This window comes from Microvirga sp. (genome assembly GCF_014699075.1).
GTDB lineage: Bacteria > Pseudomonadota > Alphaproteobacteria > Rhizobiales > Beijerinckiaceae > Microvirga.
Window position 1 is genome coordinate 1 of the sequence record NZ_JACXAB010000033.1, and the last position, 45288, is coordinate 45288.

Sequence of the window (45288 nt, forward strand, 5' to 3'; positions counted from 1 at the left end):
ATGAAGGTGGAAGACGTGCTCGAGATCCTGTCCATTCCGCTGCTGGCCATCATCCCGGAGAGTGGGGAAGTGCTGCTCAGCTCAAACGTCGGAGCGCCAGTGACCCTGGGCAGCCCCACAAGTGCACCAGCTCAAGCCTACCTTGACGCGGCCCAGCGGCTGAAGGGCGAGGGTTCCGTCATCGTCCCTTCGGGCGACAAGCCCCATCTGCTGCGCAGGCTGTTCACCCGACGAGCGGCATAGACCTGCTCGAGGGTTTTGCAACAGTGAGATCAGAAGCTGTGGTGCAGAATATATTCTGAAGCGAACTCACGAAGAATTTGGATAAGCAGCATCAAGAATACTCAATCTTGACCCCACATCTGCAAGTTCTTAGATCATCATCTTTCATGTTCACAATCAGCATCTACAATGAAGCATAATTCAAAGCCTTTCTTGGTTGAGATCAAGAAGTCCCGCGTTCCAGGTCAGCGCACCCATCTCCCGCCAAGACGTTTGCTTGCAACAACCCTAGCTGAGGTCACAAAAGTCTTCCGGAAGGAAGAGCCTCAAGTGGTGCCTGAGCCATCTGCCGCCCCACGCATTCTGCCGAGCATCGTCGAGCCTGTATGGAGCGGTTCAGAGCCCGTTGGAACTGCGCGCCGTAAGCGCTCTTCGTTGACCGGCAGGCAGAAACAGATGGAGTTTGATCTGTTGGCGACGACCTCTGAGCATGTTGAAGACGTACACGCAAGAGCGCAGTTGAGTGCTCAAGCCGTGTCGCAGATGGACACTGTTTTTGGTGATTCAGAAGAAGCGTTGCGTGCCCATGACATTCAGCCCGCACGAACTGAGCGTGTGAAGGCTGACTCGCGGAAGCGCCGGAGGGCCTCTAAAGAGGCTGAACAGGAGACAGTATCCGAGCCAGATCCGGAGACAGAGATGACTGAACCCTCAATGGCTTCGTCGAAGGCAGCTCAACGCAGGTTAACAAAGCGTCTGGCTGCCGCGGCTCAACTCCCGCGTCATGAGCGCTGGAAGGGCCGCCTTCATCCCACTGCGTGGTGAATTCATTACTCCACCAAGCTTGGATATTCATCTCGCAAAGCCGTAATGACGTCTGCCGGTGGTACGCCACGATGCCATAGGACATAGACCGTGCGATAGCGCGGCGGCGCAAGGCCAGCGGCCTGGCACACCGCAACAGCCTGATCGTGCGCCCTGCGAATGGTGCCAAACGGCGCCGTTTCGCCATGCTTCCAAGCCGAGGAGCGACAGCTCAGGATAGCGCGCCAGATGATGACCAACTTCAGATGTGGAAAGCTGCGGCCCTTGCGCGTGGTCTTCGGCTTGGACGGCAATCTCGGCACATTCTTCGCGCGCTCTCGGGCAAGTACAAAGCGGCGGCGAAGAGCGCGGTGAAGGAGATCGTGACCCTCATCATCCAGACTTGCGCCACGCTGCTCCGCATCGCGCAAAGCCGTCCTCAATCTTGCGATCCGCCAAGCCGGAATGGTTTCGAAGGGTGCAGCGTTCATCTCGTTCCGTGATTGGATCGTGTCGTGACCGTCTATCTGAACTCGGCCTCCGATCACCGGACAACCGGATTGCTCCCTTCGAGCCTCGGAACAAGGGCTGCTCGCATTACCATGTCGTCCCTCTCGCAAGTATCATCGTATAGTCTGATATGCGTGGCGAAGACGCTGACCCGCTGTTTCTCGACAATGATCAGTACCTGACACAGCGCCAGATCCGCGAGGAGAGGTCCGACGGCGGCTGAACGTCAAACAATATTGCATCTTTCAGGGTTGCCTTGTCCTTTCTCCGCCATATACGAATGAAAGCCTTCCTCAATTCCTTTCATTCTCAGGGTTTCATGACCGTCCGCCGCCGATTTCTCCTCGCCTCGTCCCTGGCCCGCCTCATCCAGCGCGAAAGAGGCGGCCTGCGCCTGATCGAAGGCTTTTTCCCGGAACAGCGGGACCGGAATTCCTGGGTTCGCCTGGAGGAGAACAGAGGTCTGCTGATCCTCCGGACAGCCGGTCCGCATGGAGAGTCCGAGGAGGTCGAGGTGCCGGTGGGACACGCCCATGCGCTGCTCGATGTCTGCGCCGGCGAGATCGACTACACCCGCACAAGGCTCCGGATCGGCGACCGTGATGCCCTTATCGACCAGTTCAACCGGCCTCGTGAGCTACATTTCGTGACGGTGGAGTTTGACAGCGAAGCCGAGGGCAGGGGGTTCCACCCGCTTCCGTGGTTTGGTCCTGAGATCACAGCCGAGACCCGCTATAGCAATCACGCAATTGCCCTGAGAGGCGTCGAACAATACCAGGATGTCCCCCTGTCCCATGAGGCGCTTAACAGCTTGCTTGACACCCTAGAGAACCGCGTCCCGGTTCAGCCGCGGGTGCCTGTCAAGCGTCCCGCCGCCAAGCAGCGAACGGTCAACAAGGATCTGGCTGGCCCGGCACAAGGGGGCGGCCGGGCCGCCCAGGTCAACCTCGACGACATCGAGGCGGCGATGATGGCCGAGATGGAGCGCACGTTGCAGAAGGGCAAACCCGAGTAAAGGTCTGCCGGTCGGATGCCTGACGCTCGCTCGCCTATCCGGCGCCATCTCGTGCTCTACCGACGCAACCGGGAGCAGGGTAGGGCGCGGTTCTTCAGCCTGATGATCGAGCGCGACCTGTTCGGAACGATCCGGCTGGTCCGGAACTGGGGTCCGGTCGGATCCAAAGGTCAGGAGAAGGTCGACATCTTCCCCACTGAGGCGGGAGCTGCTCGGGCGCTGGAAGGCTGGGCCAAGACCCAGCGGCAGAAGGGCTTTACCGATCTGTGACGCGGTGGGCAGCTCACGAGCCACAGCAGATTCTTTTGTTAAGCAGGTCACGGATGGCGGTCGTTTCCGCTGTTGGAGTGGCGCAGCCTCAGTCGCTGTCCGCCACGTCCACACACTCGCCGTTTTGAAGATCGTGGAAGCTGACGCGCACTTTCGCGATATGGCTGATCCGGTCAGGCGGAGCGCCTAGGCCAAGGGACGGGTTCATCTCGCCCGTCATGCATTCATTGCTCCCGGCCAATCTGAGTTGGACCGGGCGGCGGCGCAGATGCGCCTCGAACTCATGGATGGCCCGCAGGTCTGTCGCATCGACATCAGCATCAATGCGACAGACCTGTTTGCCATCGATACCGGAGGCGATCTGCGCCTCTTCCAGCAGAGGAGCAAGCTCCGTGGGCCATTCAACCATAGGGTTCTGATGAATCGGCATGCGGCACCCTCACTCAACACTTTGGCCTCCGGCCAGGCCTGATGTGAGTAAGAAGGAGCCAAGCTCACGAGTTCCACAGCTACCTCTATCGGGTAAACACTGACGAACACGCTCTCAGTGGCGTGCATCCGGGCCTTGCATAGGTGTGTCCTGCCCCTGGATTGTCAGGACGCCATCTGCCACCAGGTCCAGCCTGACGCGGGCGGTACGCTCCAGAACGACTGACAAGGTCCCCGACCTGAGGAAAGCAGGCCTCCGTGCTGTTGGGCCAGGCACAATCCTTGGCTCATTGTCGTTCGATGGCGCCGGCGGCACTGGCCGCCTGTCAATCTGTCGCTTGCACATGACTTCCCCCTGATCCCAGTAGGGAGATTATCAGGCCTGCATTGCGTGAGGATGTCATCGCCTGTTGCGACCGCGACATGGGACAGCCGCGACCGTCAGGGTCGCTCCGCCGGATTGAGCTTCAGAAACAGATGAGCTGCCAAAAGGGCATCGTTCAACGCATCGTGCGCGTCACGCAGGTGAGCAATGCTGATACCCGCTTGCGCACAGGCGTGACGGAGCTTGCCTGGCAGGCCCGCGCGCTTCGCCAGAGCCATGGTGCATAAGAAGCGCTCCCGTGAGTACGTCGGCCGTGCCGCACGCTCGAACTCCCGTCTGAGAGTGTTGTACTCATAGGCGTAGTTGTGCGCAACAATTCTGTCATCACCGACGAAGTCGATCAGATCGTGGATGACGTGCTCGAAGTATGGCTCCTGCTGCAAGTCAGCCAATGAGATACGATGGACCGCATAGCAGAACGGGCTCATGGCTGAGCGTGGTTTGACCCTGCGGACAAAGGAATGAGGAGAGATTGTCGCGCCGACGACCTCAACAGCAGCAATTTCGATGATGTGATCATAAGATTGGGCAGTTTCGACGTCGATGACGACGTGCCGGTCTAATTGCTTCATTGTTCAATATTGTCGGTATGTCTGGCTGATCGAGATGGAAGCAACCCCCTGAAGAATGTCTGCGGTCAATGCTATAGCAGCAACGGCTGGGGCGCCAGCTTGTGATCATGGTTGCAAGCCTCGCGCAAGCTTAACCTGCTATCAAGATCCTCGGCGCACTGTGTCGGCTCCACACAAGGAGACGGCACATGAGCGAATGGCATCAGCGCGACCACGATCCGGTGACCGAAGAACAGCTCGTCCGAGCGGTGCACATCCTCGCCGACATCGTCGAAGCAAACGGCCCAGCTTTCCGCCCGCTGTATCAGGACGTGCGGCAGCAGCTGGCAGATCTGCGCCTCCAGCAGCAGGCGGAAGCGGCTGCGACCGCCAGAGCCACTCAGGACAGCTCTAAGGTTGCCTGAGCCTCGGGAGCGTGAGCATCTCGTACGGGAGCTAATTATCGCGCGCCGGGAAATCCGTAGCGCTCAGAAAGACCTTGGGCCTTAGCCACACTACGTGCTCAGATCGACCCTGCAAAGAGGGCTCTCGCTGAACGTGGCCCAGTGCGGTGGGGCGATGGTGCGCCGGGTTGCAACCGTCAGCTTGTAAGAGACACGCCATATGCCGAATGATTTTCCTCGCTCGGCTCGAACTCAGATACCGGCCGCTCGGCGAGAACCTACCGATTGGTGCCCGGATTCAAGTTCCAGAATCTTTGTTCAGTGCAGTTTTCCCATGGCCGCTCGAAAGAACTGCTGCATCCATAGTTGGTCTGATCGTTCCTGGCACCGAGACATCTGCTCGTAGTTGACATCAACGTTTGCAGTGTGGGTTCCGCGGCTTTCGTGTCACTCGTAAGCCGGGCAGGGGCCGTCGCAAGTGGACAGATCCCCAGTCTAACCCTCTGTTTACGGTTTGCTCGCAGAGTCACGACACTGCCGGAATCAGCTCGGCCAATCACCTCCCAGTTGCGTAAGAGATCATGCATTCGACCCGTAAACCGCCCTTCGCCCCACCACCCCTTTCCGGAGAAGAAGATCCCCGTAGGATCACCAACGTCGTGCGGTTGCGGCAGGATCGAAGGGATGCCGAAGGCAGCCCAGCACAGGACGGTGACGAGCCGCCGTGGAGGCAGGCCTTTGTTCTTGCCGAGGGGGTGAAGGCCACACGCACCCCGGATAAGGTCATTCGAGCCCGCAACGGCCATGTAGAACCCCCGCCCACGCAGCCGGAACACCCAGCTCCCGCTGTCAACTCGACGATTGAGCACATCCGCCCCGTACCCGACGAAGGGACCGGTGGGGCATCGGAGCCGGCTGTCAGAAGTCAGATCGATCAATTGCGGTCAGCGTTGGCCTCCGAGGATCCGGTTTCCGAACGACTGGCGTCACTCGCCGACAGAGAAGCTGCCCTGTCTAAAGCGGGCTGCGGAGAGAAGGCCGGTTCGGCGCGCCGGATGATCGAAACGGCGACACGGCTTCCGTTGTCACAACAAGCTACTGCTGCCGATGAGACTCCGCACCCGAAACAATGCCTGGAGACCCAACCGGAACTGGCCGCCACTCCCTTCAGCTTGACGTCAGGAGCCGTCTCGTTCTCGTGGCAGGGACTGTCATACGGAATGACTGGCGTCGGTTCAGCGGGGGATCTGGACGCCGTGTCCATGGCCCCTACCGATTGGCAGATCCTGGAGGCCGCCGACGTCGTCATCGAGACCACCAACGACAGCCAAGCGGATCCGGATGGAGCTTCCGAAGCGGAGTATTGCGCCACTATTGAAGCGGCGCTTCCATCCGAGCAAACCCAGGAAACGGCCGCCGCGGCTGGGACCGCCGTTGTGGATGGAGAGGCGGCTTCAGCGGTTCAAGGTGCCAGCGTGTCGGATCCTACCGAGGAGGAGGTCGATCTCGGATACCTCGCTCTCTACGAGGATCTCCTGCCGGCGGCGAGCAAGAAACCGTCGCGGATGGAGAAGGTTGCCCTTGAGCCTCAACTGGACCCGGTGGTCGGCTCTGTTCCTGCCATGGTGCCTGATGCGGAAGTCGACCCGGTTCAGGAGGGGACTGAGGAGGTGCCCATATCCGACGCTGTGACAGACCTGAGCCAGGCAGAGGTTACCCTGCAACCGCTTCATCAGGCTGGCTTGGTTGTGGATCTCCCCAAAATCGCTCCGGCGACGTGGGGGCATCCGATCTCCCGCCCACGTGCACCTGACGATTGGTTATATCAGAAGCCGGACGTCGCATTCCTGGCCGAGCCGCCGGAACGCGAAGGACCGGAGCTGACCGAGGACATCCTGGAAGAGACGGCAGGGCGATTGGAGAAGGTTATCCGCGACTTCGGCGTGAAGGGCGAAGTCATCCATGTTCATCCCGGCCCGGTGGTAACGCTCTACGAATTCGAGCCTGCCCCCGGCATCAAGTCATCTCGCGTCATCGCACTCTCAGAGGATATCGCGCGCTCGATGAGTGCCGTTTCCGCGCGTGTGGCGGTGATCCCGGGCCGCAATGCCATTGGGATCGAGTTGCCGAACGAGACCCGCGAAACGGTGTACCTGCGTGAGCTGCTTGCCTCAGATGATTTCGAGGTCTCGCAGCACAAGTTGCCCCTCTGTCTCGGCAAGACCATCGGCGGTGAAGCCGTCATCGCGGATCTCGCCCGCATGCCGCATCTTCTGGTGGCCGGCACCACCGGCTCGGGCAAGTCGGTGGCGATCAACACCATGATCCTGTCGCTGCTCTACCGCTTCACACCGGAAGAATGTCGCCTGATCATGGTGGACCCGAAGATGCTGGAGCTGTCCGTCTATGACGGCATCCCGCACCTGCTCACACCCGTGGTCACCGAGCCAAAGAAGGCGATCATCGCCTTGCGCTGGGCGGTACGCGAGATGGAGGACCGCTACAAGAAGATGGCGAAGCTGGGCGTGCGCAACATCGACGGCTTCAACGCCCGTGTGAGTGAGGCGAGAGCAAACGGTGAGGTCATCACGAGAACGGTTCAGACCGGCTTCGACAAGGCCACAGGGGAACTGACGTATACCGAAGAGGTCATGGACCTTACATCGCTGCCCTACATCGTGGTGATCGTTGACGAGATGGCCGACCTGATGATGGTGGCCGGCAAGGAGATCGAGGGCGCGATCCAGCGCCTGGCCCAGATGGCCAGGGCGGCCGGCATTCACGTGATCCTGGCGACGCAGCGCCCAAGCGTGGACGTGATCACCGGCACGATCAAGGCGAACTTCCCGACCCGGATCTCGTTCCAGGTCACGTCGAAGATCGACAGCCGCACGATCTTGGGCGAAATGGGCGCCGAGCAGCTCTTAGGGCAAGGCGACATGCTGTACATGGCGGGCGGCGGGCGTATCGCTCGCGTGCATGGCCCCTTTGTTTCGGACGTGGAGGTCGAACGGATCGTTGCTCACCTCAAGCGACAGGCCAAGCCCGTCTACGTGGAGGCGGTCACAGCCGAGGACGAGGAGGTGGAGGTGGAGGAACTTCCGGTCTTCGACGAGAGTGAGATGGGGCTTGGATCGGGCGAGTTATTCGACCAGGCGGTCTCGATCGTGCTGCGGCACAAGAAGGCCTCGACCTCGTACATCCAGCGCCGCCTGCAGATCGGCTACAACCGGGCGGCCTCGCTCATGGAGCGCATGGAGAAGGAGGGCATTGTCGGTCCGGCAAACCATGCTGGCAAGCGCGAGATCCTCATCGGAACGGGTGGAGCGGACGAGGAGTGAGGCACTGGCAGCAGACCGGACTGGCACACGCGAACGAGCATCGGCTCAGCCTCTAGCAGTCGGTGTAGCCTGCCGGATCTCATCTCGTTTCCACACCGTGCCCTCGGGAAGCCTTTGGTGCTCCCGAGGGCTTCCATTTTAGGGATGCCTTCTTCAAAACGTGAAATGCTTGTGTCGCGTGCACACCGCGCAAAGCCCGATTCCGGGAGATTGAGGCAAGGACCTCGTGTGGTCGTCCCAAGTGAAGCGCCACAGCCAATCGATCGCCAAAGGTTAGTCTATGCCGTAGACTGGCAAAGCCCTGCTTGAAGCTTCTGAGACAGGTGCGACGAAGACCAGGCCATCAGGCGCCGGAGCCGACTTGAGCCGTGGATCACATGGTTGTCTTCAACGGCGTGACAGTGTTATCAGGAGCCCGACTTGTGCCGGATTTTGGATGGGCTTAGCCCGCCTGCCTATCCCGTTCGAAATACGGGATGTTGCTATAAACGACCTCTCAACACATTTGCGAAAAGCTGAGTAAAGCGCCACCCTCGAGGGATCCTGGCCTATGATCAGTCTGCGTCTTTTCGCCTGCGGAATAGTATTCCTGTTTCTTTCTACATGTTCGGGATCGGCTGAACCTGATTTTAACGTCACCGAGATCGACGTGGATTGGCAGCTTGCCTCGCTCCCCCCTGCCACCTGATCTTGAGCCGATCACCACATCCACTATTCTTGAGATTGCTTCTCTTCCCCGTGCTCTCAAAGACCGGTCCACGTACCTGCCTGCCATCGCCGAAATGGCCGCAGCCAACGGGGTGCCGCCGGCCCTTGTTGACGCGGTGGTGCGGATTGAGAGCCGGTACGATCCGGCTGCCGTTGGCAGCATAAGTGAGATTGGGCTCATGCAGGTCAGACCCAAGACAGCCGCGCCGCTGGGGTTTGAGGGATCCTCCGCCGAACTGGCTGAGCCGAAAACCAATCTCCGCTACGGTGTGGGGTACCTCGCTAAAGCTTGGCGACTGGCCGATGGCAGCCTGTGTCGCGCACTGATGAAATACAGGGTCTGTTTTAGAACCAGAGTTTGCTATGAAATCAACAAAAGGAGCGCTGCCTGACGATGGCAGCGCTTTCTAATGTTGTCCGGCCCGGCTTCAGGTTATTGAGCTGTCTTCTTCATCGGTTCACGAAGCTCTTCAGGGAGAGGCTCTGACTCTGGAGGAGGGTTGGCCTCCCTTGCGGCCTTCAGGAGGCCTGACGTCTCCAGCGAGCGGCTGAGAGCGACAATGACATCGTCAGCAGCCGACATGTTACTTTCCTTCAGGGTCCCCCGGGATTGATCCAGCATATCGAGCACCGCCTCGACCTGCTGACTTGCGAGCGGCACCTCAAGGTTCGACTGGAAGCCATTGAGAGCGATATAGCGCCACTCATAAGTAAACTCGGTAGTCACCTCGGGCCCAAACCAAGTCGGGATCTCGAAGGCCTCTGCCTGCTGGTTGTCATCAAATTCAACGGTGATGAGATCAAAGCTGCTGGGATATACAACGCGATCAAGCTGTATCTTGTGGCTCAGGCCGCTTTGTGGTGGCAGATGGAGGCGGTCATAGGAGATCTGCCCAATGCACAGACTGAACAGTGCCTCGGCATGTTCCCGTGGAAGCGGCGCTAGCTTTTCTAACAGGTTTCTTTCTGGATCCTGTCCTGACAGCACAAAGTGAGCCTGGTCCGCCTCCAACCGAACAAGTTGGTCTTTGCCGGGTTGGGATGAGAGATAGCCCTCTACGACTTGGCGGTCGACGCCTCGCTCTCGCGAAATGAGGCGAGCAATGCATGGAGAAATAAGGAAGCGTCGAGCATTCTTCATGGGAGCACCTGCAAATTGATATGACTATGAAACGCAGGACACATGGTCTGCTCGAACCTGTTTACAAATGTTTACCATAACATTTTGAGGGATTGAGATCTGTCGCGCTCCAATTGCTCAGTCAGCTGTGGTGCGGTCCTCCTCATTCAGTGGATGCAGATCGCGGACCATCTGGTGAAGGCGGGAGGTGTCGAGATGGGTGTATATCTGGGTGGTCTCAATGCCCGCATGCCCGAGCAACTCCTGCAGCACACGCAGGTCGGTGCCGCCCGAATGCATGTGGGTGGCAAAGGCATGCCGCAGCACGTGAGGCGACACCCGCTCGGCGCTGGCCAGCCCGGCCGCCTCAGCCGCTTCCTTGATCTCGAGCAGCGCGGCCTGGCGTGTGAGGGCCTTCGCTCCGTTGCGCACCGCGTGGAACAGCCACTGGGTCGGCTTTCCCCCGGAATATGCAGCTGCCAGCTTCTGCCAGTGCGCGACAGCTTCGATAGCCCGCTCGTGCAGCGGGACCAGCCGCTGCTTATCGCCCTTGCCGCGCACCAGCAGCATACGGGTGCCAGGTGGCGCAGCATCGGAAGGCAGGGACAAAGCCTCGCTGATGCGCATGCCGGAGGCATAGAGGGTCTCGAATAGGGCAGCCCGCCGGGCATAGCCGGCCTGACGGTACAGCCCGACAGAGGGATCGGCTGCCAGCGTGTGGGCGGTCTCCAGGAGAGCTTCCGTCTCGGCAACGGACAGCACGAAAGGCAGCTTCCGGGACTGTTTCATGGCGGACAGATGGGAGGTAGGGTCGCGGGAGCCGAGTTCCTCGGCGATCAGGAACTTGTGCAAACCACGCACCACCGTGATGCGTCGGGCAATAGTGGAACCGGCATAGCCGCGCTGATCGAGAGCCGCGATGTAGTCCCGCATCTGCTCCAGGCCGACAACGTCCAGGTCGAGGCTGTTCTCGTCGAGCCAGGCAAGGTAGCAGTTCAGATCGTCGGTGTAGGTGTCGATGGTGCCAGCAGACGCGCCGAGCTCTGTGGCTAAGGCATCGAGCCAGAGCTGAGCCAGCCGTTGATTGGTGCGCATCGGATCCTCCTGGTTGGTAGGAGCATGGCACAGCACCTGTTGCAAACTTCTTGTCAAAATTCTTATTATGCAATTTGTTATAACAGGCTATATTTGATAGGCAGCCCGAAGCCCCGCGGACCCAACCGGATCAGATTCTTAGGAGGCCTCTCCACCTCATCCGATGTTAGCTCTAGTTTGGTAAACCCCAAACTTGTAGTGCGATCTCCTCCAGAATTGGCTGCGATCAGACGCGATGCTAGACTCTCGACCATGACACAGATGGCCGACGAGATCCGCACCCTCATTGCTGATCTGTACGATGATCCTGAGAACTTCCTGAAGACGCCGCACCAGTGGTTCGGCGGGCGTTCTCCGAACGAGTTAATGGCGACCGAGGCAGGCCAGTTCGTACTCCTGAAGTTCCTCCGCGGCGAAGACCATATACCACCCATTGAAATAGACAGGGGCTTCAAGTCCTACACCGCAGCGAACACTGACCACCTTGTTGACCAAGCGATTGCCCGTCTCGAAGGGCAAATCGAGCAGCTCAAGTTCCTCAAAGGATCTGGACCGGAGATCGCCACGGTCATCGGGAGAGCACAAGAGGTCTTCGGGGAGCGGGGCCTGAGCTGGTTGGTCAGGCCTAATCAGGTGCTGCAAGCAACGCCTCTGGATCTGATGAGTCAGGGTAAGACGGACCGGGTTCTCCGGCTTCTCGTCCAGATCGAGCATGGGATCTACCCATGAGCGCGCACGAGCGACTATCTCTGGGTACCTCGGTGATCCGCTGTTCAGATCGCAAGTGATAAATCGGCAAATCATTAGAGACGCCCAAGGCATCGACAATATTCCCGGATCTAAGAGATCAATGGAGCCTCGTACTGATATGACCATGTCATTAGTAGACGAGCTGATAGCAGCCGGTGAGGTGCGGAAAGCCGAGTTGGTCGAGTTGGCTGGTGGGCTCTACATGCCCTCGTACGTCGCCGCGATCCTCAAAGTACCCGAGCAATTAGTCGAGCAGCGGCGTAAGGCGGGGGAGCTTATCGCTGTCGAGACAGGACAAGGCTACCGCTATCCGGCCTGTCAGTTCACGCCGCACGGGATCGTGACGGGCCTCCCCGAGGTCTTGGCAATGATGGCGATCCGGCACGACTGGATGCGGCTTGAATGGCTCCTGGTCCCGGATGAGGCGCTGGAAGGGCTTTCCCCGCTTGAGGCTCTGAAAGCAGGGCGCCTCGAGGACGTCATCGACATCGCTCGGGATCATGAAGAACAGGATCCGACACAGGTGCTGTCAACAGAGGACACCTCGGGTGACATTACGACCCTCCTTGCAGACGATCTTGACGATGAGGCTCCTCGGGAAGTGGAACACGGCCCGCAATCTTTGAATCGGCCGCTCGACGATACCAGGAAGGGCGTCCTCGTCATGAAGGGATCCGGCCTTGGGCCCCTGGTCAGCCTGGAGGAGGGTAAAGCGCTGCTGGACGAAATCACAGTCGATGATGACTCAACAGACTGGGCCGCATCCGAACTCCTCACTGCTGACCGCATGGTGGAGGAGCTCAGTATCTCCGCCGCGACGCTCGATCTGTGGCGAGATAATGGGACGGTCATTGCCTTCCGCAAAGACGCCCATGAGCTCGTCTATCCGGCGCGCCAGTTTGAGCACTCCCGACCGATCGAAGGACTCGACCGGGTTGCGGGGTACTTCCCGTCCCCTGAGGAGGCGTGGGAGTGGTTGGTCACGCCCAATCAGTACACCGATAGTGCAGCGCCGATCGACCGGCTGCGGTCAGGGCACATCGAAGAGGTCGTTCGGGCTGCGGAAGGTGCGAATGACTACCAGTGAGGATACGAATGCAAAGCGGGACGACACGATTGTCTCGGATCCTGAAATCCTGGGTGGCATGCCGGTCATCAAGGGCACACGGGTCTTGGTCTATGACGTGGCTGCATCCGTGAATGCAGGCATCCCGCGGGATCGTATTCTGACAGCCTACCCCACCCTCAAGGAGCACCATCTGGATCTGGCCGTCGCTTACGCAGAAGCCAATCCATTGCAGGGTCGGGCTCGCGGGATTGCACCATGGGCAGGCGCAACTCCCGTGAGGTCTGGGCAGATACCGCGGAGGAAGGGATGATCGCCGAGCCCCAGGATCTTGAATACGGAGGACGTGAATGGTCCGAGCAGCTCAAGAGCGCGATCCGAGAGGCGGTCGCCGATGCTGCCATCCCTCAGACCATCAGCAGACTTCTTGTCAAAAGGCTTGTTATGCGAAATGTTATATAATAAAGATGTCTGAGGGGCACCCTTACCGCTTCAGAGCACTTGCCTTCAGCTTCGGATCCGTAATCCGGGCCAGATTGCGGTCATGCTCCTCGACAATCCGCTGCGCCTTGGCCGTGAGCGTCCTGCTGCTTGCAGCCGCTTTTGCCCGCACCCGTTCAACGAAGCTCGGGTCGAGCGTATTGCGCTGGCCAGTTGAGCCTGCAGATCTGGTGGCGGCTGCGCCACGAAGGATTTTCACGCCCATGAATAACCAAGCCTTGCTAGCCGCTTAAGCGGCTCTTCAAATATGGTGTTAATTCCCTCAGAGAGCAAGTTGATGACGCTCTCCAGGTCCGGGGCCTCCGCGGCCACCCGCTCCTCGCCCTCCACAACAACGACAAAGGCAGGCTCATCTTGCCCGGCCGTGAACACCGGAACGCACAGCGACCATGCGAGTTCCGGCCAGATCAGGCGTCGGCGCTGGCGGTTCGCCGGACCTGGAAGGATTTCCGTACCCTCCGCATCGTAAAGCAATCCGGCCACCTGGACGATTTCTGTAAAGGTGGGCTCTCGTCCCAACCAGGTTCGGCCGGCAAGCGAACCTTCCATCGGCAATAGCATCGCCTCATCGGTATGCTCCTCGTAGCCGATCCCGTGCCGGAGCCTGAGGGAGCGGTACAATCCAGCTTCTTTGATGGCGAGGGCGACCCGTATACGGCCTGTCAAAGTCCCCGAGGCGAAAATGCTTCCCTGCTCCTCCAGCACGGCACAGGTGAGCACATAAACGTCCCGGGCAGCTTCTCGCAGAACACCGGGCCCCTCCAGAAGCCGCTGCACAATGCGGGCTCGGGCATAATTGGTAGCCTCCGCGACTGCCCTTAGCGCGGCATCCGCTCCGATATCGAAGTCCAACACCTTCAGCTGGGTTTCCATCGGGACTAACTCGAGCCGGCCGACTGCCCGCTTGTTCAAAACGGAGGAGCCGAAGATCGCCGTTTTCACCGCAGCTCCAAGCCATCCTGTCGGCGAAACCGGATCGTTCAACGTGGTATCGATGATCTCGACGGCTATCGTCAGCGCGTCAGGGTCGAGCGCACGCTCCTCGTCGAAGGGCCAAGCCGGCAGATTCGACACGAGGCCACCGTCCAGAAAGACCGACGATCCGAATTCAAAGGGGCGGAAGATCACGGGAAGGCAAATCGAGGCCGCCACAGCATCGGCAACCAGGATATCCGGTGTCTGTTCGGGTGAGAACAGCCTGAGCTGACGTGCATTCAGGTCGGTGGCGACAATCTTCAAGGTTGGCCGGCCATCAACGCTGAAATCGGAGAAGAGAACATCACGTCCCGGTTCAGTGGGAAAAAGGCGCTCCTGCAACAGCTTCCGCAAGGCGTCCCGAAAGATATGCACACTCGACAGACCGCTGAGCAGCCAGAGGCCTCCAGTCACACCGACACTAATCCAAAAAGCCACTGCGAGTGCGACAGCCCATCGACCGTAATCATGGGCGACGAACAAAGAGCCAAACAGGGCGAGAAGCAGCAAGCTGACTGTCACCATCCGGCGGCGACCGGAGAAGGCTATTGCAGCAGAACGTAGAGCAGCAATCCGTGCCCATCCTCCCCGGCCGAAAATGTCGGTTGCCGCTCGGAATCTCGGACCAAGTAACGGCAGCAGTGTTGTGCCACGGACGGGATCAGCCATATCATCGGCATGCATTCCGGTCGCTCGCAAGGCTGCAATGATAGCACCGGCTGAGGTTCCTGCGAGCCCGCAGATGTTTGCTCCATATTCCTCAAGCGCCTTCAGTGCACCGATATGGACAAGGCCTTTTGCGCCTCCCCCTTCGAATGCGACGAACACGCGATCAACAGTCCTGTCCTGGGCAGGCTCGTCCTCCTGGATCATCAATCTATCGCCTCAGCCTCGGGACACGGTGCTTCAATAGGCTTGAACCGCCTGTAGGTAGCAGGACTCGGTAAAAACATCCCTTCAAACAAACAGGCCCATCCGCTTGGAAAATTTCCGGTAAAGAATTATGTGCTCTCGCATTCTCTCAGTTGCTTTCCTGTCAGGGATTGAGACCCGTTCCTCGCCGGAAAGCTTGTTACGATTAGCATAGGACAAGACACATGCCCGGCATCGCACGTCAGTTCGAGCCGCAGATCACCCGCAGTGGTGGAGCCCCGTCCAGATACCGCTTCGCCGCTCGATGCTCAGGCTGCCACAAGACGGACATCTACGAGGCCGGCAGGCCTGCCGGTGATGAGCTCGTCAAAGGCTACTTCAAAGAGCGCGGCTGGCTTCTCGGACGCGACCGGGCCCATGACCTGTGTTCGGCTTGCCTGACAAAACCCCGAGAGGTTCAGCAGTCTCGGACGTCCAACGGCGCAGGACCCCAAACGTCGCCAGATACTGCACCCTCTTCAAGTGGCGTGAGCGTCCCAGCGGACAGGCGGTCCCGGGATACGGCTGATATCCTGGCCCGCCACTTGGGCAAGCCTGAAGCGCTCGCTGCGGAGGTCTTCCGCTCCAAGCCCGTGCAGTCCCCTCGCCTCTCCGCTCCGGAGGCGCCCCCACAGACCGGATCAGCCCCCGCCCTGTCACGCGAGGTGGAACAGGCCCTGACAGGAATGGCCGCAGAACTGAGAGGCCTTCGCTCGACCATGGAAGGCATGGCGGAGCAGATGAGCAAGCTGGTGGCTCTCGGCGGTCAGCGGATCGAGGCCATCGCGCGGCTCGCACCCTTGATGGTTCACTCGGCTGACGAGATTGCCGGCGGCCTGCGGGAGGTTGTCAGCGCGATCCAGTCCATCCCGAGCGCCTCCCCACCTGAGCGAGAGGCCTCCAAGACCAAAGAGCCGCTCACACGAGAGGCTGAACCGGTTGAACAGCAGGATCCAGAACTCAGCTCAGATCCAGAACCTCTGACGGCGTCCAGGGCAAAAGAGCGCTCGAGGGCGAGCCCACGTTCGACAAAAACCGAGACTCAAGTCCGGCGGACCAGCTCCGCGGCCCTTGTGGTGAAGTCGATTCCAGACGCGAAGCGCTCGGATCGGTTCTACACCTCCATCCGCCTGCCGCGGGATCTGTGGGACCAGGCCGGCTTCGGCCCGGACGACCGTCTCCTGCTGGACTGGAGCGGCAAAACCCTGACGATCGAGCGTGTAGCTGAGGGTGGCGTAAAGCCTAAGGCGGTCGGGAGCAGCTCTGTGGTCCTCCAGTCCTGGAAGCTCGGAAACCTCAACCTTGACCAGCCAAAGGTCACCGGCGCTGACGGATCGCTGCGCCTAACAGGAGGGCGTAAGCCGACGTGAGGCTTGATCCTTGGGTGACGTGCGGGCGCGCGAGCCTCAACCACGCCATCCAGAGGTAGACTCAACATGCCTCGAGACGGGATCTCGACAACTCCGATCCCAACGCGCCGCCGGAACGGGTCATCGGGTAGCCCAGGGGTTGCAGACAACTCGCATTTCATGTTCCCCGGCTGACACCAGATAGTCGACTGGGGTGTGGACGTGACCTTGAATCCAGAGGCGGATTTTGAGAAAGCACTCCGGATCGAGGTTGTTCACGAAGAACGCATTGAGAGCATCCTCCTGGAAGTCAGGACAAATCGACTTTGGAAAGGAGGCGTGATGCGAGACAATCACATCGGCTTTCGCCTGCTTCGGGAACATTAGCTGCGCTTGGTAGGCCAGACCGGGTCATAAGGTCTGATAATCGCGCAGGCGAGTGCGGCTTGTACAAATGAGCTCGGAACACTTGGTCTTGTTAGGAAAGCACAATCGAAGGCAGTGGGCCCGCTTGACATTAATTTATAACGTTGGTAATGCTCGCTCATACGAGCGGGCGGCCAATTCACACGACCCGTATTGTCATGGCGACGTAGAGCGCTTGGGACTCTGATCGGGCTTTGAGGGCTACATCCCCCGGTCACTGTGCAGATGGGTCACCGCGGCGGCCCCTGCAGGGAAGGGGCTCGCGGGGTGCGTTCCTTTAGTCCTGCCCGTGCCGAATCCAATGCAGGTCATCCCAATCTGGATGACTTCAGTGATCAGAAATTCCCCTGCCCTCGCATTTGCATCCCGCTGCCAGAGCTACGCAAGTACCTCACGCGCAGCTCCGCGGCTATGCGCCTGTACACTGCGCGATCTCCAGGATCAGACCGCATCTATTCCAAATAGCCCACACCAACGCGGGTTACGATCAGCGTTGCGGATCGCCGAGTCGATAGCGCAGTTGCGAGCGTCGCCAGGATCCCATCGCGGATTGGATCTCGCGACAACCTTCCCCGGCAATCGTTTTCTGATCAGGCTCTTCAAGGTCAGCGACGCACAGTGCCACGCTGCCCCTTAGGACGCGGTCTGCCCCTTTTCAAAAGCTGCCAAAGCGAACCCGACTACGGGCTGCGTGCAGCACGCATTGCAAGAAGATACTCCATGTCTGATATTTTCCAAGCTCGCATCGAGGCGATGCGCCTCAGCTTCTATGACAATTCTCCTCGGAACCGCCTGATCAATCTGCCAAACCGGGACAGCCGCCGCGTCCTGGTTCTGCAAGGATCCGCGCGTGCAATCCGGGAGGCCCTTGACGACGGACAGGTTCTGGAGATCGGCAAAGACATCGAGACACAGATTTCACAACCACTCGCGCGCGAAATTCTATGCGAGATCTCTGAAGAAGATGCCTTGCTGCAGGATCGGCAAGGACTTTCTGCTATCCGGCTTGGTCTCGGAGTCGCTGCATGGAGCAACCCGAAAAGCGGTAAGGTGCTGTATGCTCCCCTTTTACTCAAATCGGTGCGTCTGGAGGTCGAGCCTGACCGCATCTTGATGCGAGGTGCACCTATTCCCGACGAGGTTAACCAGTATCTCCTCCGCACCATCAGAATAGGTACAGAGCACGTACCATCCGATCCCCTCAATGAACAATGGCTACACGCCGTTAGGGAGTTCGCAGGTTTTGAAGATCGGGCAGTACTCGGCCATTTTCCCCAGACGGGACAGGCCATGGTCGACCGTCTCGATACCGAGCAGAACCCTCACCTGATGACGCATGCGACGCTTCGGCGTTTGGTCGTCGCAAACGACGCCGAACAGCTCTCCGTAACCCAGCCACAGGCGTGGCTTCCTCCGACAGATAAGTCTCGAAACATTCACGCCGCCCACAGTGACAGTTTTCAAGATGAGATCATCACACTCATCCGTCATGGGTGCCCTGAACTTGTCGTCCAGGGACCGCCTGGTACAGGTAAATCGCAAACCATTGTCAACATGATTGCTAACGGCCTGACCGACGGAAAATCCATCGTGTTTATGGCCGAGAAAATGAGCGCCATCGAAGTCGTCTGGAACCGCCTGAAAAAGACAGACTACTGCGAGCCCGCGCTCATGCTTCAGGGAACAGGTCTCGACAAAGCAAGTATCGCTAACCGCCTAGGTACCCCGCCAGACTCCGATATTCGGGGTATGCTGATGTCCTGTTCGGAGCAGGCCCGTCCCCGAGCGATCCTGACCTCGCCACAGGCCTTCGCTTTGTATATCCCGCCGGACTGGCGTTTCGATATCCTAATAGTCGACGAAGCATCCCAGATTCTACTGTCGTCAGCTGCCGCAGCCATTGGTGCTTCGAAGCAGATCATCGTCTGCGGCGACAGCCAGCAGATGCCCCCGAACCATATGACGTCCTTCACAGGCGCCCGAGATACCGACGACATCTTGTCAATGAGCCTGTTGTCTGCCGCCGAACGAGCAGGCTTCCATAGCACGATGCTCAGGCGCCATTATCGTTCGCGGCACCCGTCTCTGATCGATACGTCCAACCGACTTCATTACGATACTGAGCTCAGAACCGTTCCATCGCCTCTCCCGGCAGAGAAGTTCGGCCTTCTCTATCATCATGTCGATGGGGTCTATGATCGCAAATCACGAACCAACCTACTGGAAGCGGAAACGATCGTTGAGGCTGTTCGCACTCAAGTCAGGGACAATCCTCGTTACACCATCGGCATCATCACGATGAACGAACCACAGCGGATCCTCATTAGGACGCTTCTGGAGAATGACAACGGGATCGCAGCGATCCCTGCGGCTGCAAACCTGTTCATTCGCTCTATTCAAGACATCCAAGGCGAGGAACGCGACGTGATCTTTGTATCGCTGACATATGGACGCACTCGGGATGGCGAGTACCACCGGAATCTGGGTCCAATATCTGCACCGCATGGTGAAAACCGTGTCAACGTCTTGATGACCCGCGCTCGATACCGGACATCGGTATTCAGTGGATATGGGGCGACATCATTGCCGATGACGGGCAGCAGAGGAGTGGAGGCTCTTCGCTTTCATCTGCACGCCGCCCAAGCGGGCCATCAAGCGCTGGCTGGCAAGGAATTTGAGGGTACACTCGCGCGGGATCTCTTCTACCAAGACTTCTCCGTCAAGAGGTTTGGTCGCGCCCTTATGGTTCGGAAAGATCCGAGATACTCTGGTGGATCCGATTGGAAGTATATCGGCATGATCTATCTCACTGGCCTCGCCGACGTACTCGACGAAGCATCCGAGAAAGAGCAACTGCGGTACGCCGGCTGGATGGTCACCGACTTACCTCATGCCTTGGTGAATGTCAGCGACTTTTCGGAGCGGCCGGAGCGTAAGACACTCATCCTCGCTCTCAAAAATATGTGGATGCGCTCGTAATCATCTCTGATGAGCCTTCGACATTATTGGTCCTATGACTGCGCAGCTGCGATCATTCGAGCCTGTCCAAGGGTTTGCACTGCCAATGTGCAATTCAAACTTATCCAGATAGTGAGAAAAAGACATGAGTTCCTTCCCCTATCCATGGGGTACGATGCGCCCGAAGAATTGGCGCAAAGCCCTGAAGCGCCAACTGGACGAAATTGCCTCGCTGCGAGCAGACGCCGCCACAGCTTATCGGCGGATTAATGAGCAGTGCGATAATAATGAACAGATTGTTCGCCAGCAGCTCGATTTTATAGACAGGGTAACAATCGGAGGAAAATACAGCAGTCAAATTGCTGAGGCTCTTTTACCGAGCTACTATCACGTCTTACGCCCTAACAACCCGGCAGAAGGATCCGTTCGGTCTGAGGCCTGCCCGCTGCGGAAGTCGCGAGCGAAAGTCCACATGACGAGAAGTACAGTCATGGACATCATGCGTGGGGTGAGCCCCCCGAGTCCCAGCGCGATCGTCCAACCTACCAACATTGCTCACACGACATTGGATTCGCCTCTAAGCTTTGAGCAGCCCGCGCTGACGGATCCATACTCAGACGACAATGCTCCTGATGGGAAAAATCCAAGGTTCGGATCCTTTGACAGCGGCGAGGCTGCTTTGGAGGCCGAACGGCAGGAGCACGCTGAGAAAGTTGCACGTCAAAATGCGTTTGTGAGCTTCGAAGCTGATGCAACTGAAGATCTTGAGAAAACAAGCGATAGTAGAATCTGCTATGACTTTTCGGATCCATGTGATGAGGCACGGTTCCCGCCAGAGTTGGCTTCTCTCTACCCAAAGTTCGAAAGGACCCGCAGCCTACCAGTGTTACTCGTTATAGAGGATATGCCTGAGGATGACTTTAAGAGATGGATGAAGGTGGTAAGGTTCAGCGATCTGCCGGAGGCCGAACAGGATAAATGGGTGGAGGAGTCTCGGAGACGGTACCGTGACACGAGGAGCTATATTAAAGGTGTCGGCTGGATAGTTCAGGAACAGATCCTGCTCGAATACGATCGAAGAGCAATATGGCCATGGGTTCGCTTACGTCTTGAGTTCGTTGATATGCTCATGCTCAATCGTGAAAGCACTAGCTGTGGCGAGGATGACTTGGATAGACTGGCCAAATTCGATTATATGCTCGAAGGTCAGGTAACTCCCGATCAACGGCGTCAGTATGTTCAGATTATCGATTTGCTGCAGTGGCCAAAAGGTACGTCGCGCCGTGAGCTTATCCTGAGAGCCAATCCTGCTTATGAACTCGACCTCCTCTACGACTATAAGTCACTGCTCGATTACTCATCCGACGCAGGTCCGGCGAAAAATATCCCCGCATGGCGAAGAATGCGGGAGCCGAGGCCAGCCAGCGTCGATGATGCACTCATGCGACTATATGAGAGATCGGATGGAAACGCGGTTGGTTTGACAACTGCTCTTGAAGCTGACCAATCTTGGTAGATACCCTTAGACGGGTATCTACTCTCATGGCGACCGACTTTCGCCCCTTACCACGGCTTGTAATCAAACGCAGAACAATCCGATCGCGCTTGAGCCCCTGAATCGGCACCTTCACTTCTCTGGAGGGAGGTGGCATGTCCCGACCAGGTTTGACCTGTAAGCAAAGAGGACTTGTTGGAGGCTGACGTCACTGCCATCGGCTCGTGGCGGGCGCAGGGATTTAGCTCTATCCAGAACTCCAAGCCACTCCACGATCAATTTTCCATGCCTCTTCGCTCAAGAGGCCCAAAAGCAAGGGCGAAGCGGATAGGACTGTGAATCTGGGCCCCTTAGTGAGAAGCGGCACTCCTCCACTGACCTTTGAGCCAAATGCGAATCTAGAAGCAGCCTTGGACAGACTGTTGCAGGGCATCAAGCCGCCAGATGAGCTGGACGGTATGCCATGTGTGAGTTTTGACATGCTGGCAGCCCACTTCAATCGGATCTTCCCGCGTAAAGGTGCCAAAGCAACCATTCAGGTGGCGGTGCAGGACGTGGGCGTCACCCGTGTGCTGCACTACCAGTGCGTGCTGGCCGTCCCGGACGGTATGCTCGATATCATCTAGCCGGCGTACAACCCGGCCCTGCTGCCGATCCATCTCCTCCATGCCGGACGTGGAGCTCTGCCGCTGAAGATGCGGGCCTTTCGCGACTTCGCCGCACACCGATTACGAGAGCGGCTGGACCACCTCTCATAGAATCACCAATAACGACTGCGACGACCGTCGAGCCGCGAACATTCGCACCGAGTCAGACAGGGACATGGCGGTCTTTGAGGAAGTTCTCGGCATGCAAAGACTGCTGCCCTCAGACATTGGGCTCAGGATTGCCAAAACCAGATTGTCCTCATCCTGCCTCACTAATCGTCCAATTCTGCCGACCTCCCGCCCTGGCAAGTTATAGGGACCATGAAGCTCCGACGGCCACTGTTTGCCGGCCGTGTGAGCCGAGATGGCCATGCGTCTCCTCTATGCCCTAGTGCAACTTCCGCGCACGAGGGACATTCACCAGTGGCTCTTGTCACTCCGATCTGTCGCTCACAGGCGACTGAACCGCGCGAGATTGTGGTTGCTGTCGTTCTCGCCATAGTCAGACCCGCTTGGCTCGTCCCGGGAGACGGTCCCTGATGATTAGAACGGCAACGGTAAGGACACACGCGGCATCACAGCTCTGCCTAGCTGAACAGCCTCGCACGGGATGCTATGCGTGAGGAGTGCAAGAACCGCAGCCTTAATTGTTTCAGTCGCGAGAAATTACACCCGGCATTGGTCGATAACAGCCGGCCGTGCTGTGAAACGATCGCGTCCCTGCCTGTTGCAGTCGGCTCGCACGCTTATGCCCATTCCATTCAGCCTTATGCAAGCCACTCGGCCTCATCGCTTGCACACATGCGCTCCAACCATGGGCAGGACAAACCCGCAATGGTTGCCGCAGTGCAAGTCGTCGCGCCTCAAGTTTTTCAGTGAATTTGATGCGTTCGAGCATCCGCCTTCGTATTCAATGCGCACTGCAACTGCGATGACCCCATGACTTTCACTAGAAAATTATGATTACTTTTCAAAATATTCAGATGACAAGCCACTTGCGTTGGAATAGAACTTTTTTATCGACGAATATTAATCCTTAGTGTGTTTATAAATTAATATTCGCTGCCACCACTTGGCATCTCTTGATCGGCCGTGCCGATCAAGAGAACGTCTCAAAGAAATCGTCCCTCTAGGTTGGAGCCACTAGATGTTTCGCGCGTCGGTCGGGGTTAAGGTCATTCACACCAAGGGGTATGTCAGAACCCAGGTGAGGCATGCCTTACGCGAGGGTGACGCCAGCGCCTCGGTGCGGCACGGTGCTGTTCCGATGGCAGGATGGGCTTGCAACGCGGTGCTCCCGAATCGGCCGCGCGATTACGATGCTGCCTTCAAAGCCGCCCCCAAGCACTTCGGCGCTCGCTACCGAAAGGGTGCGCCTCTTGGTGTAAATCTGCAGTTCAATGTGTCGCCAGACTGGATCAGAGAAGCCGGGGATCTGCACGACGAGCGGAACGAACGCAACGAGCGCCTCTATCGCGCAGCTCTGGCGTTCGTCCAAGACATCAAGGGTGTGGTAGCAGCCAGGATGGACCTCGACGAGGAAGGCGGAGGCGTGGTCGACATCTACGTCGCGCCGATTTTCCCACGCACCAGCCGGCTTCGGAAGGACGGCAGCCGAGGTTCGGACATCCTTGAGATCTCCGTGAGCAAGCTCAATGCCTTCTGGCGGAAGCAGAGTGGCGAACGGACGGGTTATTCCGGTCTACAGACTTTATGGTCCGCGTATTGCGCCAAAAATCTCGATCCTCGCATCCAGCGTGGCGACCGGAAGAGCGAGACTGGGCGCGAGCACCTTGAAGTGCCGCAAATCAAGGCCGCATACGCCGCTGCTGATGCCAAGACGGCGGAAGCTGAGGCTATCATGAAGCAGGCCCTCCAGGACAAGGCGGAGGTGGAGGAAGAGCGCCGAAGAATCGCGGAGGACGCTCAGAAAATCAAGGCCCGTGCTCAAGAAGTGGAGCGGGAACAAAACCTTTTGCGTGCAGAAATCCAAATGTCCGAGGATGCCTATGAAGTGGCTGAAGCGGGTCTAAAGAATACCGAGACGAAGCTAACAGAAAGACAGCGCCGGCTAGATGAGGAGGACGAGTGCCTCACGACTGCGCGGCACGAACTCGCCAGCACGGAAGCGCAACTCCGACGCGACCAAAAGGAGCTGGCTGAGAAAAAGCAGAAACTTAAAGTGGAAGAAGAGCGTCTGGCCCGGGAGCGAACAGAGCACGCAACTAAGATACGTGAAGCGGACCAGTTCATTGATAATCTCCGCGCTGATTTGGAAAGAGAGCAAAGCGACGTGAGAAAGCTGAGGAACGAATTGACGAGCGCGCGCGCCGCAGTTGATCGAGATAGGCAGCAGCTGGAGACCACAAAGGCGGAAGTAGCTCGCGAACACGTTACTATCATAGCTGCGAAAAAGGCCATTGCTCAGGAGCGCGAGAGAGTGGACCAGCGATCCAATGCTCAGGCCAGGTGGGCAGGGGCGCTGGAGATGGGTATCGACAGGATCTTCCGAGGACAAATCCCCTCGAAGGACGTTCTTAAGAAACAGGTTGAGTTGCAGCCTGCAATAGATCCGCTCCTTATCGTATTCGACAGGTTTCTGGAGCTACACCAGATTGCCGCGCATACATTAGCAGAACAGAGCGCTGCAAAACGTAAACTCCAGGAAGCAAAGCAACTCCTTGCGAACTCGGCTGCGGGCGAAGCGCAGGTTGAAAAGAAAATGGAGATTCTTTCCAACGCACTTGATCGGATAGGACAGATTCAGCAGCATCTCTCACGAGACAGCCAGCAGAAGTTCACTGAAGCGCAAATTGGTTTCGAGCAAGCCAAAATTATCAGGCGCCGACCTGACAAGAAGCCCAGCCAGGGTGTAGAAATGTAATCACCTCATTGAGGTCGCAAATTTGGGAGGCGACTGATAGCTAGTGAGGTATTTTATCCGCTCAGAGCGTCTCTTCCGATGCAGCCTGAGGCGCTTGAGCGTCTTGCAGATCACTGCGGTTCACCTTTGCGGCGGAACCGCAGGGTCATTCCCAATCTGGGCAACTTACATACCGAGATCTTTATTCAAAAATGATCAAACTTCCTCACCACGAGTTCGGCTTAGCTCTTTCTTTCGAACGCAATATAGATATCAACCCGATCGATTTCATCGTCGGCAACGACCGCAATTGGACCGGTTCGGCCTGGGTCAGTCGACAGGAACGCCAAAAAGCAGTCGAAACCCGCTCCAAGTGGCAGATCCGCATATGGCTGGAGGACGGGCAGTTTCGCGTATTGGCCGCCTCGAGCCTCACTGCACTGATCGAGTTCTTTGACAACGAAGGGACCTGCGCACCCTATGGGTCTGCGAGCGCGTTTCCTGATGACGTGGACCTCATCGCAATCACGCATAACAGAGTCCTGTGGAACCGTTCAGGGAAAAAGAAACTTTCGATTGAACGAACTATTGAGAAATTGGTCGATTCTAGGCACCGTAAGTGGGTCAACAACGAGCAGCGCCAGAAAGCAATCGAACTTACCTCAATTTGGACGATAGCAATCCAGGGGCCGCGCCTCCGCCCGTCTATACTGGTTGCCGCTGAATGGGATGTTTTGCTTGAGGCAGCCAATACAGCTGTCAAAGAGCAGCGCGTTGGGAAAAAACGGTCGTCCTCTGCACGCCGTCCAACTCGGCGCCGGTCTCCAGTCGAAGGGGATAGCCGCGGAAAAACGGTTCCAGGCTCCCAAGTACGCAGCAGAAACAACCGGGGAAACTTACTTCGGCGTATCTGGGAGACGTTACAGGCATTCGCGCAAACTGAACGGTGATGGCTGGGATCAGGCTATATCGCCTATTCTCGAAAACCAAAATGCACGGCCCGTGGGCGCGCAATAAACTTACCAATTCGGCGCCAGCGGGCCCAGCCTTCTCTTGTCAAGAAACTGGCCCGCCAACGACGGATCGTTCAACCCCCCTGTCCGTCACCCCTCCGGCGTCTTCCAGGGCACGTAGGAAATGTAGGCTAAGCGGATGAACAGGAGCGTCAGGGTTTTCTGAACGGAAATCTCCATCGCTGTTGGCTCTTCCGTCTCAGCCTCGTAAAGGAGCTGACAGCTCTGACCGGACAGGTCCTCACGGGTGGCGATCCACATTAGCTCGATGACAATCTGGCCAGGCGTATGAGTAAGCACATAGCCTCCGATTCTGTGAAACGCCGGAGTGTTCCACGACATCCGTCGTTCTTTGTCCGCGCCATCCAGCTCCACATCGCCGATCCCGGCGGCCTGTCCGCGCAAGCCCGGACCCCGGCTCTTGAACACGCCGGTGAACGACAAGCGTCGGCGCGGCGCCACCGGGATCAGAGCGATTAAGCGCCGGGCATCCTCACGCGAAAAAGTCGGCCCATCCGTTGTTAGGCGATCAAGCAGCGCATGCGCCTCAAGGCGAGCGGCGATGTCCAGCTCCTGCCTACTCATCGCCGGAGTCCTCTTGAGCGGCCGAGCCGGGAGACGATGGCGGCTCCTCCTGGAGCAGGCGATCCACCGGCACGACCAGGATGCTCTCCTCGCCTAGCACCAGCCGGATGGTCTCGGCACCCTCAGCCTTAGCGCGGACAAGATCCGCATCGAGGCGATCTCTCACCGCCCACTCTCCTTCCACATAGGGGCCGATTGCCGGCGCCATGAGATCGGTGACAATGCGGGCATCGATCCCACCGTCTGCCAGCACCAGGCCATGCGCGCGGACCTGCTCTGCAATCTGACGGCGGTATTCCCGCGTCAGCTCCCCTGGCGTGTGGCTCTTCAGGCCAATCACCGCGTCGATGCTGCGCAGCACCAGGATGGGAAAGCCGGCATCGGCCAGAAGCTTCATGGCCGCCACATGCAGCCGGTCGGGATCGGCCTCCTGGCGGGCCAGCTGGCCCACCGCTCCCTGGGCCAGATCGGTGGTCAGGATGAAGATGGCCTCGGTTGTCACCACCTGCGTGCCGGACGGCTCCACGAGGTGATCGCTGGTCCAGCCGGCCTGGAGGCGGTTGAGGACGGTCGGATGGGCCAACTCAATGGCCTTGAGGCTAACCACAGCGAGAGGATGGTCGGTCAGGCTCTGCTGCAGCGAGAGCCAGGCGGGTACGCCGGGATGGAGCCCGAAGATGAGCGCGTCCTCACCGCCCCAGGGTGGGGAGAGGTCATACTGGTGGATTGGAATGCCCAGCGCGTCAGCCACCATCTGCACGATGTCAGCCTTTGTGCCACTGCGGTCGGGTCCCGCGAGCAGGAAGACGCCGCGGGGGCGGTGATCGTGGCGGATCTCGAGGCGGGCGAGTTCGGCCGCGAGGGCATCGATGGCAGCGTCCTGCCCGAAGATGCTGTCTTTGGCCTTGGCCTGAAATGCCTGCACGCGGGCTTCAGTGTTATCTTCACCAGTGGTCATGGAGTTCATTTCGTCTGTGGGGTGATGGATGATGAGCCCGCGCTCGTCAGGAACGAACGTCCTAGGCTCACTGTGACGAGGTCGGACTGACCCGTGCCGCGCCGGCTGTGGCGCCTTACTGTGGCATGTCCTTTTTGGGATTTTTCTTGTTCCCTGCCTCACCACCCGAACATTCAGAGTCGTCTCTTCTCGGGATTGTCTTTCCGGGATGATGACCCTTCCCCGGACTCTTCCAAGCAGCACCGCTATCGAATGCGCAGGCTTCACTCCATCCGGGGCATTCTCTCGTCGGGAACGATGGAGACGCGATCGCTTGCGCGACGGGCCGAGGAAGATTGTCGATGCGCCTCCTAGTGGGATCCCCGAGCAGCGGGCTGAGGTGCCCGCCATCCGTGTAGCAAAACGCGACTTCCGTTGAGACAAGCGAGCGTGCAAAGATGTCCGTCATGCAAGAGCCAGATCCCAGGCAACGGACGAACCTGCTCAAGATTGGAACGCGGCAGTGCCGCTACATCGTCTCCGACGATCCTCGTCGTGCCATCTGCTGCGGAGCCCCGACACCAGAGGGATCAAGCTGGTGCGACTGGCACCGGAGGCTCGTCTACGTCCCGGCGCAACCCGTCAGAATTCGGCGTGACGCTCTGGCGTCGTAGGCGAGCAATTCACAACGAGCCTTCCGAGATCTGGTCAGGGCGAGGGAGAGCTCACTCCAGCGTGCGCCACCGCATCTTGTGCCGGTCACAAATCCAGCCCAGAGACCGCGCCGTCACGGGCCACAAGGGCGATGCGGATGCCGGCTCGCCTGACGAGTGGACGGCTTCGCCAAATCTCCGCGAGCTTGCGGAAGACAGGTGTGTCCGGAACCGCTGTGACCACGATGTCATCGGCAGAGACATCGAACAACAGCGCCTGCCCGAGTGCGGCGGTGAGCAATGCATACTCCGGACCTCCAGGCTTTCGGACCAGTGGACCCTTCTTGCATTGGGCGACGACGCGGCGGCCATCGATTGTGGCGACTACGTTGCCCTCACCTGGTCGCGAGTGCACCCGGATGGTCTTGTCGTTGCGCCGGTAAGCGCCAGTTCGCGCGCTCCGGCCGAACTGCGGCTCCCTGATCTGCTCCCATCCAGTCCAAGCCATGAAGCGGCCGATGTCGAAGACAATTGGGTCGCCAACCTTGATGCTGGCACCATCGATCGCGACACTTGCCATCGCTCCCGAATGAGGAAGCGACAGGATGAACTCGGCCAGGCGCAGGGCCACTTCGGCCTCTGACATACGGTCGGCTTGGAGGCCGAGTTCAAGCGGATCCTTATCCCTCACAATGTTGAGCCAAGTGTTGTTTGCGCATTCCTCACGTAAGCCGTCACCCATCTGTGTCTACATCCGCGCAGTTGTTAACTGCTGACCCACGACTGTAGAGGATCCTCACAACGGCAGCTGCTTAGTGTATTGGTTAAGCTTACTCAGCAGTGTTGTCGAAATACGACACGGCCGATGTTTCTACTATGTCGGCCTAGTGTTGACACTTGGTTTATGTCTAGTGCGCATTCTCGATGAGAGGTCTGCAAGAGCCTGGGAATGATTGAGGGGTGCACCATGAGCGAAAAGCAAGCTAGCGAACGTAGATCGGTGGCCAAGCTCCGTCCCGTCAACACACCGCCCGTCGACGAGAACACAGGTTCGATGATCGACCTCCTACAGGAGCATCTGCGGCTCGCCCGCGAGGGCAAGCTGCGCTCTCTTGCCGTCGTGTCCGTATCCTCCGATGGGACTGCTATCGGCACTCAGTGGTCATGCGATCCGAGCGATATGGCATCGCTGATCGGCAAGCTCACTGTCCTTACCCATGATCTCATGGCGGCTCGGAAGTAAGCCGCGGGTCTATGGAGCGGGCATTGTGGCGTGTGGCTCCCTCTTAGCCTCCTCAGCAGTCCTCGGGGGATCGTCCGCCATCGGCTCTCTGCGAGGAGGCTGAACTGCGTTCGTTGCAGCCTGCTTCTGAAGCCTGCGGTTCTTCCAGGCCTGCAGCATTTCTTGCCTCAGCCCTCGTCTGGGTTTCGGAAGGGTCCGCCAGATCGTCAGCGTGAACGCCTTTCCCACGGCGAGCACGAGGGCCATGCCATAAAGGAAAATGGTCGGCGAGAAACTCTCATCCATGTGCGGTCATCCTCTCAGCGCCCGCTCGACACCATCAGCCGTGTGCACCGTTGAAGCCCCGCTCATACCATAACAATGATCAAAGCGCGGCTTTCTCGCCCTGATGCCTTCGACCAAAGTCTGTCTTCCTCGATCCTGCCGGTTGCTAAGGATAGGAGGCAACGAACCGGCCTCACGAGCGCCTATCGATCATCTGTGTCATCCGCCACGAATGTTGACCATGAGACTGCTGGAGAGAGCTCAAGCCTACTTCCGCCGGCCCGAATTGCCATCCGTGATCCAACAGCAAGCACCTGCCCATGACGAGCAGGTTGGCAGTTCACGTTCGAAGCGCGCTCAGATCAGGGACGTGCTGCGCCAGTACGAGAGAGGCAGTCTCAAGGAGACTGAAGCTGTCGAAGAACTGCTCAAGATCCTACGCTGAGACCGATCCAGGCTTCCCTGCTCTACCCGCCTTGGAGCAGATAGCCGCGGCGAAACTTTCGCTGGAGCCAGGTCTCGAGCGCTTCCACGGCGCATGACTGGTTCTCGTAAAGCTCGACCCTCCTCTGCCCGGGTCGCCCAAGGCGCCCCCACTCGCGGATCAGGGTCGCATCGCCAAACAGGCTCGGCTCGATCGACAGGACATAGTAGCGAGCCATGTTGCAGCTTGGATCGCACCGGTGCAGGACGAGATAGTGGATCGTGTCGTGAGCCATGCGCCAGTGTCGCGCTGGCCCAGGGACGAGGTCCAATCAAAGTCCTGAATCGATTGAGCCTTAACGATTCACAGCCGTGATGCACCCTACGGTTTCCGCTCCCTGAACCCACGTACGCTGGCCAGTCACCATCTCCACGAGCACGGTTCCTCTGCCTACGACATTCTTCGTCTCCTCATGGCCAGGAGTTCGACGGCAAGGTCGATCTTGCCGGATTTCACCATGCGGGTGAGGGCGCGGAAGTAGCCGCCCGGGTTCTTGATCCGGCTCTCCCCGCCGTTCTTGGCTGCGTCGTCCTCATAGAGCTGCAGGACGTAGATCACCGCAATGGCCGCCCTGACGGTGCCAACCTCTTCGACAGCCTCGGCCCAGGCGCTCTCATGCGCCCCGAGCGAAGCTCGCAGGTAGCGGCCGGCTGAGACGATGTCCGCCAGATCCCGCACGGGTTGGCCGTAGTCGCTGAGGGCGGGGCAAGCCTCAAGGATCAATTCCGGTGATAGGTGCTCCGGGGGTTGTTCGGTTGAACGAACCGGCTCAGCTTTCTTCGGAAAGCTCTTGTTACAAGGCTCACTAGGAGATCCGTTGTTGTTATTAGTGTGACGGCAATCTTTGCCCCCATTGCCCGCATCAAAGAATGCATTCTCGCAAAGTGTCCTCAGGTCGTTCCACGCGTCGAGAGCGTCCAGCGGCATCATCTTTGTGCTGCGCAATGGCGTCCGGGCTTTTAGAGCCTTGAGACGGTCTTCCAGATCGGAACGGTCCAGATCGGGATAGTGCTCGGCCAAGGCGCTCAAGGCTTCTTCCGCGGCGCGGCGGGCGATGGTGATCTCGTCGAAGGCGCGCTTGCGGGCTTCCCTGAGCTGCTTCTGCTCGACCAGTCGCTCGGCCCACTCTCCTCGCCTGACATAGACGGGCGTCAGGTCGAAGCCAAACGCATCGACGATCTCACCGCCTAAGTCTTTGACAGCGAAGCGCTTCCCGTTGGGGGATTCCTTCGGAACGATCAGCTGCTGGTCGATCAGCACCCTGAAGGCATACCGAACGGACCGCTCGGACAGGCCGGTGCGGCTCATCAGGTAGTCGTTGGATGGCCAGACCAGCAGCCGCTCCCACTCCTGCTCGCCCCAGCAGGCCACGAGTTCGGAGAGGACCGACCGGGGTCCGTTGCGCAAATCCAAGGCCTTGGCAGCGTCCCTGGCTGCCGCAGATAGTTCTTTTCGCGTCACCGTACGCCCGGTTTCGAGCGCAAGTTCTCTCGCGGCCAGAGCGGCATGTCTCAGCCGCCGGCCTCCTGACGATGCCAGTTGCATCGTACCCTCCTATGTGAGGGCAAAGCGGGAGCGTTCACCGAAACCGATGCTCTTGACAGTCAGCTTGTCGGGATGGCATAAGGAGGTCGATCAAAACATTCCGAATGCCCACCCTCGCGGTGGTCTCCAAAGGCCCTCGAAGTTTCCAGCTTCGTGGGCCTTTTGCTTTGCCTGGTTTACGTCACGACATTTCGATCCTTCTGGGCGAACATGGCTTCGAGGGCATGGGTGATGACAGCCTCACGGGACTTGAACTGGCCGCTCTCGACCGCTTGGTCGATCGCAGTGCTCAGAAGCCCAGGAATCCAGACGTTCACTTCCTTGTCTCCCCGTTCCCGGCGAGACTTGCGGAAGCGCTGAACCCGTTCGATCCCTTTCACGTCAGGCATGGTATGCACCCATTACACTCGTGCCGTTACGAGACATGCCCGATTCTGAGTTGGCTGTGGAGTCGCGCGTCAAGAATCCATTCACAATAGATCGATTCAGCGGTGGGAAACTTCTTTGGCTAGAATCATTTAGCTGAAAAGGCCAAGTCAATTCGCATGTAAAAACCCGGTTCCGGGTGATTCGAAGTTACGCACTTGATTCGATGCTGCTTAGTAATCGAGCCGAGCTCCGGGCTACGGTTCAGCGACATGGCTCAAACATGTGCCGGAAAGGGATGTCGATGATCCCTAGCGGAACCGCTAACAGACCCAGATACTTGGAATAGACTCTACCACTGCGTGAGACGGCTCTAGGATCAGTTTGGGTTAGCCGCAAATTTCGCAGCTCCGAGCAGTAGGCGGGGATGTACTGCCCGGTGGCACCCGACTGACTTTCAATGCTCTGGTCGAGCGGTATCCGCCTTAGTGCTGATGATCTCGTGCCCGAACCTGGAGACGAAGCCTGAATCATGTAGGGCCGAGGTGAAGGATTGGCTGACCTACCCTGTGGCCACGGCATAGAGAGCGTGGTTGCGGGCGAACTGAAGGAGCGGAGGATCCATGACAGTGGGCGCGAACGACGAGGACGAGCATCCTGAGGGCCGGACTCCGGCCAGCTCATCCCAGCTTGATCGGCTTGAGAAGCTTGCCAGTGCAGCCGCAACAGCCGCGCAGGCCAAGCAGTGGCGGGCCCGCAAGAACGGCTTGCGGGAGCAGGACGAGCCTGCGGAGGTGCGCAACCTCAGCCATGATGCTGAAGCGAGAGCGCGGGCTGAAGAAGCCATGCGGCAGATGATGGCGAAACCGCAAAGCAAACGACGGTAGTGAATGGCGGGGCTGCCATTAAGGAACGGTTAGGTTCCCGATTGCCATGGTCCCCGCCCCTTGCCTCCGTAGAGCTACGAGGCGTAACAACGGAGTGATACAATGGCAGAAGCCAGCAAAACCAAGAAGCCCAACCCGGCCCTGGCGAAGCCGTTGCAACCCTCGAACGAACTTGCAGCCGTTGTCGGCTCGGCTCCCCTGCCCCGCACCGAAGTGGTGAGCAAGGTCTGGGAGTACATCAAAGCGAATAACCTCCAGAACCCCGAGAACAAGCGCGAGATCCTGGCCGACGACAAGCTCCGGCCAGTCTTCGGTGGCAAGGACAAGGTCAGTATGTTCGAGATGAACAAACACTTCGCTCAGCATTTGTCCTGATCTTCCTGATGAGTGCACAGCAGCCTCGTCACCCTTGCACGAATTGTTAGGCTTGACCGTTTCATGCTGCGGGTAACGGGCGCGTTGCGTATCAGCCCGTATAATCTCCATCGCCCCCAATGCGTGGAGTTGGCCCCGGCAGAGAGTCCTTACCTCTCAGCTGGGGCTTTTTCGTTTACTGATGCCCGCCGACAGTGATCATTCAGGAGGCTATGACGTCAGCGATCAGCAGCTTATCGACTGAGACCATCTGATTGCTCAGCGCGAACACCTCCTGCCTCCAGGATGCAGCGGCCTCAACGGTTCGATCTTAGGACCCCTCATGCCCTGAGGCGCTGGTCGCGCGGTGCGGTGCTCGCCTGAGAGAGCAGGTAGGCATCCCGATTCCGCTTGAAGTTGGCAGCCTTTTCGAGATCCTTCAGGATCTTCTTCTGCGCCGGTACCTGGCGCTGGGCATACCGGGCACAGAGACGAGGAAGCGAGAACGGAACAGCGATGTCAGCCCGGTTCTTATGAATAGCATCCTGAATAAGTTCGACCTGTTCTTGCGGTAGAGACATGCCACCTTCCTCCCCGAGAAGCAGCAACAGGTTCATCACAGCAGAAGGCATGGCTCTGATGAGGTCCTTGCCCGGCGTTGCGGCAGCTATCTCAAGGTACTCGCTCTTGGCGAGGGTGATCGTCAGTGACTGGTCCTTGGTCAGCGGCCCATCGGACAGCTGTTTCAGGTACTCTCGGAAGCTCTGCTCCCGTGCCCGGGTCGCATCGTCATGGCGGCCGAAGCCTGCCTTCTGACGGATCCACTGCTCACTCGGGCCCTTTGGGCCAACCGCCACGATGGAGGACTTGATCAAGCCCTCGGCGAGATTGGGCCTGAGCTGCTCTTCCTTCTCGGCGTCGTCGATGACAAAGAAGCGGATGTTCGTGTTGGCCACGATCGCCTTGATCTCAGGCAGCACACTGGGATCGAAGGTCGTGACCGAGAACGCCCCGGGCTTGCCGCCGAAGGCGTAAGGGAAGAGATCAGCAAAGCGCTGACGCAACCGACAATAGGCAGCGAGGAGATCGCGTCGCTGGGTCGTCAGCTGATTGGGCCGATCCAGAACAATCGAGCGCAGGTCGGGCTGCAGGCTGTGAGAACCCGTTGCCCGCTCCACCAAGCGAACGGCAGCGGCGTTGAGCAAACGACCCATCAGTCCCGCCCTGTCCTTCAAGAGATCGATGGCGGCCGACATGTGGGTAGCGCTGGACGGATGGGTGAAGTCGGTGAGCCACGGCAGGGCGAGAGGCGGCGCCTCCTGTAGGCTCCTCAGGAACTTGCGCTGCTTGTCGGTAGGATTGGCAGATTCGTAGTCACCGTCGTGTCGGATGCCGACGAAGGCCACGTATTTGCGGGCTACGTCCTGGGTCTTGCAGAGGAAGGCCTGCTGCGCGCCTGTCCGTTCGTCGTAGGTAGCCACCAGCCAGCGGGGGAGATCCGGGGCAGCGTCCTTGTCGTACTGCTCGCTGTCCCCCTCGCCCATCCGCAGCCGGATCTGACGCTGGCGCTCCTCGATTTGCTCGCGAAGGCTGGGATCCTTGTCGAACCAGGCCTCAAACTGCTCCCGGATCGGAGCCGCCAGCCCGCGAACCTGGCGGCGGCAGCGCTCGGGATCATTCCGGCGCATGGCGTCGATGTCGCTGAAAATCCGGAGGATGGAATTGCCAACATCGACGAAGACCTGGTGCGTCTTGCCGGACGCTTTATGAGCCCGTTCCCCTCGCCCGCTGATCTGCTTGACCGGTCCGATGGAGCGCTCCTGACAGGCAAGAATGTTGAGGTCGGTCTGGGGAATGTCGGTGCCGACGCCGAGAGCATTGACGTTAACCAGAATGTCGAAGCCGCCGGCGCGAGCAGCATCGAGGAGGTCGTCGCGCTTGATTTTGCGGCCGACCGGCTCACCCTCCTTGAACCTCTTCTCGGCGCCGTTGCGCCAGACGCGGATCTCGCCGGCAACAACAAAGGCCACGCGGGGCTTTTCCCCCTCCCTTACGTGACCAGGAGGAAGGCATTCTTGAGCCAGATGGCCGGAGAGCTCTTTGGAGAACTCGACGCTATCACAATGGACCATCGCCAGGGTGGCGTTGCTCGCACGCTTGGCCCAGATCCGGGCAACGGCTGCTACGATGAGAGCGGCAATCGCCTTGTCGCCTTCACTTGCTCCCTCCTTGAAGAAGCGGGAGAACGCCTGCTGGGAGGCCTGGTCAACTGACTTGTTCTCAGCCAGCAGCGCGAGGAAGGCGCTCTCGATCAGCCGGACAGCGTCGGCGCCAAGATGGCGCTCGAACTCGCCTGTTGCGATATCGAACCGGGTCCTCACCGTCCGGCCCGTCGCCAGGACCTCGTCATAGGTGGCGACATCGATCAGATCGTGCTCGATGCTGGCACCGAAGGGATCGAGAGGATCTTGCCCGTCGGTCCTGAACGGAGTGGCGGTCAGCACGATCCCCGAACCACCAGCCCGGGCAATCCGCTGGAGAATCGTCGAGAGCTGTTCTGCGGCGGCCTTGTGTCCCTCGTCGATGAGCGCGATGCCCCCTCGCCTGCCGACCTCGTCAAGGCCACGCAGGAAGTCCTCGTCATCCAGCTTGTTCACCAGCGACATGTTCGTCGCCATGATCACATCGGCATTGAGGCTGTTGCGGAGCATCGGGTCATTCCCGATGATCTCTGTTTTGGCAACGAAAAACGTTACCCGCGCCTTCCGCAAGGACGGGATTGCCTGCAACTGCGCATAGTTCTGCCGCAGCAGGCTGCTGTCAGGATGCAGGATCAGAATCGGTTTACCGAGATCAAAAGCATCTGCGGCGGCCGCCGCAGCCTTCAGGCTCTTACCGCTGCCTGTAGGCGCCAGAACCGCACCTGAGCGCCCGCGCCGAATTGCCTCGCGCAGCGAGAGCATGATCCGGGCCTGGTAAGGCTCGGCCTGCTTGTCACCGAGAACCCGGATCAGAGAAAGGGCTGACACCTCGCCGGAAGCATCGGCGAGTTTGGAAAGAGGCCGCATCGTTCAGGAAATCAAAAGTGGGTTTAGAGGGAACATCAGAAACACATGAGCGCCCTGCTCGGACAGAGGAATCTTCCGATTCAGGTGGCTCTCAGCATCATAGAACATTTTGGGAACACGATCACCGTTAACGTCGGTTTAAAAGCACCCGACTTTACCGACTTCCAAGCTGCCCTCGCTCGTCAGCAGCGGGCTTAGGGCGCCGGAACGCCTCCCGTCGGAATGCCGCGCCTGTCGGCCCCGCACGAACGCCCAAGAATGGAACCTTGACCGTGAGGCGACGTTCCCATCGAAGAACGGCAGGACCTCAAATGCAGATGTTTGATCTAGACAAAGTTGTCCAAGCGAGCGTGGTCGGACTGTTGCTCGGCGGATCAACTCTGGTGAGTACAGCGGCGGCTGTGGCCGCGGATCTACCCCCGTATTTTGTGGATCAGGAAGCGGTTCCGGAGCGCCCACCAAGCCGGCGTCGGCTTGCGGTCGAGGAGACGTATATCGCCCCACAGATAGAGCACTGGGTAATTGAACGCCGAGTGATTGAGCGCCGCTTTATTGACAGTTATGAAGGGCCCGCTCTGGTACCGCAGCAGCGTCTGCCGATCGTGCCCGCAGAGTCGCAGATCGGATTGTCGCCGGTCGTGTGCTGATCAACACGCTGGCTCACGAGCCCAAAGCGCCCTTCGTCGGTTTCAAACAGTCTGATATCGGGCGGGAGGTGGATTATGGGTCATTGCTATTCTCTCGATCTTCGGGTGCGGGAGGCCGACTTCGGGCTTTGTCGCAATTTCTGACTGCGAACGGGGAAATCTGAGCGCGGTTCGTATCCGCTTATGCGGCGAGCCGCTCGAACTGCTCAACGAGCGACGGTTGCCGAGTGCAGGCGTATTTCGCCTGTCCTTTTCGCATCATGTGAACCATCTCATTGAAGTATGGATGTCGATGACGGGGCCTTGTTGGGAGTTGCAAGCGCTATCAACCTCACGCCCACCACCGATGTGGCGCATGGGCGACAACTGCTGGATTGCGAACTAACGCTAAGCCAAGTTCTCGCGCCGGAAGTGGGCGCCGCTGAATCAGGCGGCGTCGGCACGATGAACGGGACCGGAGGGTGTACCCTTAATTATCCCTCCTGTTGAGGCTAAAGTCATGTTGTTATAGATCCTTGGGGGCGACTCGTTATAGGTCCTTGGAGGCGCCTATGATGCTTGACCTTGCTTCGGCTTCTGAATTCGTACGGGCCGTTGAGCTTCCAGTCGCACGATCGTTGGACGCGCTGAGCGCCGAGGAGGCGCTGCAAGCCGGTAAGACGAACGCAACTGTCGTCGGCTCGGACGTGATCTCCTTCACTGCAGAGGTAAAGCCTGCGATGCGTCAGGCAATCATTGATTCTGCGTTGCTTGCGCAGCTTGCCGCAACGCGCAAGGTCGCCGACGAGACCAAGATCTACGACTGGTACGACGCATATTTCGACACGCTGAAGAACGTCGGTTGGCTGGTACAAGAGCACGGGTTCGCTGAGTTTACTGAGACGGCGAACGACATCGAAGCGCATCAGGTGGTTCTCGACATTGCCGCCGGCCTTCTAGGTCCCGGCAGCACGGCGCTGACGCTGGTCAGGACTGCGCTCGAGAGCCTAGTCCGCGCGCAGGAGAAAGAGCCGTTCTTCGTAATCTTCAACCGCGAGACCCGGCACGCCGAAAGCGCTCGCTTTCAAGTCTCGGTGGCCGAAAGCGACGCTACCGGCCACCTGATCACGCTCATGGCATTCGGGATGAAGGCAAGCTCAACGCTCACCCACGTGCTCTTCGTGAAGGTGCGCAGCAGCGAGGTCGAGATCAGGCACCAATCGGGTAAGGTGAGCATCAACGCCGAAGTGCTGCAAGCCGTGCATCCGCTGATCCAGAGCCGGATCCTCGCGCATCAGAAAGCTTTCATCGTCGATCTGCCGATCTGAGCGGCTGGCGAGCGCGCAGTTTGCGCTCCGCCCCAAAGTCAAGGCTGAGGAGGATGAGATGGAGGAGAGAGAGATCCTGATCGCGCGGCTGCGCGATGTCGCGCGGGAGCTCGCGGCGCTGGAGGCCGGCCTAGACGACGAGGCGAAGATCGCGCACCGCGACGCTGTGAAGGACGAATTTGAGGATCTTCTCGACCGCCTCAACCCGACCGAGGCGATCCCGCCGCCGCCGCCGAGTGACGCCCTCGCCCCAGAGGGCCTCGCCATCGTTGTGGGCCACACCGCCCGCAGTCAGGGGGCGCAGGCTCTGAGCCCACCCTTTCCCGCCGACAGCCGGACGACACCGCTCTCGGAGCGCAACGAGTACGCTTGGAACCGCGGTCTTGCCCTTATGATCAAGGAGCGTGCGGACCGCGCAGGAATCCGCTGCGAAATCTTCTTTCGCGACGGGGTCGGGATTGAGGGCGCCTACGCCGCCGTGAGCCGGTGGTCCCCGAAGGCGACTGTCGAACTGCATTTCAACGCCGCCAGCGGCAACTCCCGCGGCTCGCTTGTGCTCTACGGCAGCAACGAATCGAAGAGCTGGGCGCAAGCGCTGCAGAAGGAATTTGTGAGGCTCTACGACCGGCAGGGACGGAACGAGGACAGAGGTATCTTCATACCTAGTCCAGACAGCCCGTACAAGCGCGGCATCGCGAGCGTCACCCAGCTTCAACCGTCTGCGCTGATCGAGCCGTTCTTCGGTGACAACCGTCCCGATGCGACCCTCGGTATTGGGAAGAAGGACGGCTTAGCAGACGCGATCCTCGCCGCGTATGCAAGCTTCACGGGTGTCACCACGTCCGGACCGACGTCGGGAACCGGTACAGGCTCGACGGCGAGGCCGCGGCCCATCGTTCCGCAGGCTGACTCGTCGATCCCGGACGTGCCTCTACTGCGCGAGCTCATCGCTACCTACCGCGTGTTCACGCCGACGGTTCCATCGCTCGCCCCGACTGTGGTGGAGCGGCTGAAGAGCATCACTCTTGCGCAATGGATTGAAGAGACCGGCTGGGCCCGTTCTGAGCTCGCTGCCAAGCACTTCAACTTTGCCGGCATGAAGGCGAAGAGCGAGGTCGACGCCATCATCCGCGATGTACCTGCGAAGAAGGTTCGGTACCTCGCCCACGACGGACTCGACACATATCTCGAGTTCGGCAGCATTCGCGATTTCATTCAGGGCTACTTCATGTTCCTTGAGCGCTCGCCATACCGTGGCTGGCATGAGATGGCGAAGCGCTCGCCGCACGACTTCATCCGCTTCATCGGTCGCACGTGGGCGCAGCGCGAGGGCTACGCGAGCCGGGTAATCGGAATTGAGCGCCAGCTGCTCAATGCGGGGATCGTGCAGTCCGACGGAACCCTCGGCGATGGCTCGGTCGCCGGCATCGGGGATAGCACGGCCGTGCATGGCGCCGCCGGCGTCAGCTCCACGAAGGTGAAAGAGCAAGGCGCGACGGCGGACTTCCTCACCCTCGTCAACTCGGTCGCGGCTGAGACGGTGCTTGTCCCGCTTCTGCCGGTGATTGTCGCACAGTGTGCGTTGGAATCCGACTGGGGCCGCTCCGACCTTGCCAACATCCATGCCAACTTCGCTGGCATTCCCTGGTCCGACCTCTTCAACGAGGTGGCGGTGGCGGTGCCGCATCCTGTCGAGCCGGCTCGAGGTACGTTCTGTCGCTTCCTCTCCGCCGCGACGTTCCTGCGCGCGTACCGGCACCGGCTCGACAACGATCCCGCTTTCGCCGGATGGCGAATGGTCGGCAGCGCAGCGTCCTTCGCGACGTTTCTCAGCAAGACCTGGCGCCCGAGCGACCCTCAATACGAGCGCAAGCTCATGGACATCGTGGCCCGGATCTTGCCGAATGATGGCTCTTCCGGCGATACCAACGCGGGCGGCTTCACCGGCCAGCAGCCCAGCGATGGCACCGACGGCACTGCGGTCGTTGGTGTTGTCCTCCAGATCAGACGCCTTCGGGCGGAGAAGCGCCGCGGAAAGGGCGAGCGAACCGCGAGCATGTACCAGCTCTTCGTTGATGGCCGCCCGGTTGACGGTGTCGCCGGTATGGTCCTCGAACCGCGCGGTCCGGGTGACAACTCGCCTATTGGCGTCCAGCTGCACACCCGGATCAAGGAAGGCACCTACCCTCTCCTGACACATGCGGGTAGCCGCCATCTCGCGGGCGTGACCAAGTTCAAGACAATCGGCTTCACGACCAGCGCGGAGGCCGGCGCACCGCCGATGCCCGCGATCCGCGTGGGCAACACGAAGAGCCGAACTGGCATCCTCCTTCATCCCGGCGACGGCTATCTCTGGAGCATTGGCTGCCTTAACCCGACTCAACAGCTCACTGATGCGACCGGAAACATGAGCTACGCGGACAGCCGGGAACGTGTGATTGATATCGTAGAGGCGCTGCGCGGCGCACTCGCTAATCACTTCCCGAACGGCAACAATGAGACAATCCGCAACGCCACGCTCGAGGTGATCGGCGAACCGGGACCAGCCGGCATCGACGCGCTCGACAGCGGAACGCTGTCCGCCGAGACGTTCGCGCAGCAGCAACTCGCCGTCGCCGACGCGGCGCTCGCCGAAACGTCCGGAGACGCACTCGCCGCGCCGGATCTCGTCGCCGTTCACGAGGCGCTAGCCGCAAAGATGCTCGCGGCGGCGCTGCTCGGTCAGGCGGAGGACGGTGCAATTGACCGCATCGTCGGACAGGGCATCTCCCTTGCCGAGGTACGCGGCTCGACTGGCGAGACGCTATGGACACCTTGGGCGCTCGCGATCTCCGCGGCCAGCGTGCCGGGAGTGGTCGATCGGCTTTCGGCAGTGGCCTTACGCTTGCGCAATGCCGGGGTGCCTCTCGACGATGCGGTCGGCGCCCACAGCGCGCTAGTCACTGCTGCATCCGGCAACGATGTACGGGCGATCAAAGCGCTGCTTGGCGAGAGCGCATCGGTCGACTTCCGCGACCGTTCCGGGGTGACGCCGCTTCTCGCCGCCGCGTTCTTCGGCGCGCCGGAGGCGGTTGAGGTGCTCCTCGCGAACGGTGCCGATCCGCTCGCTATTGTCGGCTCGGCGGATGAGAAGACTGATCTCGCCGACAGTGAGCTTGCATCACCCGGCGACGACGGGATCGACTGCGCTACTGCCGGCGCAGCCCTCGTCGCGGACGATCCTGCCCGCTTAGACGACTACGAGCGAGTCACCGCGCTGCTCTGGAACGCGGTGAACCCCCGTTGACCCGAAGTAACAAGGAGTTGCCCGATGCGCTACCTCCTCGTCCCCAAGGTGGACGATCTCGGCGACTCGCTCGCGTCGGATACGACCTCCATGCAGCCGGCCGCTCGAGCGCGCCGGGTCGAGGCCTTGGTGCGGGCGCGCCAGGCGGTCGCCATCGGGGATAGACGCCTCGACGAGTTCGTTCTCCAGCAGCGAGCGTCTGAGGCGCCGTTTGCTCCGCGCGTCCGACCGCGCACTGCTCCCGCCGATGACGCGATGGGCGGCAACATCAACCGCGACGACGAGGAGGCGGTCGTCCCGCCCGGCATCTCCGTTCTCGCCACTCCCGCGCACGGAACCCCAGTAACGGGCATCACCGTGCTGGAGGCCGAGCCAGAGGCGAAGGACGCGCTCGGTGAGGCCTTCCCCGACCACGACGTGGTCGAGGATTTCGCGCTCGAGCTGATCGCCCCGCCGCTCAACGACGCGCTGGCAGAGAACGGAGGCGGTGGCGCGAGCTCCGTCACGGAGGCGGAGCTGTGGCACCTGCGGGACATCGGCCTCCTCGCCGCGCGTCGCCGCGGGTTCGGCCTCACCGGCGACGGCATCGTCATCGGCGTTCTCGACACCGGCGTCGCCGATGTTCCAGAACTCTCCGGCAGGATTCTTGAAAATCGTGTCTTCGACCCAACGAACCTCGACTACAAAATGGCGGATTTGGTCGCTGACACGGACTGGCACGGAACCCATGTCGCCGGCCTAATCGCAGGGCGCTCGGTCGGTGTTGCACCGGGCTCCAAGATCGTCAGCTTAACCATGATTCCGAACCGCGTCGGCTCGTTCAGCCACTACGTCTTTGCACTGGAGCACGCGCAAGCGCGGCCGGAAGTCCAGATCCTCAACATCTCGGCGGGGAAGTCCGGACAGCACCCGCAAATGCGGAACATGGCCAGGATCGCGCAGCGCCTCGACGTTCTTTGCGTCATGGCGATCGGCAACAGCGGGGTGAACACGAATTGTAGCCCAGGCAACTACCCAGAGGTGATCTCCGTTGGCGCGTCCGATTCCCGCGGCAGGGTCTGGACCAGCAGCAGCGGCGGCGCGATCACCTGGGACGGCATGCAACATTCGACGCCGACCCTGGTCGCGCCTGGCGTCGACGTCGTATCCTCGCTTCCCGACGGCAGTTACCGAGCCGAGAGCGGAACCTCCATGGCAACCCCGATTGTGACTGGCATTGCCGCGCTCCTGATTGAGAAGCACCCGGACATTACCGTGCGTCAGCTTCACGAGGAGATCCTGTCCGCCTGCGTCAGCCTCGATCTCGACGTTGGGCGGCAGGGTGCGGGGGTTTTACGGCTGCCCCCGTCGCTCCTCATCGGCCTGCCGCGGGAGGATGTCGTCGCCGGCGTTTCGCCCCCCCCGAGGCCAGCATGAGCGACGATCCGTTGGACAAGGCGGATGCGAGACTGCGCGACGTGCTTGTAGGCGCTGCGCCGGACGACGAGATAAGCGCCGTCATGGAGCTCACGCTATCCCCGTGGAGCCAGCAGCCGGCTCACTCGGTGGCACGCCGGCCACGACGGTTCTCCGCCGTGCCAGCCGCGAGAGAGCCATCGGCGAGATGCGAGAGCACACGCAGGCTCTTGTAGCGGAGCTGGTGCGGTTGGGTCTGTCGCCACAGAGCGGCCGTTACCTGCCCCTCGTTCTGGTGCAGGGTCCGGTAAACCGGATCCGTGACGCGCTTGCACTCAACGGCGTGGTCAGCGCCGTCCTCCCGCCGGTGACGTCCGGCGAACCCCACTCGGAGGAGGGCTCCGGATGACAGACAAGATCACCTACGAAGAGCTGCTGCGGCCCCCTTGCGTCTGCCTCAGCCCTTGGCTCAAGCTGCATGATCCGACTGGGCGAAGATGGAAGTTCTATGTTCGTTCTAACTTAGCGTGTGTGTGGATGGCTCCCGCGTTAGGTCTGGTCGGTATCGCTCCTGCAGCAGCTGTCGAGTGCACACGTGTGTCCGGCCTGTTCATGCAATCGTCTTGTGACTGCTGGCCTTGAAGGGTTTCGCCGGACCAAGCCCCCTATCGTTTAAGCGGGCTGTCGCGCCCGACACGCTAACCGGGTTCGGCTGGTCCTTGGCGATCGACCGTCTGCTACCTTCACGCACCTCCCGCGCCTCAACCTCGTGCGCCAGTCACCGAACAGGCATCAGATTGCCCGGGGTACCAGCTTGTCCTCGTACTCGCCACCACGCGTCATCACCGACCAGGCAATCCGCGTCATCTTATTGGCTAGGACCACCGCCACCACTTTCGGCGGCCGGCGCCGGAGCAGGCCTGCAATCCAGGGCGATGGACTGCTGCCCTCCCGCCTCAGATAGCGCAGCACTGACGTGGCGCCCAGGATCAGCAACTGGCGCAGGTACTTGTTGCCCTGCTTGCTGATCCGCCCCAACCGAGACTTGCCCCCGGACAAGTTCTGTTTCGGCACCAGCCCGAGCCAGGCCGCAAAGTGGCGTCCTGACCGGAAGGTATTTGGGTCTCGGATGCTTGAAGCCAGGGCAGAAGCAGTGACGAGCCCGATGCCCGGAATTGTCTCAAGCTGGTTGGAGAGATCATTGGTGTAGTGCCAGTGTGCCAACTGCTTATCAATCGTCCGCAGCCGCTCCTGAAGGTCAAACACGAGCCGGGCCAAGGTCTCCAGCACCACGCGGGCAAGATCAGGCAGCTCGAGAGGTTCGCTCCGAACCAGAGCTCCAACCATCTTTGTCACCTGAGAGACCCCAGCCCCGGTCGCAATCCCGAGTTCGGCCAAGTGGGCTCGGCTCGCGTGCAGGAGCATGGTGCGTTGTTTTACCAGGAGAGCCCGGGAGCGGTGCAGCATAGCCGCAGACTGCTGCTCGGGTGATTTTACCGGCACGAAGCGTACGGTTGGCCGGGTGACCGCCTCGCAGATGGCTTCCGCATCGGCGGCATCGTTCTTCTGGCGCTTTACATAGGGTTTCACATAGGCCGGTGGCATGAGCCGGACCTCATGGCCGAGGGCAGTGAGCTCGCGGGCCCAGTAGTGGGCGGTCGCGCAGGCTTCCATGCCGATCAGGCAGGGCGACAGGCCTGCAAAGAACTTCACAAGTTGGGGGCGCCGGACCTGCCGGCGAACAACAACCCGCCCCTCGGCGTCAACGGCATGGACCTGAAACACCGATTTGGCGAGGTCCAGGCCAACTGTTGTGATCTCTCCCATGGTCTCCGCTCCCTCTCGTCCACCTTAAACGGGCTCATCTTGGCACCGTCGGGAGCGGGAGCCATCCACCCCATCGTGTTTGGAAGCAGTTCTGGTTCCGATCCCAATGTGCTCAATGAAATCGTCCAGAGCCGACGCGACAACAAGGCCGCCAAACGCTTGCTGAAACGGCACTTGCGGAAGCAGGACTGTCCGACCCGGCGAATGATCACCAACAAGATCGGCTCCTGGCTGCCGCCCAGCGTCAGATCATGCCAGAAGTCGACCACAGCTCGCACAAAGGGCTCACTAATCGGACGGAGAATGCACCTCGGCCGTCTCGCCAGCGAGAATGGGTCATGCAGGGCTTTTGATCGTCAAGAGGCTTGCAGAGGTTGGTCGACGTGTTGTCTGCTGTGCGCAACCTTTTCGTTCCACCCCGCTCCTGCCGCTCTGTCAGTGCGACCTACCTTCACCGCCCCAACGCCATATCCGAGTGGAACGTCGCGGCGACTATTGCCTCGTGAAACCGTCATGCGGCCAAATTTGCCTTAATGCGCCCGAGGCTGATTAACGTGATGTCGTGGATGGCGCCCTCCACCAGCGTCAGGCGTGCCAGAATAGGCATGTTGGAGAACCGGAGAGGAGCCAC

At 59.7% G+C, this 45288-nt stretch carries 39 protein-coding genes and 3 pseudogenes; 26 read left to right on the plus strand and 16 right to left on the minus strand.

Going from position 1 to position 45288, the window contains the following annotated elements; all coding sequences use genetic code 11:
* Positions 1 to 243 (plus strand): annotated as a pseudogene (locus IC232_RS24380) (septum site-determining protein MinD); the annotation flags it as partial.
* 809 nt (positions 244 to 1052) lie between these two features.
* Here the strand turns inward: IC232_RS24380 and IC232_RS24385 are convergent.
* Positions 1053 to 1517, minus strand: coding sequence for a hypothetical protein (locus tag IC232_RS24385; RefSeq protein ID WP_190847556.1), 465 nt, complete (start codon positions 1515 to 1517; stop codon positions 1053 to 1055).
* A gap of 338 nt (positions 1518 to 1855) precedes the next feature.
* On the opposite strand from IC232_RS24385, the gene IC232_RS24390 reads away from it, so the two are divergent.
* Positions 1856 to 2551 carry a hypothetical protein gene (locus IC232_RS24390; protein WP_190847557.1) on the plus strand — a complete coding sequence of 232 codons (696 nt, stop codon included), beginning with the start codon at positions 1856 to 1858 and terminating at the stop codon, positions 2549 to 2551.
* 15 nt (positions 2552 to 2566) lie between these two features.
* Positions 2567 to 2821 (plus strand): WGR domain-containing protein, encoded by a 255-nt coding sequence (locus IC232_RS24395; RefSeq protein ID WP_190847558.1) that lies wholly within the window; start codon positions 2567 to 2569, stop codon positions 2819 to 2821.
* A gap of 88 nt (positions 2822 to 2909) precedes the next feature.
* On the opposite strand, the gene IC232_RS24400 is transcribed toward IC232_RS24395, so the two are convergent.
* Both IC232_RS24400 and IC232_RS24405 read right to left on the minus strand, forming a co-directional pair.
* Complete coding sequence (locus IC232_RS24400; RefSeq protein ID WP_190847559.1) at positions 2910 to 3251, minus strand: hypothetical protein; 342 nt, start codon at positions 3249 to 3251, stop codon at positions 2910 to 2912.
* A gap of 440 nt (positions 3252 to 3691) precedes the next feature.
* A complete protein-coding gene (locus IC232_RS24405; protein WP_190847560.1) occupies positions 3692 to 4207 on the minus strand; it encodes a 3'-5' exonuclease in 516 nt (171 codons plus the stop codon).
* Positions 4208 to 4395: 188 nt separating this feature from the next.
* Between IC232_RS24405 and IC232_RS24410 the strand changes: the two genes are divergently transcribed.
* The 3 genes from IC232_RS24410 (at position 4396) to IC232_RS33135 (ending at position 9031) form a co-directional block, all read left to right on the plus strand.
* Positions 4396 to 4611 carry a hypothetical protein gene (locus IC232_RS24410; protein WP_190847561.1) on the plus strand — a complete coding sequence of 72 codons (216 nt, stop codon included), beginning with the start codon at positions 4396 to 4398 and terminating at the stop codon, positions 4609 to 4611.
* A gap of 1241 nt (positions 4612 to 5852) precedes the next feature.
* Positions 5853 to 7931, plus strand: coding sequence for a DNA translocase FtsK (locus IC232_RS24415; protein ID WP_246812382.1), 2079 nt, complete (start codon positions 5853 to 5855; stop codon positions 7929 to 7931).
* Positions 7932 to 8593: 662 nt separating this feature from the next.
* Positions 8594 to 9031: a transglycosylase SLT domain-containing protein gene (locus IC232_RS33135; protein WP_312895230.1), complete on the plus strand. Its 438-nt coding sequence runs from the start codon at positions 8594 to 8596 to the stop codon at positions 9029 to 9031.
* 41 nt (positions 9032 to 9072) lie between these two features.
* On the opposite strand, the gene IC232_RS24425 is transcribed toward IC232_RS33135, so the two are convergent.
* A complete protein-coding gene (locus IC232_RS24425; RefSeq protein ID WP_190847563.1) occupies positions 9073 to 9780 on the minus strand; it encodes a hypothetical protein in 708 nt (235 codons plus the stop codon).
* A gap of 117 nt (positions 9781 to 9897) precedes the next feature.
* A complete protein-coding gene (locus IC232_RS24430; RefSeq protein ID WP_190847564.1) occupies positions 9898 to 10854 on the minus strand; it encodes a tyrosine recombinase in 957 nt (318 codons plus the stop codon).
* A 261-nt stretch (positions 10855 to 11115) separates the two neighbouring features.
* Between IC232_RS24430 and IC232_RS24435 the strand changes: the two genes are divergently transcribed.
* The 3 genes from IC232_RS24435 to IC232_RS32570 all read left to right on the plus strand — a co-directional run bounded on the left by IC232_RS24435 (position 11116) and on the right by IC232_RS32570 (position 12983).
* Positions 11116 to 11583: a Y4oB family protein gene (locus IC232_RS24435; protein ID WP_190847565.1), complete on the plus strand. Its 468-nt coding sequence runs from the start codon at positions 11116 to 11118 to the stop codon at positions 11581 to 11583.
* Positions 11584 to 11728: 145 nt separating this feature from the next.
* Positions 11729 to 12691 carry a hypothetical protein gene (locus IC232_RS32565; RefSeq protein ID WP_246812383.1) on the plus strand — a complete coding sequence of 321 codons (963 nt, stop codon included), beginning with the start codon at positions 11729 to 11731 and terminating at the stop codon, positions 12689 to 12691.
* Positions 12678 to 12983 (plus strand): DUF433 domain-containing protein, encoded by a 306-nt coding sequence (locus IC232_RS32570; RefSeq protein WP_246812384.1) that lies wholly within the window; start codon positions 12678 to 12680, stop codon positions 12981 to 12983. The genes IC232_RS32565 and IC232_RS32570 overlap by 14 nt, the downstream gene beginning before the upstream one ends.
* 171 nt (positions 12984 to 13154) lie before the next feature.
* On the opposite strand, the gene IC232_RS24450 is transcribed toward IC232_RS32570, so the two are convergent.
* The gene (locus IC232_RS24450; protein WP_190847568.1) at positions 13155 to 13376 is read right to left on the minus strand and encodes a hypothetical protein; all 222 of its coding nucleotides are present in this window, start codon (positions 13374 to 13376) and stop codon (positions 13155 to 13157) included.
* Entirely contained in the window at positions 13367 to 15019 is a 1653-nt protein-coding gene (locus IC232_RS24455; RefSeq protein ID WP_190847569.1) for a patatin-like phospholipase family protein, read from the minus strand. Before IC232_RS24455 ends, IC232_RS24450 begins: the two co-directional genes overlap by 10 nt.
* A 224-nt stretch (positions 15020 to 15243) precedes the next feature.
* Here IC232_RS24455 and IC232_RS24460 point away from each other — a divergent pair, with 224 nt between their 5' ends.
* The 6 genes from IC232_RS24460 (at position 15244) to IC232_RS24485 (ending at position 25746) form a co-directional block, all read left to right on the plus strand.
* Positions 15244 to 16428: a hypothetical protein gene (locus IC232_RS24460; protein ID WP_190847570.1), complete on the plus strand. Its 1185-nt coding sequence runs from the start codon at positions 15244 to 15246 to the stop codon at positions 16426 to 16428.
* Positions 16429 to 17553: 1125 nt separating this feature from the next.
* Positions 17554 to 19812: an AAA domain-containing protein gene (locus tag IC232_RS24465; RefSeq protein WP_190847571.1), complete on the plus strand. Its 2259-nt coding sequence runs from the start codon at positions 17554 to 17556 to the stop codon at positions 19810 to 19812.
* Between the two features lie 124 nt (positions 19813 to 19936).
* Positions 19937 to 21307: a hypothetical protein gene (locus IC232_RS24470; protein WP_190847572.1), complete on the plus strand. Its 1371-nt coding sequence runs from the start codon at positions 19937 to 19939 to the stop codon at positions 21305 to 21307.
* Between the two features lie 401 nt (positions 21308 to 21708).
* Complete coding sequence (locus IC232_RS24475) at positions 21709 to 21912, plus strand: hypothetical protein (protein WP_190847573.1); 204 nt, start codon at positions 21709 to 21711, stop codon at positions 21910 to 21912.
* A gap of 1168 nt (positions 21913 to 23080) precedes the next feature.
* Positions 23081 to 24817, plus strand: coding sequence for a hypothetical protein (locus tag IC232_RS24480; RefSeq protein ID WP_190847574.1), 1737 nt, complete (start codon positions 23081 to 23083; stop codon positions 24815 to 24817).
* Positions 24818 to 25008: 191 nt separating this feature from the next.
* Positions 25009 to 25746: a hypothetical protein gene (locus IC232_RS24485; protein ID WP_190847575.1), complete on the plus strand. Its 738-nt coding sequence runs from the start codon at positions 25009 to 25011 to the stop codon at positions 25744 to 25746.
* 153 nt (positions 25747 to 25899) lie between these two features.
* Here the strand turns inward: IC232_RS24485 and IC232_RS24490 are convergent, their stop codons facing one another.
* Both IC232_RS24490 and IC232_RS24495 read right to left on the minus strand, forming a co-directional pair.
* Positions 25900 to 26394 carry a hypothetical protein gene (locus IC232_RS24490; protein ID WP_190847576.1) on the minus strand — a complete coding sequence of 165 codons (495 nt, stop codon included), beginning with the start codon at positions 26392 to 26394 and terminating at the stop codon, positions 25900 to 25902.
* Positions 26387 to 27352: a hypothetical protein gene (locus IC232_RS24495; RefSeq protein ID WP_190847577.1), complete on the minus strand. Its 966-nt coding sequence runs from the start codon at positions 27350 to 27352 to the stop codon at positions 26387 to 26389. The genes IC232_RS24490 and IC232_RS24495 overlap by 8 nt, the downstream gene beginning before the upstream one ends.
* A 416-nt stretch (positions 27353 to 27768) precedes the next feature.
* Between IC232_RS24495 and IC232_RS33380 the strand changes: the two are divergent.
* Positions 27769 to 28005, plus strand: a pseudogene (locus IC232_RS33380) (GcrA family cell cycle regulator); the annotation flags it as partial.
* Between the two features lie 85 nt (positions 28006 to 28090).
* Here the strand turns inward: IC232_RS33380 and IC232_RS24505 are convergent.
* Positions 28091 to 28726, minus strand: coding sequence for a hypothetical protein (locus IC232_RS24505; protein ID WP_246812385.1), 636 nt, complete (start codon positions 28724 to 28726; stop codon positions 28091 to 28093).
* Between the two features lie 225 nt (positions 28727 to 28951).
* Between IC232_RS24505 and IC232_RS24510 the strand changes: the two genes are divergently transcribed.
* Together IC232_RS24510 and IC232_RS24515 are read left to right on the plus strand one after the other, a co-directional pair.
* Positions 28952 to 29227 carry a hypothetical protein gene (locus IC232_RS24510; RefSeq protein WP_190847579.1) on the plus strand — a complete coding sequence of 92 codons (276 nt, stop codon included), beginning with the start codon at positions 28952 to 28954 and terminating at the stop codon, positions 29225 to 29227.
* Positions 29228 to 29732: 505 nt separating this feature from the next.
* Complete coding sequence (locus IC232_RS24515; RefSeq protein WP_190847580.1) at positions 29733 to 29936, plus strand: hypothetical protein; 204 nt, start codon at positions 29733 to 29735, stop codon at positions 29934 to 29936.
* A gap of 22 nt (positions 29937 to 29958) precedes the next feature.
* Here the strand turns inward: IC232_RS24515 and IC232_RS24520 are convergent, their stop codons facing one another.
* The 3 genes from IC232_RS24520 to IC232_RS24530 form a co-directional block, all read right to left on the minus strand.
* Positions 29959 to 30210 (minus strand): WGR domain-containing protein, encoded by a 252-nt coding sequence (locus IC232_RS24520; RefSeq protein WP_190847581.1) that lies wholly within the window; start codon positions 30208 to 30210, stop codon positions 29959 to 29961.
* A 155-nt stretch (positions 30211 to 30365) separates the two neighbouring features.
* The gene (repC, locus tag IC232_RS24525) at positions 30366 to 31520 is read right to left on the minus strand and encodes a plasmid replication protein RepC (RefSeq protein WP_190847582.1); all 1155 of its coding nucleotides are present in this window, start codon (positions 31518 to 31520) and stop codon (positions 30366 to 30368) included.
* A gap of 176 nt (positions 31521 to 31696) precedes the next feature.
* Positions 31697 to 31909 (minus strand): hypothetical protein, encoded by a 213-nt coding sequence (locus tag IC232_RS24530; protein ID WP_190847593.1) that lies wholly within the window; start codon positions 31907 to 31909, stop codon positions 31697 to 31699.
* Between the two features lie 600 nt (positions 31910 to 32509).
* On the opposite strand from IC232_RS24530, the gene IC232_RS24535 reads away from it, so the two are divergent.
* Positions 32510 to 32773: a hypothetical protein gene (locus tag IC232_RS24535; protein WP_190847583.1), complete on the plus strand. Its 264-nt coding sequence runs from the start codon at positions 32510 to 32512 to the stop codon at positions 32771 to 32773.
* A gap of 102 nt (positions 32774 to 32875) precedes the next feature.
* On the plus strand, positions 32876 to 33148 hold the full coding sequence (locus tag IC232_RS24540) for an SWIB/MDM2 domain-containing protein (protein WP_190847584.1): 273 nt from the start codon (positions 32876 to 32878) through the stop codon (positions 33146 to 33148).
* A 320-nt stretch (positions 33149 to 33468) separates the two neighbouring features.
* Here IC232_RS24540 and IC232_RS24545 read toward each other — a convergent pair whose 3' ends face one another.
* Complete coding sequence (locus IC232_RS24545) at positions 33469 to 36195, minus strand: DEAD/DEAH box helicase (RefSeq protein WP_190847585.1); 2727 nt, start codon at positions 36193 to 36195, stop codon at positions 33469 to 33471.
* Between the two features lie 311 nt (positions 36196 to 36506).
* Here IC232_RS24545 and IC232_RS24550 point away from each other — a divergent pair, with 311 nt between their 5' ends.
* Both IC232_RS24550 and IC232_RS24555 read left to right on the plus strand, forming a co-directional pair.
* Complete coding sequence (locus tag IC232_RS24550; RefSeq protein WP_246812386.1) at positions 36507 to 36842, plus strand: hypothetical protein; 336 nt, start codon at positions 36507 to 36509, stop codon at positions 36840 to 36842.
* Positions 36836 to 37006: a hypothetical protein gene (locus IC232_RS24555; protein ID WP_409564964.1), complete on the plus strand. Its 171-nt coding sequence runs from the start codon at positions 36836 to 36838 to the stop codon at positions 37004 to 37006. The genes IC232_RS24550 and IC232_RS24555 overlap by 7 nt, the downstream gene beginning before the upstream one ends.
* Before the next feature lie 17 nt (positions 37007 to 37023).
* Here the strand turns inward: IC232_RS24555 and IC232_RS24560 are convergent.
* Positions 37024 to 37116: pseudogene (locus IC232_RS24560) on the minus strand (IS6 family transposase); the annotation flags it as partial.
* Positions 37117 to 37393: 277 nt separating this feature from the next.
* Here IC232_RS24560 and IC232_RS24565 point away from each other — a divergent pair.
* The 4 genes from IC232_RS24565 (at position 37394) to IC232_RS24580 (ending at position 43239) form a co-directional block, all read left to right on the plus strand.
* Positions 37394 to 38149: a hypothetical protein gene (locus IC232_RS24565; protein ID WP_190847586.1), complete on the plus strand. Its 756-nt coding sequence runs from the start codon at positions 37394 to 37396 to the stop codon at positions 38147 to 38149.
* A gap of 58 nt (positions 38150 to 38207) precedes the next feature.
* A complete protein-coding gene (locus tag IC232_RS24570; RefSeq protein ID WP_190847587.1) occupies positions 38208 to 41435 on the plus strand; it encodes a glucosaminidase domain-containing protein in 3228 nt (1075 codons plus the stop codon).
* Between the two features lie 24 nt (positions 41436 to 41459).
* Entirely contained in the window at positions 41460 to 42851 is a 1392-nt protein-coding gene (locus IC232_RS24575; protein ID WP_190847588.1) for a S8 family peptidase, read from the plus strand.
* Between the two features lie 103 nt (positions 42852 to 42954).
* Positions 42955 to 43239 (plus strand): hypothetical protein, encoded by a 285-nt coding sequence (locus tag IC232_RS24580; protein WP_190847589.1) that lies wholly within the window; start codon positions 42955 to 42957, stop codon positions 43237 to 43239.
* Positions 43240 to 43622: 383 nt separating this feature from the next.
* Here the strand turns inward: IC232_RS24580 and IC232_RS24585 are convergent, their stop codons facing one another.
* On the minus strand, positions 43623 to 44657 hold the full coding sequence (locus IC232_RS24585) for an IS110 family transposase (protein WP_190847590.1): 1035 nt from the start codon (positions 44655 to 44657) through the stop codon (positions 43623 to 43625).
* Between the last annotated feature and the right edge of the window lie 631 nt (positions 44658 to 45288).

Bases quoted from the DNA above. Each gene is read 5' to 3' on its own strand.
- IC232_RS24520 (WP_190847581.1), bottom strand. From the start codon at position 30,210: ATGGCTCACGACACGATCCACTATCTCGTCCTGCACCGGTGCGATCCA.
- IC232_RS24455 (WP_190847569.1), bottom strand. From the start codon at position 15,019: ATGATCCAGGAGGACGAGCCTGCCCAGGACAGGACTGTTGATCGCGTG.
- repC (WP_190847582.1), bottom strand. From the start codon at position 31,520: ATGCAACTGGCATCGTCAGGAGGCCGGCGGCTGAGACATGCCGCTCTG.
- IC232_RS24395 (WP_190847558.1), top strand. From the start codon at position 2,567: ATGCCTGACGCTCGCTCGCCTATCCGGCGCCATCTCGTGCTCTACCGA.
- IC232_RS24495 (WP_190847577.1), bottom strand. From the start codon at position 27,352: ATGACCACTGGTGAAGATAACACTGAAGCCCGCGTGCAGGCATTTCAG.
- IC232_RS24435 (WP_190847565.1), top strand. From the start codon at position 11,116: ATGGCCGACGAGATCCGCACCCTCATTGCTGATCTGTACGATGATCCT.
- IC232_RS24565 (WP_190847586.1), top strand. From the start codon at position 37,394: ATGATGCTTGACCTTGCTTCGGCTTCTGAATTCGTACGGGCCGTTGAG.
- IC232_RS24430 (WP_190847564.1), bottom strand. From the start codon at position 10,854: ATGCGCACCAATCAACGGCTGGCTCAGCTCTGGCTCGATGCCTTAGCC.
- IC232_RS24545 (WP_190847585.1), bottom strand. From the start codon at position 36,195: ATGCGGCCTCTTTCCAAACTCGCCGATGCTTCCGGCGAGGTGTCAGCC.
- IC232_RS24385 (WP_190847556.1), bottom strand. From the start codon at position 1,517: ATGAACGCTGCACCCTTCGAAACCATTCCGGCTTGGCGGATCGCAAGA.
- IC232_RS24460 (WP_190847570.1), top strand. From the start codon at position 15,244: ATGCCCGGCATCGCACGTCAGTTCGAGCCGCAGATCACCCGCAGTGGT.
- IC232_RS24410 (WP_190847561.1), top strand. From the start codon at position 4,396: ATGAGCGAATGGCATCAGCGCGACCACGATCCGGTGACCGAAGAACAG.
- IC232_RS24530 (WP_190847593.1), bottom strand. From the start codon at position 31,909: ATGCCTGACGTGAAAGGGATCGAACGGGTTCAGCGCTTCCGCAAGTCT.
- IC232_RS24400 (WP_190847559.1), bottom strand. From the start codon at position 3,251: ATGCCGATTCATCAGAACCCTATGGTTGAATGGCCCACGGAGCTTGCT.
- IC232_RS24515 (WP_190847580.1), top strand. From the start codon at position 29,733: ATGAGACTGCTGGAGAGAGCTCAAGCCTACTTCCGCCGGCCCGAATTG.
- IC232_RS24390 (WP_190847557.1), top strand. From the start codon at position 1,856: ATGACCGTCCGCCGCCGATTTCTCCTCGCCTCGTCCCTGGCCCGCCTC.
- IC232_RS32565 (WP_246812383.1), top strand. From the start codon at position 11,729: ATGTCATTAGTAGACGAGCTGATAGCAGCCGGTGAGGTGCGGAAAGCC.
- IC232_RS24550 (WP_246812386.1), top strand. From the start codon at position 36,507: ATGCAGATGTTTGATCTAGACAAAGTTGTCCAAGCGAGCGTGGTCGGA.
- IC232_RS24490 (WP_190847576.1), bottom strand. From the start codon at position 26,394: ATGAGTAGGCAGGAGCTGGACATCGCCGCTCGCCTTGAGGCGCATGCG.
- IC232_RS32570 (WP_246812384.1), top strand. From the start codon at position 12,678: ATGACTACCAGTGAGGATACGAATGCAAAGCGGGACGACACGATTGTC.
- IC232_RS24480 (WP_190847574.1), top strand. From the start codon at position 23,081: ATGTTTCGCGCGTCGGTCGGGGTTAAGGTCATTCACACCAAGGGGTAT.
- IC232_RS24585 (WP_190847590.1), bottom strand. From the start codon at position 44,657: ATGGGAGAGATCACAACAGTTGGCCTGGACCTCGCCAAATCGGTGTTT.
- IC232_RS24470 (WP_190847572.1), top strand. From the start codon at position 19,937: ATGAGTTCCTTCCCCTATCCATGGGGTACGATGCGCCCGAAGAATTGG.
- IC232_RS24575 (WP_190847588.1), top strand. From the start codon at position 41,460: ATGCGCTACCTCCTCGTCCCCAAGGTGGACGATCTCGGCGACTCGCTC.
- IC232_RS24405 (WP_190847560.1), bottom strand. From the start codon at position 4,207: ATGAAGCAATTAGACCGGCACGTCGTCATCGACGTCGAAACTGCCCAA.
- IC232_RS24485 (WP_190847575.1), top strand. From the start codon at position 25,009: ATGATCAAACTTCCTCACCACGAGTTCGGCTTAGCTCTTTCTTTCGAA.
- IC232_RS24415 (WP_246812382.1), top strand. From the start codon at position 5,853: ATGGCCCCTACCGATTGGCAGATCCTGGAGGCCGCCGACGTCGTCATC.
- IC232_RS24505 (WP_246812385.1), bottom strand. From the start codon at position 28,726: ATGGGTGACGGCTTACGTGAGGAATGCGCAAACAACACTTGGCTCAAC.
- IC232_RS24465 (WP_190847571.1), top strand. From the start codon at position 17,554: ATGTCTGATATTTTCCAAGCTCGCATCGAGGCGATGCGCCTCAGCTTC.
- IC232_RS24570 (WP_190847587.1), top strand. From the start codon at position 38,208: ATGGAGGAGAGAGAGATCCTGATCGCGCGGCTGCGCGATGTCGCGCGG.
- IC232_RS24425 (WP_190847563.1), bottom strand. From the start codon at position 9,780: ATGAAGAATGCTCGACGCTTCCTTATTTCTCCATGCATTGCTCGCCTC.
- IC232_RS24540 (WP_190847584.1), top strand. From the start codon at position 32,876: ATGGCAGAAGCCAGCAAAACCAAGAAGCCCAACCCGGCCCTGGCGAAG.
- IC232_RS24510 (WP_190847579.1), top strand. From the start codon at position 28,952: ATGAGCGAAAAGCAAGCTAGCGAACGTAGATCGGTGGCCAAGCTCCGT.
- IC232_RS24450 (WP_190847568.1), bottom strand. From the start codon at position 13,376: ATGGGCGTGAAAATCCTTCGTGGCGCAGCCGCCACCAGATCTGCAGGC.
- IC232_RS24535 (WP_190847583.1), top strand. From the start codon at position 32,510: ATGACAGTGGGCGCGAACGACGAGGACGAGCATCCTGAGGGCCGGACT.